Source organism: Sulfuricurvum sp. (genome assembly GCF_028710345.1).
Classification (GTDB): Bacteria; Campylobacterota; Campylobacteria; order Campylobacterales; family Sulfurimonadaceae; genus Sulfuricurvum.
Window position 1 is genome coordinate 57672 of record NZ_JAQTUH010000008.1, and the last position, 57671, is coordinate 115342.

At 38.4% G+C, this 57671-nt stretch carries 61 protein-coding genes and 1 tRNA gene (2 of these 62 cut by a window edge); 25 read left to right on the forward strand and 37 right to left on the reverse strand.

Features of this window, described 5'->3' with window-relative positions:
• From PHC76_RS11065 to PHC76_RS11090, 6 genes are all read right to left on the reverse strand, one after another.
• Positions 1-337: the 5' end (the start) of an AAA family ATPase gene (locus PHC76_RS11065; protein WP_299973108.1), read on the reverse strand. The gene continues 626 nt to the left of window position 1, outside the view; the window shows 337 of its 963 coding nt (coding positions 1-337); its start codon is at positions 335-337; the stop codon falls past the left edge of the window.
• A 54-nt stretch (positions 338-391) separates the two neighbouring features.
• Positions 392-2224 carry an ABC-F family ATP-binding cassette domain-containing protein gene (locus PHC76_RS11070; protein ID WP_299973111.1) on the reverse strand — a complete coding sequence of 611 codons (1833 nt, stop codon included), beginning with the start codon at positions 2222-2224 and terminating at the stop codon, positions 392-394.
• An 8-nt stretch (positions 2225-2232) separates the two neighbouring features.
• Positions 2233-3309 (reverse strand): phosphoesterase, encoded by a 1077-nt coding sequence (locus PHC76_RS11075; protein WP_300210067.1) that lies wholly within the window; start codon positions 3307-3309, stop codon positions 2233-2235.
• A gap of 8 nt (positions 3310-3317) precedes the next feature.
• Entirely contained in the window at positions 3318-5450 is a 2133-nt protein-coding gene (gene flhA / locus PHC76_RS11080) for a flagellar biosynthesis protein FlhA (RefSeq protein WP_299975171.1), read from the reverse strand.
• 45 nt (positions 5451-5495) lie between these two features.
• Positions 5496-5900, reverse strand: coding sequence for an Rrf2 family transcriptional regulator (locus PHC76_RS11085; RefSeq protein ID WP_299975165.1), 405 nt, complete (start codon positions 5898-5900; stop codon positions 5496-5498).
• Positions 5901-6036: 136 nt separating this feature from the next.
• Complete coding sequence (locus tag PHC76_RS11090; RefSeq protein WP_299975163.1) at positions 6037-7047, reverse strand: HD domain-containing phosphohydrolase; 1011 nt, start codon at positions 7045-7047, stop codon at positions 6037-6039.
• 155 nt (positions 7048-7202) lie between these two features.
• Between PHC76_RS11090 and rpsO the strand changes: the two genes are divergently transcribed.
• Both rpsO and PHC76_RS11100 read left to right on the forward strand, forming a co-directional pair.
• Positions 7203-7478, forward strand: coding sequence for a 30S ribosomal protein S15 (gene rpsO, locus PHC76_RS11095; RefSeq protein ID WP_299975168.1), 276 nt, complete (start codon positions 7203-7205; stop codon positions 7476-7478).
• Positions 7479-7585: 107 nt separating this feature from the next.
• Positions 7586-7981: a hypothetical protein gene (locus PHC76_RS11100; RefSeq protein WP_299975160.1), complete on the forward strand. Its 396-nt coding sequence runs from the start codon at positions 7586-7588 to the stop codon at positions 7979-7981.
• A 15-nt stretch (positions 7982-7996) separates the two neighbouring features.
• Here PHC76_RS11100 and PHC76_RS11105 read toward each other — a convergent pair whose 3' ends face one another.
• Positions 7997-8338 (reverse strand): hypothetical protein, encoded by a 342-nt coding sequence (locus tag PHC76_RS11105; protein ID WP_299975157.1) that lies wholly within the window; start codon positions 8336-8338, stop codon positions 7997-7999.
• Between the two features lie 75 nt (positions 8339-8413).
• Positions 8414-9133, reverse strand: coding sequence for a 3-deoxy-manno-octulosonate cytidylyltransferase (gene kdsB / locus PHC76_RS11110; protein ID WP_299975154.1), 720 nt, complete (start codon positions 9131-9133; stop codon positions 8414-8416).
• A 188-nt stretch (positions 9134-9321) separates the two neighbouring features.
• Here kdsB and PHC76_RS11115 point away from each other — a divergent pair, with 188 nt between their 5' ends.
• The 11 genes from PHC76_RS11115 (at position 9322) to PHC76_RS11165 (ending at position 21520) form a co-directional block, all read left to right on the forward strand.
• Complete coding sequence (locus PHC76_RS11115) at positions 9322-11103, forward strand: ATP-binding protein (RefSeq protein WP_299975152.1); 1782 nt, start codon at positions 9322-9324, stop codon at positions 11101-11103.
• Position 11104: 1 nt separating this feature from the next.
• Complete coding sequence (locus PHC76_RS11120; protein WP_300210069.1) at positions 11105-12157, forward strand: Fic family protein; 1053 nt, start codon at positions 11105-11107, stop codon at positions 12155-12157.
• Positions 12158-12266: 109 nt separating this feature from the next.
• Positions 12267-12965, forward strand: coding sequence for a methyltransferase (locus PHC76_RS11125; protein ID WP_299972010.1), 699 nt, complete (start codon positions 12267-12269; stop codon positions 12963-12965).
• Entirely contained in the window at positions 12950-13327 is a 378-nt protein-coding gene (locus PHC76_RS11130; protein ID WP_299972012.1) for a YkgJ family cysteine cluster protein, read from the forward strand. Before PHC76_RS11125 ends, PHC76_RS11130 begins: the two co-directional genes overlap by 16 nt.
• Positions 13324-14598, forward strand: a complete 1275-nt coding sequence (locus PHC76_RS11135) for a hypothetical protein (protein ID WP_299972014.1) — start codon at positions 13324-13326, stop codon at positions 14596-14598. The genes PHC76_RS11130 and PHC76_RS11135 overlap by 4 nt, the downstream gene beginning before the upstream one ends.
• Before the next feature lie 2 nt (positions 14599-14600).
• Positions 14601-15386, forward strand: coding sequence for an indole-3-glycerol phosphate synthase TrpC (gene trpC / locus PHC76_RS11140; RefSeq protein WP_299972016.1), 786 nt, complete (start codon positions 14601-14603; stop codon positions 15384-15386).
• 87 nt (positions 15387-15473) lie between these two features.
• Entirely contained in the window at positions 15474-16838 is a 1365-nt protein-coding gene (locus PHC76_RS11145; protein WP_299972018.1) for a circularly permuted type 2 ATP-grasp protein, read from the forward strand.
• Between the two features lie 11 nt (positions 16839-16849).
• A complete protein-coding gene (locus PHC76_RS11150; protein ID WP_299972019.1) occupies positions 16850-17527 on the forward strand; it encodes an alpha-E domain-containing protein in 678 nt (225 codons plus the stop codon).
• Positions 17528-17529: 2 nt separating this feature from the next.
• Positions 17530-18468 carry a M14 family metallopeptidase gene (locus PHC76_RS11155; RefSeq protein WP_299972020.1) on the forward strand — a complete coding sequence of 313 codons (939 nt, stop codon included), beginning with the start codon at positions 17530-17532 and terminating at the stop codon, positions 18466-18468.
• Positions 18465-19418, forward strand: a complete 954-nt coding sequence (locus tag PHC76_RS11160) for a M14 family metallopeptidase (protein WP_299972021.1) — start codon at positions 18465-18467, stop codon at positions 19416-19418. Before PHC76_RS11155 ends, PHC76_RS11160 begins: the two co-directional genes overlap by 4 nt.
• 83 nt (positions 19419-19501) lie before the next feature.
• Positions 19502-21520 (forward strand): diguanylate cyclase, encoded by a 2019-nt coding sequence (locus tag PHC76_RS11165; RefSeq protein ID WP_300210072.1) that lies wholly within the window; start codon positions 19502-19504, stop codon positions 21518-21520.
• 2 nt (positions 21521-21522) lie between these two features.
• Here PHC76_RS11165 and PHC76_RS11170 read toward each other — a convergent pair whose 3' ends face one another.
• Both PHC76_RS11170 and PHC76_RS11175 read right to left on the reverse strand, forming a co-directional pair.
• Positions 21523-22812 carry a sensor domain-containing diguanylate cyclase gene (locus tag PHC76_RS11170; RefSeq protein WP_299972023.1) on the reverse strand — a complete coding sequence of 430 codons (1290 nt, stop codon included), beginning with the start codon at positions 22810-22812 and terminating at the stop codon, positions 21523-21525.
• Between the two features lie 4 nt (positions 22813-22816).
• On the reverse strand, positions 22817-23260 hold the full coding sequence (locus PHC76_RS11175) for a GatB/YqeY domain-containing protein (RefSeq protein ID WP_299972024.1): 444 nt from the start codon (positions 23258-23260) through the stop codon (positions 22817-22819).
• Positions 23261-23317: 57 nt separating this feature from the next.
• On the opposite strand from PHC76_RS11175, the gene flgH reads away from it, so the two are divergent.
• The gene (flgH, locus tag PHC76_RS11180) at positions 23318-24037 is read left to right on the forward strand and encodes a flagellar basal body L-ring protein FlgH (RefSeq protein ID WP_299972025.1); all 720 of its coding nucleotides are present in this window, start codon (positions 23318-23320) and stop codon (positions 24035-24037) included.
• Between the two features lie 57 nt (positions 24038-24094).
• Here the strand turns inward: flgH and PHC76_RS11185 are convergent, their stop codons facing one another.
• From PHC76_RS11185 to PHC76_RS11210, 6 genes are read right to left on the reverse strand one after another with little or no spacing between them, the layout of a single operon-like run.
• A complete protein-coding gene (locus PHC76_RS11185; RefSeq protein ID WP_299972026.1) occupies positions 24095-25306 on the reverse strand; it encodes a peptidoglycan DD-metalloendopeptidase family protein in 1212 nt (403 codons plus the stop codon).
• Positions 25307-26119 (reverse strand): cell division protein FtsX, encoded by an 813-nt coding sequence (locus PHC76_RS11190; protein ID WP_299972027.1) that lies wholly within the window; start codon positions 26117-26119, stop codon positions 25307-25309.
• The gene (locus tag PHC76_RS11195) at positions 26106-26777 is read right to left on the reverse strand and encodes an ATP-binding cassette domain-containing protein (RefSeq protein ID WP_299972028.1); all 672 of its coding nucleotides are present in this window, start codon (positions 26775-26777) and stop codon (positions 26106-26108) included. Before PHC76_RS11195 ends, PHC76_RS11190 begins: the two co-directional genes overlap by 14 nt.
• A complete protein-coding gene (trmB, locus tag PHC76_RS11200; protein WP_300210074.1) occupies positions 26770-27945 on the reverse strand; it encodes a tRNA (guanosine(46)-N7)-methyltransferase TrmB in 1176 nt (391 codons plus the stop codon). Before trmB ends, PHC76_RS11195 begins: the two co-directional genes overlap by 8 nt.
• A gap of 3 nt (positions 27946-27948) precedes the next feature.
• A complete protein-coding gene (locus tag PHC76_RS11205; protein ID WP_299972030.1) occupies positions 27949-29208 on the reverse strand; it encodes a fibronectin type III domain-containing protein in 1260 nt (419 codons plus the stop codon).
• Positions 29162-30130: an RluA family pseudouridine synthase gene (locus tag PHC76_RS11210; RefSeq protein ID WP_299972031.1), complete on the reverse strand. Its 969-nt coding sequence runs from the start codon at positions 30128-30130 to the stop codon at positions 29162-29164. The genes PHC76_RS11205 and PHC76_RS11210 overlap by 47 nt, the downstream gene beginning before the upstream one ends.
• Positions 30131-30205: 75 nt before the next feature.
• Here PHC76_RS11210 and PHC76_RS11215 point away from each other — a divergent pair, with 75 nt between their 5' ends.
• Positions 30206-31315, forward strand: coding sequence for an FtsW/RodA/SpoVE family cell cycle protein (locus PHC76_RS11215; RefSeq protein WP_299972087.1), 1110 nt, complete (start codon positions 30206-30208; stop codon positions 31313-31315).
• Between the two features lie 36 nt (positions 31316-31351).
• Positions 31352-31427: transfer RNA gene (locus tag PHC76_RS11220), tRNA-Ile, on the forward strand.
• A gap of 293 nt (positions 31428-31720) precedes the next feature.
• Here the strand turns inward: PHC76_RS11220 and PHC76_RS11225 are convergent.
• The 4 genes from PHC76_RS11225 to PHC76_RS11240 all read right to left on the reverse strand — a co-directional run bounded on the left by PHC76_RS11225 (position 31721) and on the right by PHC76_RS11240 (position 36402).
• Positions 31721-33025, reverse strand: coding sequence for a hypothetical protein (locus tag PHC76_RS11225; RefSeq protein WP_299972032.1), 1305 nt, complete (start codon positions 33023-33025; stop codon positions 31721-31723).
• A 183-nt stretch (positions 33026-33208) separates the two neighbouring features.
• On the reverse strand, positions 33209-33466 hold the full coding sequence (locus PHC76_RS11230) for a hypothetical protein (protein ID WP_299972033.1): 258 nt from the start codon (positions 33464-33466) through the stop codon (positions 33209-33211).
• Positions 33467-33600: 134 nt separating this feature from the next.
• Complete coding sequence (locus PHC76_RS11235; protein WP_299972034.1) at positions 33601-34614, reverse strand: hypothetical protein; 1014 nt, start codon at positions 34612-34614, stop codon at positions 33601-33603.
• A 54-nt stretch (positions 34615-34668) separates the two neighbouring features.
• The gene (locus tag PHC76_RS11240; RefSeq protein WP_299972035.1) at positions 34669-36402 is read right to left on the reverse strand and encodes a hypothetical protein; all 1734 of its coding nucleotides are present in this window, start codon (positions 36400-36402) and stop codon (positions 34669-34671) included.
• Positions 36403-36526: 124 nt separating this feature from the next.
• On the opposite strand from PHC76_RS11240, the gene PHC76_RS11245 reads away from it, so the two are divergent.
• Positions 36527-37123: a hypothetical protein gene (locus PHC76_RS11245; protein WP_299972036.1), complete on the forward strand. Its 597-nt coding sequence runs from the start codon at positions 36527-36529 to the stop codon at positions 37121-37123.
• On the forward strand, positions 37104-37436 hold the full coding sequence (locus PHC76_RS11250) for a hypothetical protein (RefSeq protein WP_299972037.1): 333 nt from the start codon (positions 37104-37106) through the stop codon (positions 37434-37436). Before PHC76_RS11245 ends, PHC76_RS11250 begins: the two co-directional genes overlap by 20 nt.
• A gap of 275 nt (positions 37437-37711) precedes the next feature.
• Here PHC76_RS11250 and PHC76_RS11255 read toward each other — a convergent pair whose 3' ends face one another.
• The 3 genes from PHC76_RS11255 to msrA form a co-directional block, all read right to left on the reverse strand.
• Entirely contained in the window at positions 37712-38800 is a 1089-nt protein-coding gene (locus PHC76_RS11255) for a tyrosine-type recombinase/integrase (RefSeq protein ID WP_299972038.1), read from the reverse strand.
• Between the two features lie 353 nt (positions 38801-39153).
• Positions 39154-39429, reverse strand: a complete 276-nt coding sequence (locus tag PHC76_RS11260) for a GIY-YIG nuclease family protein (protein WP_299972039.1) — start codon at positions 39427-39429, stop codon at positions 39154-39156.
• 6 nt (positions 39430-39435) lie between these two features.
• Complete coding sequence (gene msrA, locus PHC76_RS11265; RefSeq protein ID WP_299972040.1) at positions 39436-39975, reverse strand: peptide-methionine (S)-S-oxide reductase MsrA; 540 nt, start codon at positions 39973-39975, stop codon at positions 39436-39438.
• Between the two features lie 100 nt (positions 39976-40075).
• Here msrA and PHC76_RS11270 point away from each other — a divergent pair, with 100 nt between their 5' ends.
• From PHC76_RS11270 to PHC76_RS11280, 3 genes are all read left to right on the forward strand, one after another.
• Positions 40076-40600 carry a 3'-5' exonuclease gene (locus tag PHC76_RS11270; RefSeq protein ID WP_299972041.1) on the forward strand — a complete coding sequence of 175 codons (525 nt, stop codon included), beginning with the start codon at positions 40076-40078 and terminating at the stop codon, positions 40598-40600.
• Between the two features lie 170 nt (positions 40601-40770).
• Positions 40771-41079 (forward strand): hypothetical protein, encoded by a 309-nt coding sequence (locus PHC76_RS11275; protein WP_299972042.1) that lies wholly within the window; start codon positions 40771-40773, stop codon positions 41077-41079.
• Entirely contained in the window at positions 41079-41453 is a 375-nt protein-coding gene (locus tag PHC76_RS11280) for a rhodanese-like domain-containing protein (protein WP_299972043.1), read from the forward strand. Before PHC76_RS11275 ends, PHC76_RS11280 begins: the two co-directional genes overlap by 1 nt.
• 54 nt (positions 41454-41507) lie before the next feature.
• Here the strand turns inward: PHC76_RS11280 and PHC76_RS11285 are convergent, their stop codons facing one another.
• The 4 genes from PHC76_RS11285 to PHC76_RS11300 all read right to left on the reverse strand — a co-directional run bounded on the left by PHC76_RS11285 (position 41508) and on the right by PHC76_RS11300 (position 45386).
• Entirely contained in the window at positions 41508-41789 is a 282-nt protein-coding gene (locus PHC76_RS11285; RefSeq protein ID WP_299972044.1) for a DUF1294 domain-containing protein, read from the reverse strand.
• Positions 41790-41801: 12 nt separating this feature from the next.
• Positions 41802-43034 (reverse strand): GGDEF domain-containing protein, encoded by a 1233-nt coding sequence (locus PHC76_RS11290; RefSeq protein WP_299972045.1) that lies wholly within the window; start codon positions 43032-43034, stop codon positions 41802-41804.
• A 104-nt stretch (positions 43035-43138) separates the two neighbouring features.
• On the reverse strand, positions 43139-43504 hold the full coding sequence (locus tag PHC76_RS11295; protein ID WP_299972046.1) for a hypothetical protein: 366 nt from the start codon (positions 43502-43504) through the stop codon (positions 43139-43141).
• A 40-nt stretch (positions 43505-43544) separates the two neighbouring features.
• Entirely contained in the window at positions 43545-45386 is a 1842-nt protein-coding gene (locus PHC76_RS11300; RefSeq protein ID WP_299972047.1) for a diguanylate cyclase, read from the reverse strand.
• 207 nt (positions 45387-45593) lie between these two features.
• Between PHC76_RS11300 and PHC76_RS11305 the strand changes: the two genes are divergently transcribed.
• Complete coding sequence (locus PHC76_RS11305; RefSeq protein WP_299972048.1) at positions 45594-46034, forward strand: hemerythrin family protein; 441 nt, start codon at positions 45594-45596, stop codon at positions 46032-46034.
• Here the strand turns inward: PHC76_RS11305 and PHC76_RS11310 are convergent.
• Positions 46031-46606 (reverse strand): NUDIX hydrolase, encoded by a 576-nt coding sequence (locus tag PHC76_RS11310; RefSeq protein ID WP_299972049.1) that lies wholly within the window; start codon positions 46604-46606, stop codon positions 46031-46033. The genes PHC76_RS11305 and PHC76_RS11310 overlap by 4 nt on opposite strands.
• Before the next feature lie 186 nt (positions 46607-46792).
• Between PHC76_RS11310 and PHC76_RS11315 the strand changes: the two genes are divergently transcribed.
• Entirely contained in the window at positions 46793-48802 is a 2010-nt protein-coding gene (locus tag PHC76_RS11315) for an EAL domain-containing protein (protein WP_299972051.1), read from the forward strand.
• On the opposite strand, the gene PHC76_RS11320 is transcribed toward PHC76_RS11315, so the two are convergent.
• The 4 genes from PHC76_RS11320 to PHC76_RS11335 form a co-directional block, all read right to left on the reverse strand.
• Complete coding sequence (locus PHC76_RS11320; RefSeq protein WP_299972053.1) at positions 48795-50462, reverse strand: SulP family inorganic anion transporter; 1668 nt, start codon at positions 50460-50462, stop codon at positions 48795-48797. The two genes, PHC76_RS11315 and PHC76_RS11320, sit on opposite strands and share 8 nt — an antisense overlap.
• A gap of 75 nt (positions 50463-50537) precedes the next feature.
• Positions 50538-50711, reverse strand: coding sequence for a hypothetical protein (locus tag PHC76_RS11325; RefSeq protein WP_299972055.1), 174 nt, complete (start codon positions 50709-50711; stop codon positions 50538-50540).
• A gap of 61 nt (positions 50712-50772) precedes the next feature.
• Entirely contained in the window at positions 50773-52401 is a 1629-nt protein-coding gene (locus tag PHC76_RS11330; protein WP_299972056.1) for a methyl-accepting chemotaxis protein, read from the reverse strand.
• Positions 52402-52520: 119 nt separating this feature from the next.
• Positions 52521-53468 carry a DUF523 and DUF1722 domain-containing protein gene (locus tag PHC76_RS11335; protein ID WP_299972058.1) on the reverse strand — a complete coding sequence of 316 codons (948 nt, stop codon included), beginning with the start codon at positions 53466-53468 and terminating at the stop codon, positions 52521-52523.
• A 225-nt stretch (positions 53469-53693) separates the two neighbouring features.
• On the opposite strand from PHC76_RS11335, the gene PHC76_RS11340 reads away from it, so the two are divergent.
• Positions 53694-53990, forward strand: a complete 297-nt coding sequence (locus tag PHC76_RS11340; protein ID WP_300210077.1) for a DUF2018 family protein — start codon at positions 53694-53696, stop codon at positions 53988-53990.
• 135 nt (positions 53991-54125) lie between these two features.
• Positions 54126-54899, forward strand: a complete 774-nt coding sequence (locus tag PHC76_RS11345) for a GGDEF domain-containing protein (protein WP_299972061.1) — start codon at positions 54126-54128, stop codon at positions 54897-54899.
• On the opposite strand, the gene PHC76_RS11350 is transcribed toward PHC76_RS11345, so the two are convergent.
• The 5 genes in view from PHC76_RS11350 to PHC76_RS11370 are tightly spaced (at most 60 nt apart) and all read right to left on the reverse strand, a layout consistent with a single transcriptional unit that may run on beyond the window.
• The gene (locus PHC76_RS11350) at positions 54896-55267 is read right to left on the reverse strand and encodes a response regulator (RefSeq protein ID WP_299972062.1); all 372 of its coding nucleotides are present in this window, start codon (positions 55265-55267) and stop codon (positions 54896-54898) included. The two genes, PHC76_RS11345 and PHC76_RS11350, sit on opposite strands and share 4 nt — an antisense overlap.
• Positions 55268-55327: 60 nt before the next feature.
• Positions 55328-55765, reverse strand: coding sequence for a YcgN family cysteine cluster protein (locus PHC76_RS11355; protein WP_299972063.1), 438 nt, complete (start codon positions 55763-55765; stop codon positions 55328-55330).
• Between the two features lie 19 nt (positions 55766-55784).
• A complete protein-coding gene (locus PHC76_RS11360) occupies positions 55785-57062 on the reverse strand; it encodes a trypsin-like peptidase domain-containing protein (protein ID WP_299972065.1) in 1278 nt (425 codons plus the stop codon).
• A gap of 8 nt (positions 57063-57070) precedes the next feature.
• Positions 57071-57331 carry an EscU/YscU/HrcU family type III secretion system export apparatus switch protein gene (locus PHC76_RS11365; RefSeq protein WP_299972067.1) on the reverse strand — a complete coding sequence of 87 codons (261 nt, stop codon included), beginning with the start codon at positions 57329-57331 and terminating at the stop codon, positions 57071-57073.
• Positions 57328-57671, reverse strand: the end of a protein-coding gene (locus PHC76_RS11370) for a flagellar hook-length control protein FliK (RefSeq protein ID WP_299972068.1). The gene runs 610 nt beyond the window's last position; 344 of the gene's 954 nt are visible here — the last part of the coding sequence; its start codon lies off the right edge, out of view; its stop codon occupies positions 57328-57330. The genes PHC76_RS11365 and PHC76_RS11370 overlap by 4 nt, the downstream gene beginning before the upstream one ends.

The window sequence follows — 57671 nt, forward strand, 5'->3', positions numbered from 1 at the left end:
TAATTCCTTCGTTTTCATCGATATTAAAATGAGCGTTATTGATATTGGAGGAGACTGAGATATTATTGGTTTGTTCTACAAATTTTTTAGTATCATCTATAAGTCTATTTTCTAAAATATTAAGATTTTCTCGCATATATTTAATACTTTGTAGAGAACCAACAAAGCTTTTAATATTCATAGCCATTATATTGATATAACATGCTTCCATAAAAGAAGTTTTACCTACATTATTTTTTCCACCAATGAGATTAACTCTACCTAACCCTTCGGCTTTAAAATTGTGAAAACATTTAAAATTATTAATTTCTATAGTGTTTATAAAATGATTGTTCATGTTTTCCTCCAAAAGTATTAGTGTATCATACGTTATCGAACAAACTCGTAAAAACTAGAGCTCTTCAATCTTCGCCTCGTATTCGCTCTCGATACGTGCTATCTCATCGCTCGCGATTTCGAGTCGTTCGAACAGCTCTTCGATCATCTTCTCATCATCTCCGACGCTTTTGGAGAGTTCGAGGAGTTTGGATGTCTCCCCTTGGTTTGAATAGGTCGTTAGGAGTTCATGAGAAGTCTTTAGTTTCTCTTCGAGCTTCATGATGGTATTTTCGCAGGTGTCCACCTCTTTTTTGAGGGGGCTGAGGAGTTTTGAACGCTCTTGGATGAGGGCGGCACGAAGCTGTTTATTCTCTTTTTTGTTGACGTTTTGGGTCACTTTGGGAGGTTTTGGAGCATCACTGATCTCTTCATCCCATCCGATTTTCTCTAAAAAGTCATCATAGGTGCCATCGAAAAACTCAGCGTTCCCCTCACGGAAGATGATGAGCTGATCGGCTAACTCGCGCAATAGCATCTCGGAGTGGGTGACGATGACCACAGAACCCTCGAACCGCTTTAATGCGTCGCAGAGCGAATCGATCGATTGCATATCGAGGTGGTTGGTCGGCTCATCGAGGAAGAGGAGGTTGGCAGGGGTGGCGATGATTTTGCCCAGCATAACGCGGCTTCGCTCCCCCCCAGAGAGGATAGAGATTTTTTTATCGGCATCGTCACCGCTGAACATCATCGTCCCGCAGATTCCACGGATACGGACATTTTGCAACGTATTGTCGGCACTTTGTATCTCTTCGGTGATGGTGCGGTTTTTGTCGAGGCGGTCGATGTTGGTTTGACCGAAGTGGGCGATGGCAGTGGAGGGGTGAGATATGATCTCACCGTTGGGTGTTAAAACCCCTGCAAGGGTGTTTAGGAGGGTTGATTTTCCCTTACCGTTTTTCCCGATAATGGCGAGACATTTTTTTGCCTCTAGTGCAAAGGAAATATTGCGAAAGAGGAGTTCATCGGCACTGTAGCCGAACGAGAGCTCTTTAACCTGCATAATCACTTTGGCGGGAGTAGGTTTATACGAGAATGAAAAAGAGAGGTCTTTCTCTCCCTCAAGTGATTCCATAACACCCATTTTATCCAACTCTTTTTGCTTGGATTGTGCCATTACTGCTGAAGAAGCACGGGCTTTGTTGCGGGCGACGAAATCCTCTAATTCGGCACGCTTCTTGTCGTGGTTGATTTTGGTCTTCTCATACAGCTCGTCTTCGCTTGCCATCATCTCATAATATTTGTGGCTGTTTCCTTTGATGATACTGACACAGCGGCGGCGCAATCCCATCGTATGGGTCGTGACTGAGTCCATAAAATCACGGTCATGGGTGATGAGGATCACTTCCCCCTCGAAAGAACGGATAAACGAGGCGAGCCAGCGGAGTGAGACAATGTCGAGGTAGTTGGTCGGCTCATCGAGGAGTAGCAGATTCGGTTCGGTGACGAGGAGTTTCACGAGGTTGAGTCGGATTTGATACCCACCTGAAAAACTGAGGGGATCTTTTTCCAAATCGTCCTGCGTAAACCCTAGACCGAAGAGAATTTTTTCGACGCGATAGACCTCATGCTCCATATCACCTGTGAGAACCGAGGCACACTCTTCACGGACGGTTTTATGGGTGAAATGGAGGTGCTGACGTAGCGTTCCGATGCGGTAGTTTCTAGGGATAATGACCTCACCCGAATCATAAGGCTCTTCATCCAAAATGATTTTAAAGAGGGTCGATTTACCCGTCCCGTTACGTCCGACAAATCCGACTTTGTTTCCGGCGTTCAGTTTGAGAGATAGGTTCTCAAAGAGAACCCGAGTGCCGAAGCTTTTGGTAAGGTTGTTGATCTGAATCATAGAGTGAGTTACTCTTCTATTTTATGGGGTAATTTACCGGGCATTGCCTCTTTGTTGGCGAGCATATCTTCCATCTGACGTTTCACTTTATCGTAGCGGAATTGCTCTTTAAACCCTTGGATACGTCCCCCTGCCGCGTTAGGATGTCCTCCACCGCCGACCCATTCGCCTGCCATTTGAGCGACATCGACTTTGTCATGTCCGCGAAGACTCATCGTTCCGCGTGTACCGACATCGACGATGAAATCAAAATCGGGATATTCGGTTAAAAAGCCGTTTCCGATGATCGAGGTGTTTCCTAAACCGTAGCTCAAAAATCCACGCCACCCTTTATAATAGATGGTCATCGTAGAACGCTTGGTTCCAAGCAGTGCGACAATGTGTTTGGTGGAGAGATTATCGAGGGTATTATCGATATCTTCTTTGAAAAAATCTTTTTTCATTTTATGAAGTGTCTCATCCAAAACGATATTGGCATTAGGGAGATTTCGCATGTGTGCTGCTTGCTCTAGCATAGCGAGTTTGTAGGCACGATCTTCATCACCAAACATAACACGACTCAGCTCTTTGGCATCCGAGATGAGACGCATACACACTTTGCCGTATTCGAAATCGTCCTCTTCATCTTGGTGCCATAAATCGACGGCATTGACGACGTGAACAAATGCTTCGAGCCATCCAGCTCCGTTTAAACCATAATGTTCGCACGCATAGTCATAGACGATTTTTGTAGCACAACGCTCGGTATCGAGATAATACCACGGATATTGTGCCGCTGTATCTTTTCCGCTACCGTGATGATCGAGGAGGGTGATGGTAAGCTTCCAGCCGCTATCATTGAGACGGTTCACTTCAGTATTAAGCCATTTCGCCTCTTCGGGATAGAGGTTAAGATCGCTGATAAGGATGGTTGCTTCTTGCTTATTTTTTTTGATAGTTTCAATAATCTCTTCGAGACGATCCATTACCTCAGCGCCATAGTTTGCATTATAACTGTACATAAGGTGTGCGGTTTGTGCCATAACCAATTGACAGCTGTACCCGTCGAGATCGATGTGAGAGAGATGATAAAACGTTTTTTGCATATATTTCCTTATTTGTCTAGAGTGATAGAGCCGAGTACTTCAAATTTAGCACCGGAATCGATTTCAGCGTGAGAGAGAACGACTATATCGAGGTTAAATCGCTCATATATCTCTGCCAATGGACGGCGAAGTTTTGGATCAACGATGATTATAATAGGGGATATCCCCTTTTGAAGTAGTTCACTCGCTTTCGTACTGGTTGCTTGGATGAGTTCATTGATCTCACCGACATTGAGGAGGAGCTGTCGAATCCCATCACGCTCTTGCGATTTCTCTAAAAGACGTTGTTCACTCATCGTTTCAAAGGTGAGGAGTTTGATAACTCCATCAGCACCGCTATAAGCCTGTGTAATGATACGGGAGAGTTTTGCACGGACATGCTCGGTAATGATATCGACGCTTTTGGTATATTCGCTCACATCGGCTATGGTTTCTAAAATCGTAATCATATCTTTGAGCGGGATACGTTCATGGAGTAACGCTCTAAAGACACGTTGAATTAGTCCAATATTAGAAACTTTGAGAACATCATCGACGAGAACCGGATAATCGTTTTTGATTTTATCGATGAGCGATTGGGTCTCTTGGCGAGTGAGGAGCTCTTCGGCGTATTTTTTTACCAGTTCAGACATATGAGTAGAGATAACGGTAGAGGGGTCTACGACCGTATATCCGTTGATAATTGCATCCTCTTTGAGTTCAGGGGCAATCCAAAAGGCATCGAGTCCGAATGCCGGCTCTTTGGTGGGTTCCCCCTCAATCTCACCGATTGCCATTCCGCTGTCCATTGCTAAATAGCGATCTGGCTGTATCAAACCATCCCCAATCATTACCCCTTTGAGAAGAATAGAGTACTGGGTAGGTTTGAGGTGAAGGTTATCACGTATACGAACTTGAGGCATTAAAAAACCGAAATCAGAAGCAATTTTACGGCGCATTGAACGGATACGTTCCAGTAAATCTCCCCCTTGGTTACTATCGGCGAGACGAATAAGCTGATAGCCGAGGGTGAGTTCTAACATCTCGATTTTGAGGATATCTTCGAGTGCTGCCTCTTCTTCTTTGGCAATCTCTTCGTTGGTTTTTTTGCGAGTCGTTCCTGTAGATGGTGCAGAGGGGTCGGATACGGACGAAGTACTTTTTGAAGCGGAAGCTTTTGGTGTCAAAACAAAATCCCCTTTTTCATATTTGTATAGGGCATACCCTAGCCCTAAGAAAATCAATCCAACAAACCCCATGGAGAGTGTCGGTAATCCCGGGGTGAGGGCAAACATCATCATAATGACACCCACGATAATCATCACTTTGGCATTACCCATAAGCTGTTTGATACTTCCCTCAGCAAAATTGCCCTCATCATTGGATGCACGCGTAATCATAATACCGGTAGCTGTAGAGATAATCAAAGCGGGGATTTGGGAGACGAGACCATCTCCGATAGTTAGAATCGTATAGGTTTGTGCACTGTGGGCAACATCGAGATCAAATTGAAAAATACCGATTAAAAATCCGCCGATGATATTGATAAAGGTGATGATGATTCCGGCAATCGCATCCCCTTTGATAAACTTACCCGATCCGTCCATTGCCCCGTAAAAATTGGCATCTTGCAAGATTTCGGCACGTCGGCGTTTGGCTTCTACTTCATCGATGAGACCGCTGTTGAGATCGGCATCAATCGCCATCTGTTTTCCGGGCATCGCATCGAGGGTGAATCGCGCTGCAACTTCGGCGACGCGGTTAGATCCTTTGGTAATAACCATAAAATTGATGAGGACGATGATACTAAAGACGATTACACCGATGACGTAGTTTCCACCGACAACGAAATTTCCGAAACTGGTGATGATGTCACTCACTGCTTCAGGACCATCATGCCCATGGCTCAAAATCATACGAGTCGTTGCAATATTGAGCGAGAGACGAAAGAGGGTAATAATGAGCAATAGTGTTGGAAAAGTAGTAAGATCGGTTGGTTTAGGGATATAAAGGGAAATCAGTAAAATCAAAACCGATAAGGAGATAACAATAGCGAGAAAAAAATCGAGCATTCCACTTGGGAGTGGGACGATAATAATCGCCAAAATTGCCATAACGAAAACAACAACACTGAGATCGCGTGACGCAAAAATAGCGGACATTACCCCCTGAGCAGTTGGTGTACGGTTTTTTGCTTTTGCCAAATCTTACTCTTCTAAAATAGCTTCGAGGGTGAGAGTTCCTAAAAAGGCATCTACTTTCCCCTGTAAACGATTTAAAAATGGCCAAATACCGCAACTCATCGCTTTATGAGAGGGACAATCTTCGAGCGATGGCGAACAGCTAAAAACAGCTGGACTTTTCCCCTCTGCCGCCTCCATCACTTCGAGCATGGTAATCTCTGAACTGAGCCGTGCAAGTTCAAATCCGCCATTAACCCCTTTGAACGAGTTTAAAATCCCTTTGCGGGCAAGAGCTTGAAGAATTTTCGCAAGAAAGCTTTTGGAGATATCGAGTTCACGGGAGAGAGTGTCAACGTCAAGAGGTTTATCTGCTTTGGCAAGAATGATAAGTGATAATATGGCGTATTCACTGGCACGGGTCATTAACATCCATAATCCTTCTATCTATTATTTGAACGCCAAAGGAATAAAATCCCTTTAGCTACGCTAGCCGCTGAGTCACTAAAGCTTGCCTCATCCGAGGCAGAAAATAATTAAATTAGGAAATTATTATAGCTAAAACTGCTTAATCGTCATTGGTGTATTTCTCTTTGATGTCTAAAAAGAGAGAGAAATTATCGAAAAAAAGATCAACTATTTTAGGATCAAAATGTTTACCATATTCGGATTTTACAAATGAAAAAATCTCATCGAGCTTCCACCCCTTTTTATAGGTACGTGTACTGCTAATCGCATCGAGTACATCGGCGAAAGCAACAATACGACCGAAGATATGTATTTCATGCCCTTTGAGCCCTCTTGGGTAGCCGCTGCCATCAAATTTTTCATGATGCTCATGAGCAATAATTGCGGCAACTTGAAAGAGCGGTAATGAAGAATAACTTAATGCCTCATATCCCGCTTTGGCGTGTTGCTTCATGATGATAAACTCTTCGTGAGTCAATTTTTCCGGTTTATAAAGAACTGCATCCGGTGTGGTCACTTTACCGATATCATGAAGCATCGAAGCAGATTGGATAATTTGAGCTTGTTCATCCCCAAATCCCAGTAATTTAGCGATTAAATTGGCATATTCTCCTACACGTTTAACGTGACTCGCCGTATCTTGGTGATGACTCTCTGCGAGTGAACCCATCATTGATATGAGTTCATACTGAGTTTTTTCGATCTCTTGATCTTGGTAAAATTTGAGTTTTAAGTGAGTTTGTATCCGTACTAATAGCTCTTTAGTTCGAAACGGTTTAATGAGATAATCGACACCGCCCACTTCAAACGATTTTGTCAGTGCTTCTATATCGTTATAGGCGGTGAGAAAAATTACCGGAATTTTTGAAAGAAGAGGAGAAAATTTAAGATTTTGACAAACGGTATAGCCATCCATATCGGGCATCATGATATCGAGTAAAATGAGATCAATGGTAGCAGAGTGATTAGCAGCGTAATTAAGAGCCTCTTGACCATCTAACAAACAGGTGACTCTATAACCGTGTTTGGAGAGAACTGAGTGGAGCAACTGAAGATTGGTTTGAGAATCATCAACGCATAAAATATGAAATGTTTTGTTAATATTGGTCATTTTCTCTCAGTAGGCATCAAAATTTAGTACATAATTGTTTCAAGATTTATTTTGACATTATACAGCTCTTTTAATAATATTTTGCTATAATGCCGACCCTGCTTGAAGAGTTTCGTCTCTATCCAAGTAAAATTACTACCCATCAGGAGGCTATTATGGCTTTAGATACGGCTAAAAAAACTGAAATTATTAAAGAATTTCAACGCGCAGAAGGTGATACAGGTTCAAGTGAAGTGCAAATCGCTTTGCTTTCAAAACGTATTAGTGATCTTACAGAACACTTGAAAACTTTCAAAAAAGATCACTCATCACGTCTTGGTCTTTTGAAACTTGTTGGTCAACGTCGTCGTTTGATGCGTTATTTGAAACGTACAAACCGTGTAAGTTACAACAAATTGATCGCTGATCTTGGTATCCGCGACAATATCTAACACCTTTTTCCCCGATTTCGGGGAACTTTCTCTCCCTCTCTTTTAAATCCCAATTTTCTTTAAAGTGTAATAAGGCATAATAATCACAAACATTTGGAGATATTATTATGAAAATTGCTGTACCGGTGGTAGATGACACCTTAAAAATGGTTGGAAATGCGGGGCATACCCCATATTTTGCAGTCTATAATCTAAAAGGTGGAATGTTCCGAAGTTTTGAGTTAGAGGGATTGCGTGCCAATCCAAAAATGGCGGGTGAAGAGGATCACCACGATCATGATGACCACCATACATGTGACCATGACGAAAATGATATGGAACATATCAAAGCGCACGACACGATGGCGGATGCTATCTCAGATTGTGATTATCTCGTTGTTAAAATGGCGTGTAAAAATACCGCGAAGAGTATGAATAACATGGGTATCAAACTGACGAAGTATAATGGAAACGAAGCTCAGGCGGGGAAAATCTTGATGGAACTCGCAACGCAATTTGCGTAATGGTAGATTTTATCATCACACATCGTGATGATAATGCTCTAACATCCGTCTGTACTCTTGACAAATTTGTTTAGGGGTATGGGAATCTTGATACATTTTTAAAACTTGTCGGATAAAATCGAGTGGATATTCGACAGTAAGCCCTGCATTTTGTGCGTAAATTCTCGCTAATGTCTCGTACATACCCTCATAAACTTCAGGATTCTCATTTTTTAAACGTTGTAGATTCTCTTCTGCTTGGATTAGTTTTTCGTCGTTAAACTCACCTCGCTCGTTGATGGTTTTGCGAACTTCAACATACTCTTTGAGGCTTTTGCGGTTTAGGACATAGTCTGTAAACGTTTCGATGAGTGACATAATAACTCCTTATTTAACAAATCGGTGTGATTATTGTACGCCTCATCCATAGCATGAATATAGCAACCAAAAAGTTTAAAGTCCGAAAATCTTTTTCGCCCGTTCCAAATCCTCTACGGTATCAATCCCAAACCCACTACTCGCCACTTTGACCATCGAGATTTTTTTGCCGTGATAGAGGGCACGGAGCTGTTCGAGTTTTTCGATGTCTTCGAGAGGTGCTTCGCCGAGGGCGCAGAAATCGTGGAGCGATTTTTTGGTAAATCCGTAGATTCCGATATGTCCGAAATACGACGCTTCCCCGCTACGGTCAAACGGGATCGGAGAACGGGAGAAATAGATCGCGTTATGATCGATATCGGTGATTACTTTGACGAGATTAGGGTCTTGTGCCGATTCGGTATTGATCGCATTGTAGCAACTTCCCATGATGAATGGAGCGTTTTGCGCTTTGAGGGTATTGAGACGTTCGATTAGAAGTTCAAGCACTTCCGTTTCGATAAACGGCTCATCGGCTTGGACGTTGATGATGAGTTCATCATCAGGTACATCGATGATCTGTGCGCACTCGTTGATACGGTCGGTTCCGCTTTTATGCGTTGTGGAGGTGAGACGTGCTTCGACACCGTGAGCGGCACAGATGTCGAGGATTTTCTCATCGTCACACGCGACCACGACACGGTCGATGGACGCGACCCGTTTGGCGGTGCGGATCACCATCGGTAGACCGCCGATATCGGCTAAAACTTTTTCGGGAAAGCGGGTTGAGGCGAGACGGGCAGGGATGATAATCATAGTTAAACCTGATATGAAGTGATATAATTGTTGAATTATATCCCAAAGGGTGAGAGATTGGGTGGTTAAGGGATTTTTTTCAATTCGCTACACATTGTGTGGCGAATTGAGTTGTAGTCATTACCAACTTATCATGAGAATAGATAATCTACTAAATCAAACTAGAGCGTAAATTTGGAGGTAATATAATGAGTGGAGTAGTATCAGCCAGTATTGAAACAATTGTAAATGACTTGCAAGATGTAACATGGGAACAAGTGATTTTTGAAGCTGTTACAAATTCTTTACAAGCAAATGCTACTGAGATAAATATAAAACTAAATCAATTTGCCTTAGAAATAAGTGATAAAAGATATATAGACCAACTTGTTATTGAAGACAATGGAGATGGTTTTATCAAAAAAAATATAGAGTCTTTTCAAAATTATCGTTCACAGCTCAAAAAAGATTTGGGATGTAAGGGAATTGGAAGATTTTTATATCTCAAAATTTTTGAAAAAGTGTGTATCGAAAGCTTAGATAAACAGATTGATTTTGTTATAGACAAAGACATCAAAGTAGAAGAAATAGAATCAAAAAGTCAATTAACAAGAGTCTTTTTCGATAAACCTAAAAAGCAATTTACTGTTGATTATGATAGGCTAGAACAAGATCTAAAAGATCATTTTTTAGCTTATTTTAGGCTTATTGATGGGGAAAAAGAAATCAAGATAAATATTTTTGAAAATGAAAACTCTAAAAAAATAATTGAAAGTTCTCAGATACCAAAATTTGAAACCTTACCATTTAAAATACATACTCATGAATTTACCTTAGATTATATTTTCGAGGATGAAAGTATTAAAAATTATGATGGATTTTATTGTGCTGGTGGCAGAGTTGTTATACGAAATTCACACTTAGAATCAAAAAAGAAATTTCATTTTTTCAAAAATATAAATATTTTATTTCTATTATCATCAAAGTATTTTGATAATAACGTCAATGAAACGAGAGATGATTTTTCAATTATGCCCATTCGAACAAATGCAGGGTTGTTTCATGACCTGTCTTGGAAAGATATACATGAAGAGTTGGTTAAAAAGATAAAAGAGATAGCTAAAAAACATGATATAGATATAGATGAAGAAGCTAAAAAAAGTTTAGCAATTGCTCGCGAAGAAGCTCCATATTTAGCATATTATTTAACAAATAATGAGAATGGTTTAGATACGGTTGATTTACTTCATAAAGCGAAAAAACAATTTGAAGAAGACAAAGAAGCTTTACGAAATAATGATAAAAAAGCTGTCGAAGATTTTGATAAAATCCTTGGAGTTGTAACGCAAGCAGAATTAGCAGAGTATATTTTTGATAGACAAAAGAAAATTGATCGACTAAAAAAATTAACGGATGAAAAAGTAATAGAACAAGAGATACATAATCTTTTTATGCAACAGCATACAGAAGATGATAAAGAAGATTATAGAAAAAACAATTTATGGCTTTTTGATGATAGATTTATGACTTATGATAAAGTATTTAGTGAAGCACAATTAAATAAAATTTTTCCTCAATTACCTACAATTGCAAAACGACCAGACATTTTAAGCATTGTTTCCAACACTTATCAGGAAGATGAAATTACAGATATTGTAATTATTGAGCTTAAGAGACCTGATGAGAATATAACACCTGCTGGAGCAGAAGAGCAACTTTTAACATATGCCCGATATATTAATGACTCTAGGGAAAATAATAAAATTAGAATTTGGACTTATGCATTTTTAAATTTTACCCCACAAACGGAATTTAATTTAGATAATAAATCATACAATAAAATCCCTACACAAGGTGGATTTCCAATATATTATAAATATCATGAAAAGCCAAATACAATTATAAATTTTATTGACTATAAATCTTTGGCATTTGATGCAGATACAAGAAATAAAACTTTCATGAAAATTTTGAATGGTGAAACAATTTAAAATGAATAGCCTACCCCTTAAAAAAGAGATAGAAACCACCAAAATCCTTAAAAAATCGATCAGTGCGAACCGTGCTTTGGCACGTCTGAACGGTGTGGCGAAGATTATCCCAAACAGTGCGATCCTCATCAACTCTTTGGTGCTCCAAGAGGCAAAAGACAGCTCTGAGATCGAAAATATCATTACAACGCATGACGAACTCTATCGTGCAGGTTTAGATATTTCCAGTGTCACTAATGAAGCAAAAGAGGTACAAAACTATCGAGAAGCACTGCTAAGAGGTTTTTCTCTCGTACAAGATAATCGTTTGTTACTCAAAAAGTACATCATAGAGATTCAGCAGGTATTAGAACAGAACAATGCAGGTGTGCGCCGTCAAAGCGGTACGATTTTGAAAAATATACAAACGGGAGAGGTCGTTTTTACGCCACCGCAAGAGTATGAGGTTATACAGGCACTTTTAGATAATCTCGAAACGTATATCAATGAACCAAACGAGATAGACGATCTCATCAATATGGCGATTATCCATTATCAGTTTGAGTCTATCCATCCGTTTTATGATGGGAACGGGCGAACGGGGCGGATTATCAACATCTTGTATCTGATTTTAAAAGATTTACTCGATATTCCTATCCTCTATCTGAGCCGCTATATTATCACTCATAAGGCGGATTATTATAGACTTCTCCAAGAGGTTAGAACCAAAGATAATTGGGAAGAGTGGATTTTGTATATGCTCGATGGTGTGGAGCAAACGTCGCTCGAAACGGTTGACCTTATAAATGGCATCAATGATTTGATGATTGCTACCCAAGAGAAAATATCTGTGCAACTGCCGAAGATTTACAGCAAAGATTTGGTTGAGGTACTATTTATGCATCCGTATACGAAGATTGAGTTTTTAGTGGATAGATTAGGTATTACAAGACAAACCGCATCTAAATATCTTAATGAACTCGAAACTATGGGAATTTTAAAAAATATTCAAATCAAGAACAGTAAGTTTTTTATTAATATTGAGTTATTTGATATGTTAAGAAAAGGCATTTAATTTGACATATTCAAAGAGCTATGTTAAAAAAACACAAAAAAGTTAACATAGCTTTAGACCTATGTTAAAAAAACAGCAAAATCTTTACATAACTAAAAAAGGTATCTAAATGCTCCTTTATCAACCTGACGGAGGCTATTGTTACAACAGCGATTCGATATTGCTGTACGGATTCATCTCCCGTTTTGCCCCGAAGGGAAAAATACTCGATGTCGGTGCGGGGAGCGGAATCGTGGGGCTTTTGATCGGGCGGGATTTTCCCTCCGTGAGCCTCGAAGCCATCGAAAAACAGCCTCTGTATGTCGAATTTGCCCGTCGAAATGCGGCGATTAACGGTATCGACTACACTCTTCACGAAGGGGACTTTTTAGAGTTGGGAAATCATGGTAGTTATGACTGGATCGTATCGAATCCGCCGTTTTACCATGAGAACGTGTCACGCTCGGAGAATCCGATTCTCCATCAGGCACGTTATAACGTTCATTTGCCGATTGAGCCGTTTATGAACAAAATATCAAAGCTTTTAAAATCCAATGGTGAAGCGGCGATTTGTTATGATGCGCGTCAATTTGTGCAACTTTGTAGTGCGTGTGAACGTACAGGATTAAGAGTCGTTGAGGTACAATTCGTCCATTCAAAAGAGGATCGTCCCAGTACACTGGTGATGCTCCATCTAAAAAAGAATTCCAAAGCGGCTCTCACCGTTTTGCCTCCGATGATTACGGAAGCAAACGGTGTTTATACCCCTGCGGTGCAAGCGATCTACGATAAAGCAAAGGTGCACAGTATCAAATGTCCGAATACATGACACAAGAAGGTTTCTCTTACGCATTCGACCCCTCTGCTTGCGCAAAATGCGGAGGGAACTGCTGTACGGGTGAGAGCGGTAGTATTTTTGTCTCTGTTACTGAAATAACCGCAATCGCCAAGCTCCTAGAGATGGATGAGGGGGAATTTCGTCGGACGTATTTGCGCAAAGAGGGATTTCGATTTTCTCTCAAAGAGCGGCTTGTAAACGGTTCATACGACTGTGCGTTTTTTAATCGTTCACTAAATGGGTGTAGTATTTACGCCGCGCGTCCGTTGCAGTGTCGAACGTTTCCTTTTTGGGACTATTTTCGTCACCGTATCGATGAACTGAAACTTGAATGTCCGGGGATAATTGGATGATAAAAATAATCATTGCCTCAATGTTGATTGTTTTAGGTGTAGAGGGTGCTACGAAAAAAGTTTCTCCTCCCACACCTAAAATACAACCTATCGAACTTGATGAAAATGGGTATATACTCGCGGCACTCGATGCTCAATCACGTCATAAAAATGAGTTGGCATCCCTTTACTACGAAAAACTCTATACGCAAACCGGACAAAAAGAGTATTTATACAACTCCCTACGGATGATAGAACCGATAGATGAAGCAAAATTTACGACGCTAACCAATAGTGCATTAAGTAAAAATCCTGACGATAGTACCCTTAAACGTTTTTCGATTATTTCGTTATTAAAAAGTGGTAAGTTTTCTCAAGCAGTTCAAGAGGCGACACAATTAAGCGATAAAACCAAAGCACCATCGGATTACGCATTACTCGCAGACGGGTATCTAAAAATGGCGAATTACCAAGGGGGATTTGGTGCTCTTCAAAAAGGGTATAACATAAATTTCGATAACGAGATGGCTGAGCGGATGGCACTTATCCAATACGTTCATTTAGGAGAGAAAAAAGAGGCAATTGCCTTTTTAAAACAGCATATCGGTGTACATGGTAATAGCAAAGTAATCGGAAACCGTTTAGGAAGTTTTTATGCCGATAGCGGTGCATTGGATGATGCAGCGCAAATATACGAAGAGACCTATGATTTATCCCATGACCCTCTCATCGCGGGTGAGGCGATTAAAATATATGTGTATCAGCAAAATACCCTAAAACTCAATGCTCTTTTAGAGAAATCTGGAGTTAATGATCCTTTTTTACTGGAACTGTATGTACGTGATAAACAATTTGATAAAGCATCTGAATTGGCAAAAAAACTCTATAAGCAAGATCCCAATCCTCTCTATCTCGCACAAAGTTCAGTTTTTAGTTACGAAGCCGCTAAAAATAAAAACGATCCTAAGCTTTTAGATGAGGTTGTGGGTGGTTTGAAGCAGGTAAGTATAGAGATGGAAAGTCCCCTTTATCTCAATTATCTAGGATATTTGTTAATCGATCATGATATGAATATTACTGAGGGGATGGGATACGTTAAACGGGCACTTTTGCAACAACCCGAGTCACCGTTTTATCTCGATTCATTGGCATGGGGACACTATAAACTTAATGAATGTAGTGAAGCACTCCGTTTGATAAAGCAGGTTGAATCGTTAATCGGTACGGAAGAAGATGAGGTGAGAGAACACCTTAAAGCGATTGAGAAGTGTACAATAAAGGAGAAAAATTAATTATGATATTAGATGACATCATCAAAAAAACCAAAGAAGATTTAATAGAGCGCGAAGCTAAATTTAGTATGGAGTGGCTTGGGCGTTCATTGGCATTTAATGCTCGTGCTCCACGCGATGTGAGACCATATCTCACCTCTACCCCTAATGAACCGTACCGCATTATCAGTGAAGTAAAAAAAGCATCTCCTTCCAAAGGGGTGATTCGTGAAGATTTCGATCCTATAGCGATAGCTCAGGCGTATGAACGCGGTGGTGCGAATGCTATTTCTATCCTCACTGAACCCCATTTTTTTCAAGGAAATCTTGATTATCTCGCGGAAATTCGACGTTATGTCGGTATTCCTTTGTTACGTAAAGATTTTATCGTCTCCAAATATCAGCTTCTCGAAGCATTGGTATACGGCGCTGATTTTGTTCTTCTAATCGCGGCGGCACTTTCCACGAGTGAGCTTAAAGAGCTGTTGAACTATACTCGCCATTTAGGGATGGAAGCGTTGGTCGAGATTCACGACAAATCAGAACTTACCAAAGCGATTAGCGCTGGTGCGGATATTATCGGGATCAATCACCGAAATCTCCAAACATTCGATATGAATATGAACCTCAGTTATGATCTTATTCCTTTGATTCCAAATGGTAAAATTATTGTTGCCGAGAGCGGTATCTACGAACATGGTCAATTAGAAGATTTAAATAAAGCAGGTGTTGATGCATTTTTGGTCGGCGAATCGTTAATGCGTCAAGATGATGTCGAAACTGCACTAAAAACTCTCAAAAACGGATAACATAGATTATTTGCTTCTTTTTTAAGCAACCCTTGATATTACTTTAGGATATGATTAAGTAAGTCTTATTTTTCACAAGGGGTGCAAATGATCGAACCGGTAAGTCCAGAATTACAAAAGTTTTATAATATTTTTGAAAGTGTTGATAAAAATAAAATCCCTGAGTTTAAAGACTTTTTGGAAGCCAATGCGGTTAATTTTAACCTTTTTAAAGAGGGAAATTTTATAGAACGCTCTTTTCCTTTTGATATGATTCCCCGCATTATTCCAAAAAAAGAGTTTGATGAGTTGGAAGCTGGGATTATTCAACGTGTAAAAGCATTGAATGCATTTTTAAATGATATTTACAACGAACAAAAAATTGTCCAAGACGGTGTCGTTCCGCGTGAATATGTTGATTCGGCAAAAGCTTTTTTACCTGAGTATATGGGTGTAAATCCCCCTAAAGGGATTCGTACCCATATAAGCGGGATTGATTTGGTCAAAGATGCGGTAAGCGGTGATTGGGTTATCCTAGAAGATAACCTACGAGTTCCAAGCGGTGTGAGTTATCCGTTAACGATTCGTCGTGCATTTCGACACACCTATCCTGAATTTTTTGAGCAGATGAATATATCTAAAATCAAACAATACGGTGAACAGCTGAAAGCGGCTATGAATTATGTTAATACCGGTGGACTTAATGTTGTTCTCACTCCCGGACGGTATAACTCTGCCTATTACGAGCACAGTTACTTAGCCAAAATTACCGATGCAACATTGGCAAACGGTGAAGATTTGGTTGTTGAAAATGACGAAGTATTTTTGTGTACTTATAATGATGAACGTCTTCGTGTAGGGGCGATTTATCGTCGGCTTGATGATGATTTTCTTGATCCTGAAGAGTTTGATGAAGAGAGTCTTATCGGTGTACGCGGTTTGGCCCGTGCATATCGTGCGGGAAATGTTGCACTCATGAATAGTATCGGTAATGGAGTTGCTGATGACAAAGGTATTTATTACTTTGTCCCTCAAATGGTCAAATATTATTTAAATGAAGAGCCTATTTTGCGTAATGCACCTACTTATTTGCCCTATTATGAAAAAGATCGTCAATACGTTCTCGATAATATCGATAAACTGGTTATCAAAGATGTTGCCGAAGCAGGGGGATATGGGGTTTTATTCGGTAACCGTTTGAGTTCAGAAAAACGTGCAGAAATTATTGAGATGATTTTAGCTGAACCACGTCGATGGATTGCCCAAGAAGTAATCGAATTTTACGATCTTCCCTGTATGATGGAAGAGGGAGTCGTCCCTCGTAAGGCAGATTTACGTGCTTATGTCATTTACGGCGAAGAGGTGAGTGTGAGTATGGGGGGACTTACCCGTTATGCGATGGAAGAGGGAAATTACCTCGTTAACTCCTCACAGGGAGGTGGATTCAAAGATACATGGGTGGTGGAATTATGATAATCAATAGTATGGCAATCTCGGTTAATACAGCGCAACGACTCTATTGGTTCGGTCGTTATGTACAACGTGCTGAAACGATGCTCAAAGAGTTAGTCAACAGTTATGATTATGTAATAGATCGTGATTTTGAGGATGGGCGAAAACTCTATGCTAAACTGGGAGTAGAAATTGAGTATAACAATGCACTTGATTTTCTCAAACAAGGGGTATATGGAACGTATGGCGGGAGTGTAGAAGATATTATTAACTGGGCGCGTGAAAATGCTATAGAGTCGCGTCATTTACTCGATGAGAGAGGTTTCTCAACCCTCAATAAAATTCATAATCAACTTGTTGCCGGACGTGATAAGGCGGTTAGCCCTAGCAACCTTGAAGAGATTATTGATAACTGTAGCCTTATACTTGGAATATTTTCAACAGAGCTTGATCGAACCCGAGCGTATCAGTTGATACGATTCGGACAGCAAATAGAGCGTTTTGATTTGATATTACGTTTGTATGGTGAAATCGAGATGGTGGCAGCTGATATTGATGTGATTAATACTATCGCCAGACAGTTGAATCGCAATTATCGTCCAATCAATATAACGACTTCGGATATTTCAAAATTTTTGCTATTTCTTAACAGTGTTGTTGATCGTGTTATTGTCAAAGAGAGCTCTCAAACACAATCACAGGGAGAATAAGGATGGGTCTTATCGAAGAAGTTTTTACCATCGAACTTCCCGTAGGGGAGAATTTTAGAATTCAGCGATGTCGGTATACTTCTCCTAATACAGAAGCAAAAAAAAGAATTTCCATCGTCAGCGGTATTCACGGAGATGAATTAGAGGGGCAATACGTCTGTTTTTTATTGGGCGAATGGTTGAGAAATAACCCTGATAAAATCAAAGGGACGATAGATATCTATCCCGCTATTAACTCATTGGGGATTGATAGTATTACCCGTTCCATCCCATTTTACGATGTTGATCTTAATCGCACTTTTCCGGGGAGTAAGAACGATTTTCTCCCTGCTCAGATAGCTGATGGTGTGGTGGATGTGATGCGTGGAAGCGATTTTGCTATCGATATTCACTCCAGTAATGTATTTTTACGGGAGATTCCTCAGGTTCGTATCGCAAAGGCTCAAGAAGCTTCGTTAGTCCCTTTGGCAAATTTGCTGAATATCGATTTTGTGTGGGTGCACGATGCGGTAACCGTTTTGGAATCGACCTTTGCCCATGCTATGAATACAATCGGTACGAAAACGCTGGTCGTGGAGATGGGTGTGGGGATGCGTTTGGGGCATGCGTACGGTCATCAGTTACTCAAAGGGATTTTAAATCTGATGGCACATGAGGGGATTATCGAGAGTAAACCTCTCGATGTCAGGTTTCCGATTCAGTCCCATGTCGGTGAAGTGGCGTATCTCAATGCATCCTGTCCCGGATTATTTGTCCCAGCGATAGAGCATTGTCAAATGATAACAAAAGGCTCTGTTGTGGGGCATATCGTGAACGCACTCAGCGGTGAGGTGATGGATGAAGTGATTGCCCCTATCGGTGGGATACTATTTACCCTCAGAGCCTACCCTATCGTCTATGAAGGATCATTATTGGGGCGTATTTTTGGAGAGAGCGAATGAGACGATTTGATATAGTGACATTGGAATCTCCTAATCGTGCCCCTTTACGTATTGAGGGGTTTATATTTGGTGAAGAGAATACAAAAGCTCCTTCGGTTGCGATAGTGGGTGCGATGAGCGGTGATCATATCAACCAGCTTTATGTTGCATCGGGATTGGTGGAGTATCTTCGTATTAAAGAAGAAGAGGGGAAAATTGTCGGCAAAATTTTAGTCATTCCTGCGGTTAATGCGTATGCTCTGAATATGGGAGAAAAAAATTGGCCGTTGGATAAAACCGATATTAACACCATGTTTCCCGGATACGATCAAGGGGAGACAACCCAGCGCATTGCAGGAAGACTCTTCGAAACCCTCAAAGGGTATGACTATGGGATTATATTGGAGGGGCGCCGCGATCAGGGGATGTGTATTCCATATGTAAAACTGATTCAAAGCGGTTATGAAGATATTGAGAGTGTTAAAGATCTCGGTATCGGATTCGTCCATTATCGAGCGCATGAACCGGTAGAGACTGTAATGTTGCAATACAACTGGCAGTTGTGGGAGACCAAAGCATTTTCCATCGTATTTGGTAAAAACGGATCTATAGATCAAGGTGCAAGTGATGAAGTCCATATGGCACTGGTTCGCTTTTTGTCGAAACGGGGGATGCTTGACTTTTCAGTATTTGAAGGGCGTATGAGCAATATAATCGATCCTAACCGTATTACAATCTTAAAAGCATCACGTGCCGGTATTTTTATCTCCAATGTACGGTGTGGAGCACATGTACAAAAAGGGGAAGTAATCGGTAAAATTATCGATGCCTTGAGTGGTGAAAGACGGGAAAAACTCCTTTCACCATGTGAAGGGATTGTCACGTGTCAATATTCGCATCCGTTGATTTTTCAAAACTCTATTGCATTTCGTATTGCATCGGTAGAATTGAATTATGTGAGCAAAGATTAAAGTAAAAATACATTTTAGTCTTTATTTGAAATTTTTAATGATATAATTATTTTATATAATGAAGATGAAATGGATATTTTTTAATGAAATCGCATACCACCTATAAAAAGCTTATTGCTAAAACCGTTATTCTCTCTTTATTAGCGAGTTTGGCGGTTGCTTTTATATACGGTGTTTTCATTAAAAAACGGGCAATTGATGATCTTGCTCGTGTTGACGCACGTAAAACTAGCCGTTTAGCATTTGAAGCACTCTATTCCGCTATGGAAAAAGGGTGGAGTAAAGAAGAACTTGATGCCATTATTGTCCGCTTGAATAAAGTAGAACCCAATATGCGGATTAATGCCTATCGCAGTCCGATAGTCGCAGCACTGTTTGGAGATAGAGAAGCCGATAAAAATATTCGTGAACATGACAGTATGGTTATGAGTGCCATGAAAGGTGAAGAGATTCTCACAGGAGATGATGAGATACGCTATCTCTATCCCATTGTCGTTAATCAAGAGTGTATCACCTGTCACACCAATGCCCATGTTGGAGATATTAACGGCGTTATCGATGTCCGTTTTCCGGTAGCAAACCTCAAAATATCTTTGACGACAATGATTAACTCGTTTATCATCTTTTTTGTCACCTTTACGATCATGATTTTTGCTATTTTATATTTTAGACTTAATGCGTTGTTAGTACAGCCTATTAATCAGTTTATTGGGATGATTCAAGAGATTATCAGTAAAAATGATATGGCAAAACGGGTCAGTCTTAAAACAAAAATTTTGGAAGTTAAAAATATTGAGAGCCATTTTAATAAGATGCTTGATTCGATTCAAGACTATTATGAAAAACTTCAAGAGCTTTCCGATCGTGATTATCTCACAGGATTATATAACCGTCGAAAATTTGAAGAATTTTTGACCTATGAGATTAAGCGCTCTTTGCGTCATCATCATCAGTTTACTGTTTTAATGATTGATTTGGATAATTTTAAATATATTAATGATACTTACGGGCATGCGTCTGGTGATTTAGTACTCAAAGAAGTTACGAGTATTTTTGCTTCAAATCTTCGAAATGCTGATGTATTAGCCCGTTTAGGGGGGGATGAATTTGCAGTTCTTCTCCCAGAAACTCCGTATGAAAATGGGTACGCAGTAGTAGAAAAGCTTCGATCACGCCTCGAATCAACCCCTATCTCCTTGATGTTTGATCAAATAACGCTCACTGCTAGTTTTGGTATTGCTGAATACCCTGAACAGGGTGAAAATATTGAATCACTCCTCACAGGATCGGATTTGGCGATGTATAAGGCTAAGCGTGCCGGCAAAAATACAATAGCAAGAGCCGATCAAAGCGATCAAGAGATGGCAGCGGAGATTCAGAAAAAAGGGGAATTTCTCCGACGTGCTATTGATGATGATTGTGTTGAACCGTTCGCTCAACCCATCTATAATATTCAAACAGGAGAGTTATTTGGATATGAAGTGTTGGCACGTATTCGAGACGGTAAACGATATATGGCAGCAGGACAGTTTATCGAAGTGGCGGAGAGCCTCGGATTTGCCCCTAAAATTGATCAGATAATTCTAACAAAAGGGTTAAATGCACGAGGTCATAAAGGGCTATGGGATAAACGCTTTTTCTTTAATCTCTCGACAAAGAGTCTTTTTGACGGTGCTTATGTTAATGTGATTCAAGCACATTATGGAAAAGACCCGAAACAGTCCAATTCCGGTGTATCGATAGAAATTTTAGAGAGGGAAGCGATTCATAATGTAAACGGATTAATGGATATTATTGAAGAGATGAAAAAAATTGGAATTTCCTTTGCATTAGATGATTTTGGATCAGGGTTTTCATCATTCGTTTATCTCAAATATTTTGATACCGATTTTGTAAAAATCGATGGGGAATTTGTAAAAAATATTGCGGTAAATGAGAAAGATCGTATTTTTGTAAAACATATTCATCAGATTGCTAAAGAGTTCGGAAAGCTCACGATAGCAGAATATGTAGAAGATGAAGAGACGTTAGAAGTCCTTAAAGAGATTGGTGTCGATTATGCACAGGGCTTTTATTATGGACGCCCTGAGCCATTGATATAATTTTATTCTACTCGATTTCGTCCATTTTCTTTGGCGAGATAGAGTTTTGTATCGACAGCTTGGATGTAATGCTGAATGATATTTTTTGTGACAAAAGTTAAATCACGAGTATCAATTTCGTATACGCCGATGCTCACAGTATAATTGATACTATTATTTTCATAATGAACTTTTTGTGTAGCTGTTGTAAGACAGAGTTTTTCTGCGAGTTGCCGAGCTTCAGAATAGTTTGTTGATGGGAGGAGAACCAAAAACTCTTCACCGCCAAATCGGAAAATAAAGTCTGATTTTCGAAGAGTTTTTTGTAAATTATGCGCAAAATTTTTGATTACTTCATCTCCTGAAAGATGTCCATATTGATCATTTATTTCTTTGAAATAATCCAAATCACACATAATCATTGAACAATCACTTTCTGTTGCTTTGGCTATTTCAACTTGTCCCATAACAATTTTTTCAAATAGTCGTCGACCTAGTAATCCTGTTAGAGGATCTTTGGTATATTCGCCGATAATCAACATATCATTAATGATAGCAATTTCATTTCCGATTTCCAATGAGGTATAGTCGAGATTTTGTAAGAGCTGAATGATATTTTTATAATCTATCTGTTCGGATGCACGTTGTGAAAAAATATTTGATGCTAATTCGTGTAAATTAATATGAAGTCGCTGTATGTCAGAAAAATGGCTTGTATTTGATAGGTATGGAATGGATGGATTATGCAACCATTGACCAAAAGAACACCGTGTATGGTCAAGTTCGCAACTGCTCCCTTCTCTTTGAGTTCCTTGTAGCTCAGAAATAAGTACTAACATCCATTCTAAATGGTGTTGATAGTGAATCATCAAATGTTTTTCAATGAGATGAGAAAGGTGAGAGAGTCGAATATGATGTTTGGTCGCTAATTTGCGTAAAAAATGGTGGTAGTATTCTTTTGCAATGCGTGTTTCTAAGTTAGTAAAATGGATGTTTGCATAATTTATAGAAGAACATTTTCCCTCAGATGCTAAAAGTCCTAATATTTCTCTAGCAATATTAGAGAGCTCACTGTGAACAAAAAGATAAGGAAGATCATTGTAAATACAAAATTCAAGATAATCTTCAATAGCTTCGTTTTCTTCGTTGGTATCGAATTGGTTAAATACGTTGAGAAGTTTCTCTTTTTGTTCATTAATGATTTTTGTGTAAGAAGAGTCATATCTTGCAAAACAATCACTGTTTTGTGCCTCTTGGGCAAAGCGTTCAACTGTTGAGCGAATGAGTGGTAAATAAATTTTCCATTGAAGCATGTTATTAGCTTAAAATCTTTTTAGCACACTCGTTGATTCGTTTTCCGTCGGCTTGTGCTCCCAGTGATTTGGAAGCAGCACCCATAACTTTACCAATCTCTTTCATAGAAGTTGCCCCTATTTCAGCGATTATAGTACGCAGGGCAGATTCGAGTTCGTCATCACTCAATTGTTGCGGTAAATACGCTTCAAAAATAGCCGCTTCAGAGGCTTCTTGTTCATACAAATCTTCCCGTCCTGCATCACGGTACTGAGACATCGCATCGTTACGTTGTTTCACCTGTTTTTGGATGATTTTGATAACATCATCATCACTAAGCTCTTTACGCTCATCTACTTCGATTTGCTTCATCGCACTACTAAGTAGTCGCAATGCATCTCGAACTGCATTATTTTTCTCTTTCATTGCTGTTTTGATATCGTTATTAATTTGCTCACGTAATGTCATTTAAATCCTTTGGAACTCTTTTTGCTTATTATAGCAAAATTACCGATCGGATGTGCTATGCGCTTAAGTCTTTATCTTTCTGTTTTATCAGCTTCATTATTGCTTAGTGGGTGTACAGCAAGATTAACTGAGCCTGATATCTCTTTTACGCCACCAAAATATGTTGAAGAGATGCCATCACGCGAAGAAGAGAACAGTTTTGTCGCACGCGGAAGCTTATTTGGTCAGGGTGATAGTCCACTTTTTTCCGATCACAAAGCAATGCATGTTAATGATATCGTCACGGTAGTGATTTCTGAAACGGCAACCAGTTCCAATAAAGCAAGTAAGGCACTAAGTGAAGCAGATGCTCTTGGTCTCAATGGCGGTGTCTTCGCCGGAACATCTGCGACGAACTCCACTGTAGGGAATGCTCTTAGTAAGCTTAACGGTGGCGCAAATATTGGATTTACCGGTGGGTCAACTTCAAGTTACTCTGGATCCGGTGCTGCTACGAAAAATGCTTCATTTACAACAACGATATCTTCCCGTATTGTGAAAGTGATGTCCAATGGAAACTATTTTATTATTGGACGGCGTGAGATCATGGTTGATGATCAAAAGCAGATTATGCAACTAAGCGGTGTTATCCGTCCGTATGATATTGATCAAAACAATCAAATAAATTCTGCAAAAATCTCTGATGCAAAAATTCTTTATGCCAATGAAGGGGATGTGGATCGTTCGGTTAATCGAGGCTGGGGAAGTAAGCTCGTTGAAGCTGTTTGGCCATTTTGATTGTATCATTCACCCTATAGGGTGTAAATGTGCGCTCAGAGTAAATAGAAGTGATTTTTATCTAATTACCTGTAATGGGTCAATGTGGGCATTGCGTTGGGTGACTTGGAACATCAATTCACGCTCAACTCGACCGATAACGGAACCTTGCTTAAGCCTTTGACCGACAGATACCGTAGGGGCAATTTTATCGAGATGGGCATAGATGGTATGAAGTCCATTGTCGTGTTCAATAATCACAACATTATCAAGCATTGCGGTGGGTTTTGCAAAAATAACTTTGCCGTTTAAGACTGCTTTGACTTTTGCATCCGGATCGGTAGGGCGGAGTGAAACTGATTCATTGTAAATTTTAATCCCATATACCGGATCAGTGTAGGGACCGAAACGTTTGGTTACGACATAGCCATCCAGTGGCGCGATAGTACGATCTCCACTGTATGCTGCTGTTTTAGAAGGTTGGTACTCAGAAATGGCTTTCTGTGCACCTTCAGGAAGAGGTTTTGATCCTGCTTTTGGGGCAACAAGTGGTGGTGGAGCTTTTTTAGGCTTCATCTCTTCAAGTTTAATAATATTGAGACTTGCAAGGGTGTTCTGAAGCGATTTTTGTTGGCTGAGTATTTTTCCAAGAGAGCGTTTATACTCATTTTTCTCTTTTTCTAGCAAAGCAATTGCTTTTTCATTCTCTTGTTTAGTAGCAAGAACATTTTGTTTTTGTTTATCGATTACGGCGATAGATTGTTTGAGAACGGTAGTTTGGTTCGTAAGAGCAGCGATACGATTAGCATTTTCACCAAAAATAAAGTTAAGCTCTTTAATCTCTTCATTGATTTGTTTAAGATGAATTTTAAGAGCTTCTTCGGTGATAATGGCATCAGCATTTTTTGCTCGATCATCTTTTATAAGCAAAGATATGGAGGTATTTCGTGCAATTGCAAAGACAAGACGTTGTTCGATATCATTTTGTGTTTTGGTAAGCTGAGTTTGTTGTGTTAGTAGTCCATTGAGACTAAGTTTATTGGATTGATAGACACTCTCTTTGGATTGAAGTTCGCTGACCAAAGTATTTAAATGTTGTTGTTGAACCCCAACAACCTCTTTTTGCTGCATAATTTTGGTAGCAGTCTCTTCTAGTTTTGCATTGAGTGATGAGTAGGTTTGTTTTGTTTCATTGAGCTGCTTAGATGTATTTTGGATACGTTCATCTATTTTTGCACTGAATCCATTTATGCTTAAGAGTGATAGCAGAAGAAGGGAATATGGGAACATCTATTCCTCTTCGCGTTGAAACAGTACGATGGTAAAAGTAAGAATAATGGAAATTCCTAAAGCAATAGCGAGAGATCTTAGTGCATCATTGACAAAGTTAAAGAGTTGGACGGTAATTCCGATTGTTTTGAGTTGTGACGTTAAAAAGCCGTTATAATCAATAAGAAAAAAAGCGAGACACAAAATAAGGGTCGCAATAATGGCATCCACAATAGCAAGGCGAAATAAAACCGCTGAACGAAGCCAAACCGGTGCACCGAATAGCGCCATAATACTCATCCGTTCTGCGTGTTGAAATTGCCATAAACGCATCTCTTTTAAAATTAGCAGCGAGGTGACAGCAGCAATAGCAATAGAAAAAATCTGAACAACGTCTTTAAATAACAACATCAATTTATAAACGGTGTCATGAGTTTGGGTAAACCCCTCTACACGCTCAATTGCAGGATGCTGTTCAAGTTTTTTTTGAAGTTGATTAATCTCTTTTGGGGTAGGGAAACGGTTAAGATAGAGGCGATAGAATTTTGGAAGAGTAATTTTTAATAGATCGATATTTTTTTGAGACATCTCCCCTTTAAGACGCTCTAAAACTGATTCGGTACTGACCGGTTCACCCCGATCAATCATCGAATTGAGTGCTTTTAGTTCAGCAGGATTGAATGTTTTGTTGGAAACGACAATAACAGAATAGTCATCTTTAAGATGCGTTTCATAGGCGGCTATTGTTCGATCAACCGCAAAATAAATTTGAACGGATGCTAGAACGGTAAAGAGGGCGATAATAAGTGAGATATGATTTTTAAGCGATTTCATGGATATTTCCAAACTCGATATGGTAATGTTTATAAGGTACTTTTAACTCATCTGGAATATGATGGGTCACTACAACAATAGTCGTTTTCAATTGGGTGTTTGCCCCTTCTAAAAGTCCCCAAATAACGGATGAAGAGTAATCATCAAGGTTTCCAGTAGGCTCATCAGCGAGGATTAAAATAGGGTTGTGTGCAAGTGCGCGTGCCATAGCAACACGTTGTTGTTCTCCTCCGCTGAGTTCAGGAGGGTATTTTCCTGATTGATGAGAGAGTTTGACATGGGAGAGGAGTTTTTGCACTTGTGCCCCCCCTACATCGCCGGTGTAGCCGGAAATAATTAACGGAAGCATCACATTTTTTTCAATGGTCCACTCATTGATAAGTTTGTAATCTTGAAAAACAATACCGATATTACGACGAAGAAAATTGAGTTTAGAGGTGCTGATTTTATTCATTTTGACACTGCCGACACTCAGCTGTCCAGTTCTCGGTTCGATAGCACCGTAAAACGATTTTAACAAGGTTGATTTGCCGCTTCCACTTGCACCGGTGATAAAGACAAAACTCCCTGCCTCAATACTAAATGTTGCTTTGGAGATAATTGTTTCATAATCTTTGTAAGAGAGAGAAAGGTTCTCTGCAATAATAACATTATCCATTGAGTAACTCGTTTAATAAAATATGGGCAGAAAGGTTAGCACTGGATCGGACGGGTTGTGTAGGAAAATAGCGAGCCTTTCCATTTTGGACAATGAGATAGAGATGTTCCGGACGATCGAAACTCCCCATTGCCAATCTCAACATCCATCCACCCTCACCAATCATAAAACTTGCTTCTGCGTTTAAAAATCCCCAATCACGGCGGAATGTTTGACGCTCTAGTGTTGGAAGTATACCATCATTGATAGATGATTGGGTGAAACTAAAATCCCCTTCCAATTTTTTTTCAGGACTTATTAAATCGTTGATTAGAGTAACATCATAGATATTTTTTTCCATCTTTTTCCAACGATCTTCATACTTGCTGGTTACTGCAATCTCTTGATTCTTGCGTACCTCAAAACTAACGTGAGGAGGGTGAGAATAGGTTTCCAGAGCAAAACGGTAGTAGTTTTCACTGTCAGTACGTAATTCTAATCTACCTTGCGGTGCTAACGTTCGAATTGCTTCAGTGACGAAAGTATCACCGATAACACGACGATGGGGCTTTTTATCCCAAGGTACAGGAAAATGGACATAGATACGGCTGAGGGTATTGGAAGGGACAAACTCTAAAAATAATCGTGCATCATAATCTAAAATCATAATGTTATTAAGATTTTGGATGGTGATTTGTTTAAGAGCCTGCTCAATCGAGGGTTTGTGAATCTCTAAAGCGATAAACAAGACATCCGGATTGGTTGATGCTTGATGGAGTAAATGGCGTGCGGAGCCAAATCCTACTTCGAGACGTATTTCACGACCCGTTGGAAAATCTGAAGCAAAATAATCAACTGATTTGAGGGCATCATGAGTTTTAAGATGGACATTTTCACTCGCGTTATCGACATTGGAATCGATGATGGTTGCATGGGAGTGTTTTGCATAGGCTAAAAGGGCATGTTTGACCAAAAAATTGGGGCTAGGGCGGGTAATCTTATCACTTTTGAGAAGGTGCTTTTCACCACTTTTTTTATGGAGGATAAAAAATTCTCGACCTTTGTATCGAGTAGAAATCAGGGACTCTCCCCCCTCACCGCGAGAAGTAGCTATAAAGCCAAATTCTACTTCCCCCTCACGGGCTGGAAGCTGAAGAGGTTGAAATACATCAATATGTAAATGAGGCATACGTTATTTTTTCTCATACATAAGTTCAATACCCTCAGTCGGGAGAGAACGGATACCATCTTTATCGACACCCATTACTTGATAGATATAACCGACGTTTGGAGTGGTATTTGGGTCTTGGAACTTAGTCTCTTTGATATTATTGATCTCGATAGACTCACGACCTATCCAACTCGTTTTAGTGGTTTTAATAACGGTATAGCTAATGATACGAGGATCGCTGGATGTCCACTGTAAATCAACACCGCTCGCTCCGATACGTCCATCATAGGCGATAGGGGTATGCGGTTTTGGCAAGCTAACACCTTGGGTGATGATTGAGCCCATTGGACTTTCTAACCCATCTTTATCTACGGCGGTGACTTTGTAGTAGAATGGCTCACCATCTCCTTTGGTAGTATCGGTAAATGTAGTTTCCGTTAATTTAACACGGTATTCATAAATACCGTTTGAACTGGTGGAACGATAAATATTGTAGTGGCTTAAATCACTCCCCAGTGAACTTGGTTCCCATTTGAGCGAAATTGCTTTTGGGAGATTCGTTGTTGCACTCACCCCTTTGATTTCAGGAGGGAGAGGTTTGGTTACTACTTTTGCTGTTTCACTTGGCTCGGTTTTTAATTTATCAAAGGTAACGGCACGGACACGATAATAATAAACTTGTCCATCTTTGAGTTTAGTATCAATGTATTCAGCATTTAAGCGACCTTCAATAGTTTTAATACTGCTCCACTCTTGATCGTTAACATCGAGCCGCTCGATTACATAGCTGTTAATACGGGTATTTGGGTGCGGACGCCAAAGTAATTTGGCACTGCGAGGCATATTTCCAACCGATTGAAAAAAACTGACAGGGGCAATCATCGGAAAAGTGCTCGCTTCGATTGTTTCGCTTCCGTTAGACTCTAGCAACTCTTTTGCTGTTGTTGTAAAGCGGTAGTGGTAAAGGGTGTTCGGTGTGAGTCCTTCATCGACATAGTGGGTTGCGAATCGTCCATCGATAGTTCCGACACGAGTAAGTGTTTGGTTGCTTTCATTAGCAGCTGCGCGGTAGATATTGTATCCGCTGACGCGTGGGTCACTGATCGCTTTCCATTCAAACGCAATGGTTTGAATATCTGATATGGATCCGTTAAGAGAAGGGATCGGTAAAGTTGGATCGATCGTTACTTTTTTTTCCGGTGTTGGTTGAATAGGGGTACATCCGGTAAAAAGACTAAGCGCTAAAGAGATGCTCAAAGCGTAGGTTAGAGAGCGTTGCATGCAGTTCCTTTGATTCAAAATGTTTTTCTAAATATTCGTTCATAACGCCATCCATCGGAGCATTAAAAGAGAGTGGCTCACCACTGGTTGGATGGGTTAAATAGAGCATATAGGCATGGAGCAAAATATGTTCCACCTTAGCATCTTTTTGGTGGCTTCCATAGAGGTGATCTCCTAGGATATGACGGCTGATAGATTCGAGGTGGACGCGAATCTGATGGGTTCTTCCGGTAAAGAGTTTACAGACAATCAGCTCACTTGTTTCATCGAGAGAGGAGGCAAGTTTTCGAAACATTGTCTTGGCATTTTTACCTGTTTCTACGACCGCCATTTTGAGACGGTTTTGGGCACTTCGTCCGATTGGTTTATCGATCAGCGTCTCTTCCTCTTTGAGTGGCGGGGTGATGACTGCAAGATAGTAACGCCCCATACTTTTATCTTGTAACTGCAACGAAAGTGCTTCGTGAGCTATGTTGTTTTTAGCGACAACCATCACACCGCTGGTTCCTCGGTCGAGCCGATGGACGATACCATGTCGCTCTTCACCACTGAGTGTTGAGAGGGTGATTCCGCGTGTTTTGAGCCAATCGACGAGAGTGGGCTCTTTGACGCTGGGTGCTGGGTGGACGGTGAGGGAACTGGGTTTGTTGATTACCATGATATCATCGTCTTCGAACAGCACTTCAACATCAAAATCGATCACATGTGCAGGGGTTGATTTGGCTTCGGGGAAGATGATCGTCACACTCTGATTGGGCTTGAGCTTTAATCCTGCTTTGGCAGTGGGCTTTCCATCAACGTTTATCGCATGTTGTTCAATCAATTGGGCAATCTGGTTGCGGGTTTGAGTGAGCATCTGAGTTAAAAAAAGATCCAATCGGATTGCTTCTTCAACAAGAAAGGTTACATTTTCGCGTTGCATCAATCTCCTTGGTGGAATGGTGGGGTTATGCTACAATTTCATATTAAAAATAAAATTTATACCGAATGGATTAATTTGCTTAATATTGATCGGCGAATTCTAGCACATTTTGACTATGTAACCCTTATGCTGATTATCCCAATCGTTTTTTTATCGGGTTGGTTGATTTATGAGATTCATCCTGTGCTTGGGCAAAAACATTTGACCTATGTGAGTGTTGGTTTCGGCGTTTTTGTTACCCTTTTTCTTTTGCCGATACGACGAATGTTTTGGATGATTCCGATATTTTATTGGGGAAGTATAATCCTTTTGGTCGCAGTTGAATTTATCGGTCATTCCCGTTTAGGAGCAAAACGGTGGATTGAAATACCGTTTATCCATTTTACTCTCCAACCCTCCGAGCTACTAAAACCTGCATTTGTATTGATGTTAGCGTATCTCATCCATCGAAACCCCCCACCACATGATGGCTACAGAATAAAAGATTTTATGAAACTCTCTTTTTTTATTGTTTTGCCGTTTTTATTGATTGCTAAAGAACCCGATTTGGGTACAGCTACCGTTTTGGTATTGCTTGGATTTGGTATCTTATTTATCGTTGGGGTGCATTGGAAAGTTTGGGTAGGCTTAAGCGTTGCATTTGTCATCTCTCTCCCACTGATTTACTCTAATCTTCATGACTACCAAAAACAACGTTTGACCGATTTTGTCGGTGAAAAATCGAGTTACCACGTAGAACAGTCGATTATCGCGATTGGCTCAGGAGGTTTCTTTGGTAAAGCAAAAGAGGATGCGACTCAAACGCAAATGAAGTTTCTCCCTATCGCCTCAAGTGACTTTATCTTTGCCTATGTGGTGGAGCGTTTCGGATTTTTTGGAGCATTTGTTTTAATTTCTCTATATGCAGCTTTAATTGTCCATTTGCTATTTCTCTCGACATGGACAACCGATTATTACACCAAGGTGGTCTCAGGTGGTCTCTCACTGCTCGTTTTTATCTATATGAGTGTCAATATCGCCATGACAATGGGACTCGCCCCCGTCGTCGGTGTCCCTTTGCCTATGTTTAGCTATGGGGGGAGCAGTTTTGTCAACTTTATGGTTCTTTTTGCCGTAATGGAAAACTTAATTGCCTACCGTTTCCGTTATCTTTATGATAATGTTGGTAAAAAAAGCTTCGTCTAATCTAAGAGCGTTTATAATTGCGCTCCACTTCGTAACGGGTCAATAGTTCAGTGGTTAGAGCCCTCCGCTCATAACGGAGTTGTCCCAGGTTCAAGTCCTGGTTGACCCACCACCTTCAAAACTCACAATCACCGCACTTTCAAGAGATTTAAAAGCATAAACTTTACATTGATATTTTCATGGGGTAACCGCAAGGGTAACCTTTGATTAGCCATTTTTTATCTTATAACGGCATGATTTTCTAATAGAGCATATATTTTTTCTAGGTCATAATATACGAAGCCACCCAGTTTAGAATAGGGTAACTCACCTCTTATTCGCTTTTTTGCTTGCGTTTTTTGTTTAATCGCGAACATTTCCTCAAGTTGTTTCGGGGTAACCCATCTATTATTCATGGGGTTACCCTTAAAACACATCTGGAATCAGTTTCCGCCGTTCCAACTCTTTAGTAAGCAATGCATGACGATGATCCAGTTCATCATACAAGGGTGTACCCATAGGTGTATCACTTATCTCTTTTGACAACTTTTCATCCAGATTCCATAATCCTTCGTCACTGTACAATTTGAGATCATCATCAAATGTCGGTTGCACCGTATGCTCCTCATGTATATTTTTAATGTTCTGTCTAAGATCAAATTCCGTTTTTGCTTTTTGAAGCACATCAAGGAAGAAAAGCAAGGTAGGGTCATTCTTATGAACCAGTAGCCGTGTAATGACTTTTTTAATCGATTTCTCTGCATCTTGAAGTGAGTATCGGAAGCTGATACGCTCAATCTTTTCTAACGGAGTATCTACTTGCATAAATTCAAGTATTGAGTAGTTCTCTTTGATATATTCCCAAATAGGCAATATGTCAGCACGTTTTCGATTAGGAGAGTTCAATTGCTTCTCACTGATACTTTCGGTGTCGATAAGCTTGATAAGGTCACACGAGCTTTTAAATAGACTCTCAGCACGTATAAGAGCATCATCGATAGTATCAATTCCGAATGTCTTTAAATATTCACGATGTAATTCAAACTCGACATTGAATATCGGTTCCTGTAAATCCATCCCGTTTACTCCGAAATGGTTGTGCATGATCTCCCGTTTGATCTGTGACGCGGTTGTCAGCTCTTTATGCTTGTTGTAGATACGAAGCAAAAACGGTTTTTTACCGACATAGTACGTCTCTAACTCATACCCGCTTGATCGTTCTCCGATGTTGGCAGAGTGGCTTTGCTTCTTAGAGAGGATCATCTCTTTACGTAGATAGCTGAAATCGTGTTGGATGAACATATTAAGATCGATCCGTGTCACGGGGAACACTCTCATAGTGAACTCACCCAAGAATTTCCTATTAACGTACTCTATAAGCGATTTTAAGCCCAAAGTATAGATTCCAACAGCATTGAGCTGTATTCGTATGTTGTGAATGTTCATAGCCTTCTCAGGGTCTTTAAAACCTGATCGAAAGAAGTCATGATTGAACCAATGAAATCCGTCTCTTCCCATTCCGCTGTAAACCACATCGATCCCGTTTATATTTACGATGATGTCATTATCAGCGTACTGATAGTTAAGAGATTTAAAATAGGCTTTCTTATCTTCGATCTGATTAATGATGTCCTCATATAACCGATTATAGAAAGCACCGCTTTGTGCAAAGTAATATAGTGCATCAATACCGCTTGCAAAGGGTATATTTTTGACATGACTATCTTGCATAGGTTTTTCCTTTCGACGATAAACGTCACTTTTTATTTATGAAATCAAGAGAGGGAGAAATGTTTTATGACTTATGTCAGGGGGTGTTACTAGAACCCCCTGAGTTAATGCGCACAGCTAACGGCATCGAGCCATACGGGGGCATAGCCCCAAGATTGGCTCAAAGCCTACGTATGCGCAGAATTAGATACCGTAAAAGATGGCTTTGCCTACGGTGGCAACGTCTACTTCAACGATTTCGTTTTCTTTGCCTTTGTAGAGGGCTACTTTGGAAGAGGGGATAGAGAGATCAATCAGCTCTTTACGTGAGTCACCGTTTTTAAGAGGTATCTCTAAGAGCAACTGTATTTTATTTTTACCACGTACAACTTCACCCGTTTCTTTGTTGGTGAAATCATTCGAAGTGTAGACATTAAGAAGGGTTCCAGATAATTTGATCATAGTCAAATCCTTTTATTGATTTTTGGATTTAACAAAAGCGCTTTTGCCGTTGTTGGGTGTCATCCTTGACAACGACATTTTAGAGCTTAAGGAAATTTAAGGCTAGGTTTTTTTTCCCTGAAAATCAGGAAAATTTAGTTGGTGAAGAACATGGAATTGAGAAGGGCACGATTTGAGTTATATTGTTTGTCTCTGTCTTTAATTGAATCATAGTACTTGTCTGGATTGAATAAACCTTGAAATTTGGTTCTTTTATTTTTGCCTTCCAGTGCCAGAATAGGGGAATTATAGTAATACATTTTTACATAGAAGTCTTTTGCTTTCGAAGCATCAAAAGTAAATTTTTCGGTTTTACTGAAAGGGAGTAAAAGTGTCAGGATACTTTTTTTCAATGCTGATTTATTGATTTGTTCAGCTCTAAACCAATAAATCCAGAACGGATAGTTATATAGCTTTATGGCAATAGACTTTAAAATCATTTGAGGTGTTAAACGGTAACCCCAAAAATAATCTGATAGTGAAGCAAGAAAATCAAAGTCTTCGAAGTTTTCAATATAATTAGCGACTTCAGGCGAATGTTTTTTTAAATCATCTCGAAAAGAATAAAATGAGAATTGTTTGTTGCCATCCTCATCTGTAAAAAATTCTTCGTGAGGATCATCTTCTGGTCTTACATCGAATTCTTCAGGTTTACTGTAATCATTCCTATGAAATTGAACGAGCGCTAATTTTTCTATCGTTAGTTCATCATTTTTCAAAAAGGATTGAAATATTGAGAGAGTAATCAATGTACGTTTTACCATTGTTAGATCACGTAATGAGGAATAGACGGTTAGAGAATCTTTCAATGAGTTAATAAGTGGAATGATATTTTTCCGATCTTTTTCTAAACGCCGAATGGTGATCCATCTAGGATCGTCGGAAAGTTCTTTTTCTTTCAAATCAGATATAGCCATTAATCCCATAAACAAAACTCTAAATGATGAGTCAAATAAACTATGATCTTTATATGAGGCTTGAAGAAAAAGTACTATATCTTCGATATTTTCATGTTTATGAAGTATATCGATTGCTTTTTGCTTGTGTTTATCATCTAAGGGGTGACAATTAATATAGGTTATAAGATTAGTAATTAGTTCTTTGTGCATTATTTTACAGAAAAAGTTGAGTATGTGTATTTAACTAATAAAAAATGAAAGATATTAAAATAATTCATCGCTGATATATTGTTCCTGCGCTAAAAAAGCAGTATTTCTTTCATAAATTTCTATTAAAGTATTTAGATGTTTTAAAATTTCCATTTCGATCTGAGGACAGTTCAACTGATTGCCATTTATTACATAATCTTTGTATTCTTTAATATTGATGAAATTAGCTTGAAGTGTTTCCATATACTCAGCTGAACAATCAGCAAATTTTTGATTTATGTACATCGAAATTTGTTCATAGAGTAAATTATTCTGTAAAGCTCTATGTGTCACTTGCATACCTACAAATTTTTGCTCGTGGAATATGACAGTTATTTCTTCTTTATTAAGTATGTCATAAACTGAAACTTTTTTAAAATCATAAATATTATTTACCAAAAATTCTTTAAATATATCCTCCATTTGTGGGTTAAAAATATATCTGATATATCGATTTCTATCGATTTCACTTAAAAAATTAAGTTGCTGTCGCCATGTTTTATGATTTTGAAGTAAAAAAACATAAGCTTTTTTAGCAGTTGTTTCATCTCTATGTTTGATGAAGCTTGAACTATAGTATTCTTGTATACTTTTATGCAAAAACTGAAATACCATTCCATCTTGAATGATTAAATTTGTTATTTTCAAAATATCTTCAACAACATCAGATGTTTCTACATCTAACTTCAAAAGTGATATAGACTTAAAAAAATAGTCATTTAATTCGCGCGAATCAAAGAGTAAAATATCTTCTTTTGCTGTAAAAAAACAAAATGCTTCAAAAATATCTTGGAGTTGAATATCATTTAAATTACTTTTTCTTTCTCTTTTATAACCAGCTTTTGTATTATCATGTCTTGCTAACAAAATTTCAAAAAGCTTTTGATAAAAATCCGAAAATTGGGTTGGAATGACTTGACTTACTCTATAGTTAAAAATTAATAATGTAATTAAAAGAGGTGAATATAGTAACGAAATTATTTCACTACTACTATTTTTTATTTTCTGGATAAGTTCAAATGGCTCATATTCAGCATCAACTATTTTAAGAATAAATCCCTCTAAATCTGTAATTTCTGAAATCTTAAATACATCAAAAGAAGATGATTTTTGAAGTTCTGAATTTGGTCTTGATGTTGCAATAACTCGTGCACTAGAATATTGAAGAGTGAAAAACTCCAATTGATGAATAATATCAGGGACATATTTTGAAGGCAATTCATCAAAACCATCTAAATAAAAAGTGAATTTTCCACTTAATAGTAACTCATTTCTCGTATGTGGTTCATCTGAGAAACCGTATGAATTTAATACTGCATCAATTGAATCTAAGAGTATGCCAGTTTTAATTTTTCGACATTCAATAAAAATTGGTATTTGGTTGTTTACTGTAAATTCTGTTAATGCTAAATACCTTAAAAAAATTGATTTACCCTGCCCAACATTTCCTTCAATGACAATTGGATTATTCGATTTAAAATCACTATAGGTATCGACCGCAAAAGGTGACTTGTTAATTATTATCTGTGCAGGATAGTAAAAATCAAAAAGACTAACCGCTTTGTCATACTGCCATATCGTTTTAACATATTGTATTTTTGAAATTTTATCTACGATATTTTTTTCTACTTCATAACGATTATATTTATCTTTAAGATTTTTTAACAATGGATCTAAAAGCGTAAGCGTTTTTTTAACTCCCTCTGTTATAAGTGCAGATAAGGCGATGCTTGTAACAGTAGGCTCCATTTTCTTCTTCTTTCATTATTTTTATTAGTATCATATCTATAATCAGATACAAATACAAATTAATAGTTTTAATTGCTATAAAATTAGATAATGTTATGTACAAATAAAGAAGGTTCTAAAAAATATGAATGTATATCCAGATCTTGCAAAATATATAATTGCAATTGTGTCCGCATTAATTCTATTATTTCCGTCAATACAGCAGCTTTTAAGTCCACCGATGATTTATGATTGGATGATGTATTGTTATTTTACTCTAGCAATAACCTCACTCCTATTAGCTATTCTAGCATTCTATCTAACTGTAGCTGACCAGAATGCAAAACCTGAGAGATTACTTGGTCTTGCGAATTGGACAGGTATTTTTTCTTTCATATTCCTAATTGCTTACTTTGCAAGCAATTTGTATCAGGATAAAACAAGTAAGCCTACGATTGACTCTTTCACTTTACTTCCGTTAAATCCAAAAATAGGTGAAAAAATTTCTTTGCAAGCAAAGACTACATCAGAGAATAGAGACAATATAGATTTTGAATGGAAATATAATAAGCACGAAGTAGGTAATAAGGAAATCTTGTATTGGAAAATACCATCTAATTATAAAATTTATACTATCAATTTATGTATTAAGGATCAACATCTTAATCAGGTTTGTGACAATTTTAAAATTGATATGAGTAATGAAAATAAAAAGGAGAATAATGAAAGCCACGCCAAATAAACAGAGAAAATATGGATATATTGGAAAAAATAAAAAGGAATTTTTAGAAGAATATAATGTGAGAGTAAAACTTTCAAAAAATATTAGTGTATTGCAAAAAGATAAGAAAATTGATTTCGGTAGTAAAGAAATAAGAGTTGTAACTAGATTGGCAATAAATAATAAAAAATATTTCAAAAGCCTTTCAAACCATCAAATACAGAATGCTCTTCAGGATTTCTCGGCATTTACGATTGAAAGTAAAGCTTCATTTGAACGACCTTGCTGTAGTAAACGTCCCGCTAGTTGGCCGTTGTGCAAAAGAGGTTGTTAGTCTTGAGAAATCTATTGAAATCTAAAAACTTTGTCAATCATATTTGAAGCAATTTTACTTCCTAGAAAATAGTCCATAATCAAATATTTTGTGACAGTATTTGAATAATTATGTTCAATAATATATCACTCATATATAGTATTGATATCGATTTAATGGGAGTATTGCAGATATAATTGTGTCTATGTGCATAGCATTTCTGTCACAATACCCCTTGAAAGCCCGTAAACACTGGCAAAAAAAGCACTCGGCTTACGTTGTGTACTTCTTAATTTTTAGATTGATTCTTCCTGTTCTTTTACTATTATCGAAACATCATCGATCATTTCTGATGCCATACGGCTTCCAAGGGTGTAATTGAGAGAAAGGTATTTAATGATCGTATTTGGATCGTTATGACCCAGTGCGCCTGATAGGTGAATCGAATCAACACCTTTTTCAGCCATTGCAGATACGATGAGGTTTCGGGTGTAGTGCATAGAGAACCAATCGCCTGCTATTGCTCTGATTTTCAGAATTTGTTTATGAACCGTATTGATTTTGCCACCCGTAACTCTCGATTTAAAAAGTATCCCATTTTCAGGCATAAATTCTATAAGAGCCTCTTTCACTTTTGGAGGTAAAAAAATCTTTTGATCCTCACCGTTTTTCGTATCACGTATGATGTAATAGTCTTGATCCAAAATAACATCTTCGGCTAGGAGATTGATAATTTCACCTCTACGTCTGCCTTGTAATGCGAGGAGGAAAAAGGCTCGATAGAATGGATCATGAGCATAGAGTGACATAATAGCATCGTGAACGATTTTAAGGCGTTCTGTTGCATTGGATACGATTTTTTTGGTCTTCGGTAGTTTGATTTTTACATCTTCGCATGGGTTATGAAACATGATCTGATTGGCTCTAGCGATACGAAGGGCAGGGGATAAGATTTCGATAGCTTGTTTAGCGGTGCGTGGACTGTCACCATTTTTAATCTGTTGATCAACGATAGATTGAATATGATGAGGCATAACAGTCGAAATCTTTTTACTACCAAGGATAGGTTTTACGTTACGCTCATAATATGACATTCTATTTTTTTTATAATTGCCCTCGGGGAGAGTATCGATATATCGTTGCACCATTGCGTTAACGGTTGCATCCGAATTGATATTATTTTCAACTTTATCTTTAGCTTCTAAAAATTGAATTTCTGCATATTTGATTTTATCACGTTTTCCCCATTGCTTATCGGATAAATCGATAATCCCTTTATGCTGTTTTCCATTGACTTTGAAGAGGTAAAAAAATTTCGTGTAATCTGCATTAGCTTTTAAATTAGCTCGAACTACATTGGGATAATCGTTGGGATTAATAGCCATTTTATTACCTCTTTTTTGTATGGGGTAACCTTTGGGGTAACCCTTATTAGGAAATTATAGCATTATTATAGCAAAAGATAGCAAGTTGTTTGTCTTTAAAAGTCCACAATATAGGGATTTTGCAATTAATAGCGAATAGGGTAATAACGCCTCATAACGGAGTTGTCCCAGGTTCAAGTCCTGGTTGACCCACCATCAAAACCTCCTAAAATACGTACTTTCAAGAGATAATTTCAATACAAATTTAAATAATATTTTAACTAGGTATACCATTAGGTATGTCAAGGATCAACTTACTAAGCGCTATTCACTACAGTAATAAAGCTTTTTTCACTGTGAGCGAGTAGAGTTTTTTAGAGGTTATAAGGAGTAGTAGAGGCAATCAAATCTATCTTTTGAGCTCGGGTAAGCCGTTTGATTTGCACCTCCCGTTTAAGGGCACTCGATTTATCTGGATATGTTTCATGATAGACTAAAACTACCGGTCGGCGGTTACGAGTATATTTAGCACCCTTAGTGGAAGTGTTGTGTTCATTGATTCTCCGTACCAACTCCGAGGTGATTCCGGTGTAATAGGTACCATCATTGCATTGGAGGATATACAGAGAGTAGGGTAGTAAACTATTCATTTTATTTTATCGAAACCGTTTTACATACGAGTGACAATAAGGGAGTTTTCCATGTTGGACGTAGTAATCTTGATGGTAGGTTTCAGCAGGGTAAAAAGTGCTAAGGGGGAGAACTTTGGTTACAACATCAAACCCATTGGAACGAAGTTGTTGAATTAAAGAAAGGGCAGTACGTCGTTCTTGATAGGTATTGACAAATATAGCCGATTGATACTGCTCCCCAATATCGGGTCCTTGTCCATTTTTTTGTGTAGGGTCATGAATCTCAAAAAACATTTTAGTGAGATTTTCATACGATATGATAGTAGGGTCGTATAAAACTTCAACGCTCTCTAAATGACCTGTAGAGTGGTTGCTTACTTGCTCGTAAGTAGGATTTTTAACAGATCCACCCATATACCCAGAGTGCACCTCTTTGACCCCTTTAAGCTTTTCAAGATGATATTCAACACCCCAAAAACACCCTCCGGCATAATAGGCTTTTGATAAAGTCGAAGCATGTACCATCACAGAAGTAAAGATGAGAAGAACCCATAATAATTTCATTGTATGACTCCCAAAAAAAGATATCCATATTATGCACTCATGATACTAGCATCTCGGTAAAATGTCGAATAAAATTTATAGACACACTGATGGAGAACATTTGATCATTCTGGACTTTGAAACCAACTCTGCTGCTATCCATGACGTGATCGAAGTCGCGGCATTTCGGATCAAAAGAGAAGAGGGCGTTTATGTCATCGCTGATACCTTTCATCGCTACTACTTCTCTGAATATGAGGTTAACCCTTACGCCCTTGCCGTCCATAAGCTCTCACCGCAGCGAATCGAGAGACTTCGGGCAAATGTTGATTATGCAGAGTATTTCGTAGAAGATCAGGAGTTTATAGAGTTCTGTCAGGGAGCTAAAACTCTTATCGCACACAACATAACGTTTGAACTGCGTCATCTCGGTGAACTTGTCAGATTTGATAAACACTTTTGTACGATGAAATCGAATAAAAAGATTGTTGGAGCGCTCAATATCCGAGGGAGTCTCAAGAACCCGAAACTGCTGGAAACCTGCCGATATTACCGAATCGATTTTGATGAAGAGCAGTACCACAGTGCGATGTATGATGTTACCAAAACGCTCGAAGTTTTAAATCGTATGAGTATAGAGATTTAAAATAACGGAGTGTGTACGGACAAAATCGATTATCTGGTTTAGTTTGCAGACCATAGTATTCTCCTAATGAATGATATTTCTGAAAATACATAAATCGTGCAAAAATGGGCTATTTCTATGAGAATGTTTTATGTATATCGTATCCAATAACCGCATTTAGGGAGAGTTTTGTGAATCCGTGTTTGGTAGATATATGTGAGAGATTTGAAACAATCAGCGATTTTCTTGAACACAAGTCGCAAGAACAAGAGGTGATAGTGATAGAGCTCTTTTCTGATTTCGTGGAGTGTTTCTCATCAGTGGGTGCAGAAAAACTCGACTATCCGAAAGAATTTCAAAAAGATGTGAAATACTATCTCCAAAAAGAACCTGTCATGATGGAACAATTCGAAGATATCGAATTTCGCTATTTGATGTTGAGTGATTTTTATGATTTTTGTAAGTTGACAAAAAGGTATACCAATAAAAAGGGGTGTTAATGCTAAATTTCGGGCCGTTTAAATCGCTTTCAACCAAAGAGTTTCAACACAAAAAAGAAGAAGGCTATGCCGTTATCGATATACGAAGAGCCGACGAGTGGGAAACCTATGGTGTCATCGAGGGTAGCCATAAAATCACCTTTTTCGATGAGGTTGGAGAGGTCGATTTAGATAGGTTTATGGATGCATTTACCCAAGTGGTAAGGGATAAAGAACAACCGTTCATCCTCGTATGTGCTCATGCAAGCAGAACCAAAACAGTTGGTGAGATGATGGGGTTACAGTTCGGATATAAAAACGTCTATGAGTTAGATGGGGGGATTAATTGGGGTTGGATCGATCAAGGATTAAAAACTGCTCAATATTCACCATAACCACAACTATAAAACCCATTATTGTTGTTAATGATTGTTTCGCAGAGGTAAATACTAAAATGTCATGTACGATGTTTGAGAATAGAGCCATAATCCCTCAAACAGAATAAACTGCACCGTAAGTATAATCCAAAAAAGGTTACGGTACTTTTGACTTTTGTGACGAAATATTTTTTGGGCAAATACCGCACCTACACTACCTCCAATAAGAGCTAAGTATATAAGTGTTTTTTCGCTGATTCGTCGTCGATTAGTACGGGCGAGGTATTTATCGTAGCCAAAGACAAAAAAGGTGATCAGATTAAAAAGAAAAAATAAGATTAGGAGTGCTTTCATAATCTAACACCTTTAAAACATTCGCCCTCTGAATCGGACTTTGTTTCTTCCGTCTTGTTTCGCTTCGTAGAGCATTTGATCTGCTTTGTCCAAACTGGTATCAATTGAGTCATTCCCCTCTTTTTTAGTTATCCCGATACTAACGGTGAAGTGTATCGATTGATCGGCTACTGGAATCGATATATTTTGAGTATCTTCTCTAATCGATTCGACGATACGATATACATCTTCAGATGATTTATTGAACAATATCAATGCAAACTCTTCACCACCGATTCGCCCGAAGATCGATTTGTCATCGAGATGTTGAGTTAATATTTTTGAAAACTCTATCAATGCAATGTCACCTATTTTATGACCAAAAGTATCGTTGATTGATTTAAACATATCCAGATCAAGCATTACACAATAGATATCTTCATAGGTGTTGTATATCTCTTCTGAAAGTCGAAAAAACTCTCTGCGATTATTAATACCGGTGAGGGAGTCTTTTTTGGCTAAATATTCAAATTTTTCGTTGGTGTCTTTTAGATTTTTTGTTTGTATTTCGAGTTTAGTATTTTTCTCATCTAACTGTCTCATGATTGGTTTAATGGCGAAAAATGCAAATACAAACCCGATTAATGATACCAAAGAGCCGAAAAATAGCCAATGCCAAAAGATTTTAAGTGCATCTTCTTTGATATTATGAACCGATAAATCAATACCTAAAACATACTTGACCCCTTTTGGAGATTCGAAGGGAGCGAGGTAGGAGAAATGGGTTCCCCATTGATCTTGTGCTTCACCAAATTGGGGAATACCGCTTTCGACCGTTTTTTTCAAATAATGACTGACATCTAAATACTCTTGCCCTAGTTTCGTATGTAACAGGGGATCATGTATATCTTTCTCACTGGCACTATCGGAAGAGAAATAAAATTTTGGGGGTAATGTGTAGGTAAAGGTGTAGATATATTCGACACCGATTTTTTGTGCAAGATGGGATTGTTTATGTAAGAGTTCTTGATATTCTGCTTCTGTAGGTTTGTTTTCATAGGTAAACCTGTCGTGCCACTCGTCATGATAGGGTTTTAATAACGTAGTGGCTAACTGTAATCTCTCTTTTGCTTGGTTAGTGTAGGTTGCAAGGGCATTTTGATATGATTTGTAGGCAAAAAAGGAGACTAAACCGATCGTTAAACTGAGGAGGATAAGTGCTAATTTAGTGGTAGATGATACTTTTGCTTTTGTAAAATCAATCAAAAAAACCTCTTTGTGTCAAGCTCAAATAATAGTAGACCTATCCGTTACTCCCGTGTAAGTAAAACGAGTTTAACGCATAGATTATTTTAGTATCATTAAATAGTTTATAAAGTGATCCCTAACCCTTTTAAAAGGATATTTTTCTCTTTTTCAGTACTTGAAAAGAGGCGGTTATGGAGATCATCATCTAAAATAGCGAGATCATCAAATAGCTCTTCATCATCTTTGTCAGGAAAATGTTTAGTCACTTCATTCCCCAATGCTTCAAGAAATTCATCGGTATTATTCTCATCAAACAATCCTACCCGTTTACCATGTTCGATAGTAGCGATTGTGCGAAGCAGATAAAGTTTATCGAGACGATCTTCGCTTTGTTGGGTGTTGATTAAATCGTTAATACGGTTTACTTCACTACGATACATTTCGGTGGATGCTTTAATGTTTTGGAGTTGTTCAGAGGTGAATATCATGATGTTTCCTTGTAGTATTATGTATGTGATTGTATAACTTTTAGCCTACTATTACTTTGTTTCGCCCATTCTCTTTTGCATTATAAAGTAAAACATCAACACGACGTAATAAATCATCTTCGCTTTCGCCTTCATGTAAATCACTGACTCCGAATGAACATGTCAGATGACCAACAACCTCAAAGGGTGTAGATTGAATTATTACACGTAAAGTTTCAGCTACCTGAATTGCATACGATAGTGGTGTATTGGGAAGAAGAATGATAAACTCTTCTCCTCCCCAACGTGCTATAACATCACTTTTGCGGAGTGAATTTTTAGTAATTTGAGCTATGTCTCGTAGCACATTATCCCCGATTAAATGACCGAAAGTGTCGTTTACCTGCTTAAAATGGTCAATATCAAAGAATATAATACATAATGGGGAGTTATCCCGTTGTGTACTATGTAAAACATGTTCAAATATGAGATCAAAATGGAGTCGATTAGCAACGTTGGTAAGAGTGTCGGTTGTCGATTGGTTAATCATTAAAGTGATGTCGGTAAAAATGACAATAGTCTCTAAGTCGTTTTTATTACCTACAATAGAAGCTTTTATGGTGTAGATGGTTGTTTTACCATCAATTGTTATTTTAACTTTATGTTCACGTGTAGGGTGATCAATGACATATTGAATCCATAGTTGATCTTTCATCATACTTTGGAGGTACTCATCGGTATCTCCCTCTTCAAAAAAATCACATACGCAGTTATGTTGTTGTTTGAATTGTTCCAGTGTTTGATAGCCTAAAAACTCAAGCATAGATTTATTAGCACTAATAATAACTTCTCCATTGGTTACAACAGTCGGATTCGGTGAGGCATCTAAAATCGATTTAACATACGTTTTTTCATATGAATTTTTTCGATACATCCACGCAATAATCGCTAAAAATATAAAGCTTACAGATGAAAGAGAAAAAATAGTAATTTTATATTTATTCCAAATATCAACCATAGTAAAAATTTCCGCTTGTTCGTATGGAGGAATACGGAGAGATTGAAACATTTCATGAACTTGGCTGTACTCAAGAGGTGATGACCATCCGATATCACCATCATTAGGTTTACTTTCAAGATGTTGCTGAAGTAAAGCTATGACTACTTTATTGGAGAGATCATTAGGTGTTTGCGGCATTCGTGCGATTGGCCACTCAGGATAGAGTAAGGTAGAGAGTTGATAAGGGAAATTTTTAAATTTACGTTGATTGATAATTTTCAGTTGATTGAGGTGGATGGTTCCTTCTTTTTCCATACTTTCCAATAAATCGGTGCGGACAAATCCTACATCTGCATTACCTTTTAAAACCTCTTCAACTACTTGCTTGTGGGGCATCCCTGTAAAATAGATATCCAGTGTTTCAAGCGCTATATCGTGATTAAAAAACTCAAATATTTGTGCAGAATAGCCGCCAAGTGACTCTGCATCTACCGCTGCAATTTTTTTCCCTTTTGTATCGTCGAGAGTGGTGATATCGGAGCGTTCTGCACGGGTGAAAATAACTCCGCCAAAGCGGTCAACCCATTGGTTGTTTTTATAATGCATCATGGTCGCGATACGGGATATATGGTATTTTTTTTCGAGATAAATGTAATGACCTGAATTGGTAATAACAAAATCAAGTTTATTGTTTTTGACCGCTTCATTGATTTCGGGATAGTTAAGTGGGAGAATAGTGAAGGTAAAATTAGGCTCTTTTTGATGGAGGTATCGTGCTGTAGGTTCCCACTCTTTGAGCGATTCTGATTTTGAATGAAAAGACAATACCCCGATAGTAATATTTTCTATGGAATATAATGAAGGGACTATTATAAATAATGCTAGCAGTAGTTTAATAAGCATAGCAACTACTCCTAATAATTTTTTATTATAGTACTAGAATTAGCTTTAAACTCTTTTGATGCTATACAATAATATTAAGTAAAATGTTGCAGGTGTATAGATAAGAAGCATTGGGTAACAATAGGTGATTGAACGTAATAAAATTGAATGTTTTTTGAGAGTGCTAGGTTATAATCGTTGATAAGTTCATTTAAAAGTGAGAATGGAATGTCAACAGGATTAGAATGGGATGAACATTATCGTTTAGGGATCACCTCTATCGACGATCAGCATAAACATCTTTTTGATATAGTGGCTCATATAGCAGCACTTGATGCAGCGACATCGACGAAAGAGGATTTACGACAAATATTAGGTGAATTGAGTACCTATATGAGTGAACATTTCAAAGATGAAGAGAAATATATGGAGCAAATTCGTTTTCCTTCGTATGAATATCATATGAGACTGCATCACGATATTATCGAGTTTGTCAACAGCTCGGTTTCACAAGCACCGACTTTGGCGATGATACAGACAAAACTCAAGTTTATTATTAAAAAAGCGCTGATTGATCATATTTTGGTAGAAGATATGAAAATTAAGCTCTTTATGATGCAAAAAAAAGAGATTATGGAGGAGGGGATTATTGATCTAGAGAGTGTTTAGGCGAGGGGGATGTGAAGTACTTCGCTCAATAATACTACAATATCCTCTTTTGTCGCTCCTGCAAAAGCGTTTTCCATAAATCGATTGATCCCTTTGTTTTGATGGTGGAGGAGGGGGACAATTTTTATCCCTGTAATTTCAGACATAAAATGGGATTGGTCACCCTCTTCGTATGCGTGAAGAAGGATAGAACGTGAGAAATTGTTGAGTATATGATAGTAGATATGTAAAAACTCCGCTTCCAAAACTTTGAGCCCATAAAAGTGCGTAACGATGCGGTTCTCATGGGTCACTATCGGATGAACTTTATCGGGTTTGATGGTGATTCCTATCTCCTCTTTGATTTCACGAACCAGTGCTTCGAGTAGTGTCTCACCCTCATCAACAGTTCCTCCTGGAAAGCCCATTCGTCCATCCCATCGATCAATCATAATGAGCGCAGGACATTTGAGGTGCTGCATATCATCTTTAAAATATTTCCATGGAGAGATAGATTCGACATAAATGGCTAAAAAAACAGCGTTTTTTTTCGAATGTTCTATTGAGCCAAAGGGTATTCTCTGGGTTTTCATAATTGCTCACAATATCACAAGATTTAAATCTTAAAAAGTGAATTATAACATTTTGATCTTCTTTATTGATTCGATATGCTACAAAGAGAAAAATAGAGAGAAAATTGAGACATTTCTGTTGTATATTTAAAAGAAATAGGTTATTATCTTTGATAAAGTAAACTAATATACACGGGTTCAACACAAATGCCATTTTCCTCTTATCCACATAATTTTTTACAATTAATATCAGATCATCTTCCCGATATGCTATGGGTAAAAGATATCAAAGGGCATTACCTTTTTGCTAATCAGTCGATTTGTAAAAATCTTTTGATGGCGAACAATACGGATGAACCACTGGGGAAAACAGATGTTTATTTTGCATTGCGTGAGAGGGAAAAACATCCTGAAAATCCCCAGTGGCATACTTTCGGTGAGCTTTGTTTTAATTCGGATGAAATAGTCCTTACTAATATGAGATCGATGCGCTTTGAAGAGTATGGGAACATTCGGGGGGAATTGGTCTATTTGGATGTTCATAAAGCTCCTTTATTTGGTGCGGATGGAACATTGATAGGGGTTATCGGAAGCGGTCGGGATATCACTGTACAAAAACGCTTAGAGCTCGAAAAGGAGATGACGCAACGTCTTATTGAGAGTGGGCCGGTTGTGGTATTTGAATGGAGTGCCGATGAGGGATGGCCAATACGGTATGTTTCCTCCAACGTTGAGATGATTTTAGGTATTAGTCATGAACAATTAATGAGTGGCTCAACGAGTTTTTCTAATTTCATTCATCCTGATGATATAGTGAGAATCGTAACCGAAGTTAATGAATTTTTTTCCGATAAAACCTCTATGTTTATTCAAGAGTATCGGATTATTAGAGAAGATGGAACTTTTCTTTGGATTAAAGATTTTACAGTGGTTGAGTATCATAAGGAGTCTAATGTCCCGATGAGTATCAAAGGGTACATTATCGATAATACGGTAGAGAAAATTGCGAATGAAAGAGCAAGCTATTTTACCCATTTCGATCACCTCACCGGATTGCCGAATCGTCAAAAGATGCTTGAAGATATGGAAGAAACCCCCCCAGTCGGATGTGCAATTTTTAATATTGACAGTTTTCGGGAGATTAACGATTTTTTTGGTATTGTGAATGCCGATAAGCTCTTAATACAACTTGCCAACGAATCTAAAAAAATGTGGACACCGACGTATCGAATCGGAGGGGATGAATTTGCTATTTTATTTTATAAAACAATTTCGGCATCTGCTCTTAAAGAGGTAATCGATAATATTTTGAATGATATGGATCGATTGGTATTTACTGTCGGCGGGGAAAAAATTAAGGTCCATTTCCGTGTTGGAATCGCCTTTGGTGTTGAAAAGCTTTTAACCCGTGCTGATATCGCACTCCATATTGCGAAAGAGAAAAAATTACCGTATGCATTGTATGAAGTAGCCGATAATATCGAAGATAAATACCAAAAAAATATTCAAATGGCATCTGCAGTGCATAAAGCGTTGAGTGATGGGCGAATTATCTGCTATTACCAGCCTATCGTACATATTGAAGATAATAAAGTCTATAAATATGAGACATTGGTGCGAATGGTCGATGAAGAGGGAAATATCGTTCCTCCGATGGAGTTTTTACCGATTGCGAAAAAGATGCAGTTGTATCCACAAATCACTCAAACTGTTGTCCATCAAGCGTGCAACATTTTTGCCAAGCGTACGGAAGAATTTTCGGTTAATCTCTCAATCGATGATATTGACAACCCTTATACGGTTCAAAATATTGTTAATACAATTATTAATACTGAAACAGCTAACCGTATTGTTTTTGAAATTCTTGAATCCGATGGGATCGAAAATTATGAATCAGTGATCCGTTTTGCCACGCAAGTAAGAGCATTGGGAGCTAAGATCGCTATTGATGATTTCGGGACGGGATATTCCAATTTTGAACATATCTTACGGCTCAATGTTGATTATATTAAAATCGACGGTTCGCTGATCCGAGGGATTGTGAATAATAAGCGTCATAGGATTATCGTGGAAACGATTGTCCAATTTGCAGAAAAAATGGGAGCGAGTACAATAGCAGAATTTGTCTGTGATGAAGAAATCTTTGATACTATCAAACACATGGGGATAGAGTTTTCCCAGGGATATTACACGGGGAAACCTTTGCCGCTTACTTAATGTTTTCTAAAATTTCTCGCGTTACAATAAGTGCTTTGTCAATATGATCGACAATTTTTTCTTCACCGATTATGGTTATGAGATTGGCTTTCTGCAATAGCTGACGGACATGAGGATTGACTCCTGAGAGGATCAATACAGTATCTTTATGACTTAATCGTTCATGGAGAACTTCAAGAGCATGAAGCCCTGCCGCATCGATAAGTGGGACATAACGCATCCGTAAAATGAAAATTTTTGATGGTTTTTCAAAGAGTAGTAGAGTATCAAGCAGTTTTTCAGCGACTCCGAAAAAGAGAGGACCTTGAATTTCGTAGACTTCAACCCCTTTTGGAATCGATTTGTTTTGAATAGAGTCTGGATCATCTTCTTCGGTATCGACTGAACGTATTTGGGTTTGTTTCATCATTTGATCAATAAAAAGGATCGAAGCGAGTGCAATTCCCGCTTGGATAGCGAAATTTAGATCAACTAATACGGTCAGTAAAAAGGTAAGGATGAGGACAACACGGTCACTTCTTGGGGCATACATGATTTCACGGACATGTTTTATCTCCGACATATTCCATGCGACAATCATCAATATCGCGGCTAATGCGGCTAACGGTATTTTAATAATAAGCGGTGCTAAAAAAAACATAAACACAAAGAGCCAAAGGGCATGCATCATTCCTGCAAGGGGTGAGCGTGCTCCGGCTTTGATATTGGTTGCGGTTCGCGCAATTGCACCGGTTGCAGGAAGGCCTCCAAATATTCCTGAGGCGATATTGGCAATTCCTTGACCCAATAGTTCAGCATTTGATTTATGTTTGGTTCCGGTCATTCCATCGGCAACGACGGCAGAGAGGAGTGATTCGATGGCGGCGAGGGTAGCGATGGTAATAGCATCGGGCAAAAGTAATCGTAACTTTTCAAACGTTATTTCAGGCCACGTAGGGGTAGGGAGCATCGAGGGGATAGCTCCAAAACGGGTTTCGATAGTTTCAACCGGAATATTAAATGCCCAAACCGCAAATCCTGATAAAACGACGACGATGATGGGACCGGGGATTTTAGGGATAAAACGTTTTGCTAAGAGGATGATAGCGACCGAGGCAAGCGCTACAAGAATAGCAAAAGGGTTAGTTGTTTGCAGATGCTCTATATATACGGTGAGTTTATGGATAAAATCGGGTGGAATAGTGGTAATGGTAAGACCGAAAAAATCACGAATCTGTGAAAATGCAATTAAAAGAGCAATCCCTGAAGTAAACCCGACGATGACGGGGTAAGGGATAAATTTAATCATCTCTCCGGCACGAAAAAATGCCATCAACATTAAAATTCCCCCTGCCATAATGGTGGCAAGAACAAGCCCGTCATAACCGTGTTTCATGGCAACCATCGCTACGGTGACGATAAACGCGGCGGTTGGCCCTCCGATTTGGTAACGGCTACCACCGTGTGCCGAGATTAAAAATCCTGCAACAATAGCGGTAAATAAACCACGCTCAGGAGGGAGATTAGAGGCGATGGCGATAGCCATAGCCAAAGGAAGTGCGACAATCGCGACGGCAAGACCTGCGATAGTATCAGCAAAAAAATCTTCTTTATTAAAGCCGTGTTTTTTATAATAAGAGATAATTCTAGGTTGGAGCGAAGTATGAAGGGAGCGTAACACAAAAATATCCTCAAAAATAAGTGTAAAAAGTATAGGATGAAAAGTTTAGGGTAAAAACTCAAGCCAAAATGTGGCTTAAGCTCTGATATCGAGTGTTTGTCCTAGTCCGGTGACACTAGAGCCTGTTGAGGTATTAGAGGGCGCTGCGCTTTCTAAAACTTTCATGACTCCCTGACCTTGGACATCTATCGCTTTTTTCATCGCGTAGATTTGAGCATCTAAGCTCGGAGCACTGTTAATCGGATCCATTTTATACCTCCTTTGACGGGGTTAACTCTATATCGGCAAAAATGAGTTTTTTTAAAGATGATTACGTTTTAAATACAGAAATCTGATTGGTAAGTTGCTCCGTCATTTGATGGAGGTGTTCTGCCGCCGCAGCAATCTCTTCAACACTACGGGCATTAGAGGTTGTAAGCTCATTAATGTCGCTAATTTTGTTAATAATCGATTCGGTAGTTGCGGCATTGGTTTGGGCATCGTTAGAGAGTTTTTCGATGGCTTGAACCGTATCGGCGAGAGCACTAACCGCGGTTTTTGTATGATCGTTGACCTCTTCGGATGCATTAACCAAACTCTCTATCCGTTTGGTATTGTTGTTCATCTGATCGGTGATGTCATTGATCGATTGGACGATGACATTAACCGTAGCATTGGTCTCTACGAGACTTTTTTGGGTACGTTCAGCGAGTTTACGCACTTCATCGGCAACCACGGCAAAACCGCGACCGTGTTCACCTGCGCGTGCCGCTTCGATAGCGGCATTAAGAGCAAGGAGATTAGTTTGATCGGCGATATCGGCGATAACGGTGAGGACTTGTTTCACTTGAGATGCTTCTTGGGAGAGGGAGTTGAGACGTTGATTGATCTCCCCTTCAATCTGAACAGTAACACTAAGTTGGTCTATGGTATTGTAGAGAGCTGATTGTGCATTTTGGAGATTTTCACGCGTATGTAATGCTTTGGTTCGGACACTTTGAGCTTCTAGCGCAGATGCTTTCATTGCCTCTTTCATACGATCCGATTCGGTGGTTGTTTGATTGACAATTTTTGATTCTTCTTCCATGGCTTTGCCGATAGAGAGAGTTGTTGAGGAGAGTTCAGCAGCAATAGAGCCGCTTTCATGGGAAGAGACTCTTACCTTTTGCATAATCTTTTGTGTAGTATCGATAAAACTGTTAATAGAAGAAGCTGTTTGAGCTGCTTCGTCATTTCCCGTTATTTGGAGTCGTTTAGTTAAATCTCCCTCACCACTTGCGAGTTCTTTAGCCATTGCTTGCATATCAGCTAGTTTTATTACGATTGAGCGGCGAATCGCTATCGTCAATACAATGATAATACTTAGTAATATTCCTATCCACATAAATGTTTTAATAGCAACAATTCGAAATTCATTATCAACATCGTCAATATAAACACCCGAACCGATAATCCATCCCCAAGGTTTGTATAATCGAACAAACGAAAGTTTTGGATATGGTTTCTCAGAACCAGGTTTATTCCACATATATTCTACGAAACCTTCCCCTTTTTCTTCGGTAACTTTACCGAATTCGGCAAAAAGTTTTACACCATTAGGATCTTTAATTTGTGAAAGATCAGTTCCGTCGAGCTTTGGTTTGATTGGATGCATGATACCGCGAATATGTGTATCGAGGATAAAAAAGTATTCTTCACCGTTATAACGTAAATGTTTTATAGACTCTTTTGCCGTATTTTGTGCAACTTCTTGAGTCATTCTTCCCTCATCAGCTTCTTTTGCATAATGTGCTATCAGTGATTCAACATTGTCAATTTGAGTTTTAAGCATCGTCTCTTTTGAATTCATTAACTCAGTTTTCAGCTCACTTAACACAATAATACTCAATAATCCGAGCATACCTACTACAAGAAAGATTAAACCTGTTAAACGTGTTTTGATACTATAGTGTTCTAACATTGTTCTTTCTCACTTATGATTGAATTATTATGAATGATTATCCATTCACTAAAAGCGTATCTAAAAAAACTTAAACATAATTAAATGCTATTTTAAAATATTATTTATTCTTGTAATGACTACTTTCCACTGCTTATGTGGGAACGTAGAGCAAAGGTTTTTGGATAGGGATTTAAAAATGTTTGATCGAGAAGATAGGTAATGTCGTATTTATGTGCATAGAGAAGAATGGTTGAGACAGGGACAATCAGGGGGAGAATTTTAGCTGAATAATCATTGATTTGCGTATGGAGTATCTCTTTCTCATTTTTATCGAGTACTTTTTTGAAAAAACCTGCAAGGTGCTCGAGTACATTACGGGTACGTTTTATGGAACTTTTGGTAGAGATAGCCATTTTAAAGCCAATTTCATACGTCTCCAACATTTTTTCAAAGGGATAATTGTTATTATTCCCTACGAGGTTACCAAGATAACGGTAAAGCTTTTCATTTTTGGCTTGGAGCATGAACTTATTGATCGTATGAAACTTAACTAAATCGTTGAGAGATGGATTGCTCTCTTTTAGCTTTTCGATTGCATTATAGGCAAAAATTTCCATTATGAAATTTTCTCTTAACCACATATCTTCTAATCGTCCCTCTTCTTCCATTGGCAAAAGGGGATAATTATTACGGCACATATGTGCAAAAATACCAGCTACTTTCCCCTTGAGCATACCGTTATCGAGATACAGTTTGCTACTTTTTAATCCACAACTCGGTGATTTTGATTTAAAAATAATACCGCATAGTTTTTCTGATTGGAGTTTTTTCATCTCCTCTTGACTTCTTTTTTCGAGTTGTACAGTGAGATCATCACCATTTTTATTGGAGTATATTTTGATTTCTGAGTTGATGTCGATGAGACGGATTGAGGGACGTGGAGTGCCAAAGGCTAAGTGTTCCGGACAAAAGGGGATGAACTCAGCAAATTGACCCAGCTCATCAGTAATAAAACGGTTATGTTTATCCCCTCCGTCATAACGGATTTTTTCTCCTAGTAAACATGCGGATACAGCGATTTTCATAAATTCTCTTTTATAGGGTGTTTAATAGAAGATTATTACATGTATTTAGATTTTTTGGTAGGTTGAAAATGTTCTTTTGTTTGCAGTAATGTATATTTGAGTGAAATTATTGGAAGAGTGGCGATAAATGTTATTATCCTTAGAAATATCCAATAAACATAAAAAAGATACTAACGTTACAAAAAAATCGATTACAATTGCTTCATTAAAACTAGGAGAGAAATGATGGCATCATACGAAGCACTTTTTGAAGATGAAGATGATATTTTCGGAGGGACACCCGAATCGAAGTATTGGGATATCCACAAACAGTTGAGTGCTGATTTGGTACGATTTGAGTTTGATGAGATTATTGCTAAAATGGCGGCAATGGAGCAGATGTTGATGGAACATTATAATGAAGATGATTTGGATAAATTGGTGGATCGATATATTGCATCTAATCCACAAATCATAGACAACCGTAAAAAAAGTCTCTATATGGAATATGCAGGACGTTTAATCTACAAACTTGCCGATTGAACCGAAATCATTGTTCTGAACTAAAATGGGATACTCTATTGCTGAAAAATAGACAAATATCATCTCTATTTATGCGAAAAAAAAGTTATAATGCAACTAATATAGTTAAGTTCATAAAAAATTGAGTTCATAAATATGAAAAATTTATACGATAAGCATATCCAAGTTACCGAAGAGATAAAAAAGAGAATCGGTACTATGAAGGTTGTATTACCGGCAAGTTATGGGAAGCTGTATAGCCATATCGCCCAACATTATGCCCTTGAACTTCATCCTGAGGAGTTATTGACTTCAGAGATGTTGGATGAAAAAATGGTGCACCATATTGTCACTTTAAGCAATTGTGCAGATAATGCTTTAGAAGCGATGGAAACCCAAGACATTGCTAAACTTCAAGAGGTAATCAAAGAGACCCAAAAACTCAAAATTGATATGGCAGAACTTACTAAAATTATTTATGAAGACTCTCTGACGAAAAGTTATAATCGCAAATGGCTTGAAGATACATTTCTAAATAACGATAAGCTTTTAATGCGTCAACGTGGTGTGATTGCAATTATTGATCTCAACAAATTCAAAATTATAAATGATAATTATGGACATATTGTTGGAGACAAAGTGTTAATGCATGTCGCTAAAAGGCTCCAAGAAACAGGAGGTAAAGTAGTTCGTTATGGTGGCGATGAATTTATCGTTGTCTTTGATACCGATGAAAATATTGTTGATGTTAATACGACTATTGAATTAATTATTGATGATTGCGAGAATAAATCATTTATGGTTGAAGGGGAAAGTTTTAAAATTAGCTTTTCGTATGGTATTGCAGAATTTGAAGTAGGTTCAGAATTTCATCTTGTCCTTAATGCCGCCGACAAGGCGATGTATCGGTATAAAAATATTAAAGGTTAACGTATCCGTAACGCTTCCACTGCTTTAATGATATTGGGCTCTTTAAAAGGCTTTACGAGATAACCGTTCACCCCTTTTTTAATCATTCTCAGGACATCTTCTCTTCCACCTTCTGTTGTAGCCATAATAATACGGGTATTTTTATACTTAGGATTGGAACGAACTGCATCGACTACGGCCTCGCCACTCATAACGGGCATATTCCAATCGAGCATCATTAAATCAACTTTATGATTTTCCATATATTGCATAGCAACGGCGCCGTTTTCCGCTTCCAAAAAAATATTGTGTCCACCTAAAAAATTTGTTAAAACATTGGTTAAGAGCATACGGATGATTTTACTATCATCTACGATTAATACAGTCATATAAGTAATCCTTTTATATACTAGTACACTATTATGCTTCTAAAAGATTAAAATTCTCCTTTAGGATATTAAAAAATCTTCTAAATCAATATTTTCTGTTTCAAGAACTGGCGATAATGAAAATACACTATACGGTTTTACACTGCTTTGTATTCCACTGTTAAGAGGATGCCATGAGGGGAGTGGTTGGTTGTGATAGCGTAAACGATAGGCGCAGGTGGGTGGGAGCCAATCAAATTCAGCCGCACGATCAATAGTGAGTTGCGTACACTCTTCGACGAGTTTGAACCGTTCTGGATAGTTACTGCATCCACCGTTTTGTAAATCATAGCATCGGCATACAACTCTGGTGGTGAGGATAGGAGCATCCTCTTCTTCACCTTGTAAACGGTGCAGACAGCATAATCCGCACCCATCACACAGCATCTCCCACTCTTCTTTGCTCAGTTCTTTGAGAGATTTTGTCTCCCAAAAGCGATTATTTGTTGTGTTCAACATGATTCATTATCCTAGTGTGTTAATTGTTTGTAGCATACGCTTGCAGTGCTGTTTTAGAACCAATGGGCAAGAGTGCAGACTCTTTGTTGCGGCGAATGGTGATAAATCCAAGATCGTTTTCTCCCAGTTTTGAGAGCTGAGTATTGAACTCTTTGATAGTTTTAATAGGGAATGTATTGAGAGAGACAATAGTGTCTCCGCTTATAAAACCTGCTGTTTTGGCATTTCCATAACTATAACTGATAATAAGCCCCTCAGAATTTTCATTAACAATAAAACCTAGTTTTTCAGCTTTGTCACCCCTTCCGATGTTGTTCTCTTTTTCTTGAGATGGGGTTGCTGATCCTAGAGTAAGCGTTGTCGATAATATTTTTTTATTCCGTATATAGTTAAGGGTGAGTAAATCATTGGGATGAGAACGATAGAGGAATCGATGAAGCATTTCATGATCGGTGAATTTTTCGTTGTTGACCCCTAGAATGCTATCTCCTACACGAAGTCCTGCCACCTCTGCCGGGCTATTTTTCTCTACGGAGGTAATAAGACATGAATATGGATGTCCTATACGGCGTGAAACCTTGTCAGAAATAAGAAGTGTTGCACCCATATAGCCTCGTAGTATATTCTTTTCTTTAAGGAGTGTTTGTGTGATGGAGAGAGCATCCTCTATAGGAATAGCAAAACCGATATTAGTATAATTTCCGGATCGGGAAAATGTCATAGCAGCGATCCCGATAACTTCTCCTTGTGTATTGAATAATGGTCCCCCTGAATTTCCGGGATTGATTGCCGCATCGGTTTGAATAAAATAGTGATAGGGATAGTTGTGCAGTGAGCGTTTAAGTGCACTGATTATCCCGACAGTGACACTGGAAGTGAGTGAATAAGGTGCTCCGATAACAAAAACATCATCCCCTATCGAGAGGTTTGACTCTGCAGAAATAGGAAGTTTTGGTGCATGAAAGCTAGGGACACTTAAAATAGCTATATCGGATTTTTCATCTTTAGCGACGAGTGTTGCGATGTGCTCAGTATTATTATGATCAATGATAAATATTTTTTTCCCATCTTTAATGACATGTTCATTGGTAAGAATATGGTGATCCTCATCAATCACAAATCCTGATCCCCCTGAGTCACTTTGGATGAGTTCAGTTTCTTCATAAATTGTATCGTTACGTTGTATTTTTACTTTGACTACAGAGGGGATAAGCTGTTCTGCTTTTTGTGCAATAGGATGTTCTGAGGCATAGATAAACGTAAAAATGAAAGAGAGTATAAAAGTGAGTCGTGACATAGATTATCCTAGTTTTTTGGCGATGTGCGGGTAACATTATAGAGAAACTTAAAAACTTCCGCTACTGCAACGTAAAGTTTTTCAGGGATTTCATGGTCGATTTCAACTTTACTGAGTAATTCGACGAGATCTTCATTTTTTTGAATGGGGAGATTATGAAGCTCAGCTATCTTGATGATACTTTCTGCACTCTCACCTTTCCCTTTTGCAACTACTTTTGGTGCGTTTTCTTTGGTCGTATCGTATCGAAGCGCAACTGCTTTTTTCATACCGTAACCTCAAATCCGGTGTAGTTATCTCCATCATTTTGATTATAGGCATTTGATACAGGGGTAAGTATCTCTTTGTTCTCAACAATTCGAATATTACGTAAAACCAATTCTGCTTCTTGAAGGAGAGATTTGAGGGAAGAAAGGTTCTCTTTTAAAACTTTTTTAAGTTCAGGTTTCTCGGTATGAATCTGAATATCGAGATTATTTTGCTCATACAGCGCCATCATAAGATCAATATCTCCATACTCTTTGAGGGTAAGATTTATTTCACAATAAAACTTTCCACTTTTCCCTTTTTTAGAAGAGAGAGAACCTTTTTCAAGCCCATCCCATGCAA

Coding starts and splice junctions, on each gene's coding strand:
- msrA (WP_299972040.1), bottom strand. CDS start 39,975: ATGAAATTATTATGGGTTCTTCTCATCTTTACTTCTGTGATGGTACAT.
- PHC76_RS11125 (WP_299972010.1), top strand. CDS start 12,267: ATGCTCCTTTATCAACCTGACGGAGGCTATTGTTACAACAGCGATTCG.
- PHC76_RS11075 (WP_300210067.1), bottom strand. CDS start 3,309: ATGCAAAAAACGTTTTATCATCTCTCTCACATCGATCTCGACGGGTAC.
- PHC76_RS11340 (WP_300210077.1), top strand. CDS start 53,694: ATGGCATCATACGAAGCACTTTTTGAAGATGAAGATGATATTTTCGGA.
- PHC76_RS11285 (WP_299972044.1), bottom strand. CDS start 41,789: ATGAAAGCACTCCTAATCTTATTTTTTCTTTTTAATCTGATCACCTTT.
- PHC76_RS11230 (WP_299972033.1), bottom strand. CDS start 33,466: ATGATCAAATTATCTGGAACCCTTCTTAATGTCTACACTTCGAATGAT.
- PHC76_RS11160 (WP_299972021.1), top strand. CDS start 18,465: ATGAGACGATTTGATATAGTGACATTGGAATCTCCTAATCGTGCCCCT.
- PHC76_RS11360 (WP_299972065.1), bottom strand. CDS start 57,062: ATGTCACGACTCACTTTTATACTCTCTTTCATTTTTACGTTTATCTAT.
- trmB (WP_300210074.1), bottom strand. CDS start 27,945: ATGCCTCATTTACATATTGATGTATTTCAACCTCTTCAGCTTCCAGCC.
- PHC76_RS11330 (WP_299972056.1), bottom strand. CDS start 52,401: ATGTTAGAACACTATAGTATCAAAACACGTTTAACAGGTTTAATCTTT.
- PHC76_RS11255 (WP_299972038.1), bottom strand. CDS start 38,800: ATGGCTATTAATCCCAACGATTATCCCAATGTAGTTCGAGCTAATTTA.
- PHC76_RS11105 (WP_299975157.1), bottom strand. CDS start 8,338: ATGTCACTCATCGAAACGTTTACAGACTATGTCCTAAACCGCAAAAGC.
- PHC76_RS11315 (WP_299972051.1), top strand. CDS start 46,793: ATGCCATTTTCCTCTTATCCACATAATTTTTTACAATTAATATCAGAT.
- PHC76_RS11345 (WP_299972061.1), top strand. CDS start 54,126: ATGAAAAATTTATACGATAAGCATATCCAAGTTACCGAAGAGATAAAA.
- kdsB (WP_299975154.1), bottom strand. CDS start 9,133: ATGATTATCATCCCTGCCCGTCTCGCCTCAACCCGCTTTCCCGAAAAA.
- PHC76_RS11175 (WP_299972024.1), bottom strand. CDS start 23,260: ATGACATTACGTGAGCAAATTAATAACGATATCAAAACAGCAATGAAA.
- PHC76_RS11115 (WP_299975152.1), top strand. CDS start 9,322: ATGAGTGGAGTAGTATCAGCCAGTATTGAAACAATTGTAAATGACTTG.
- PHC76_RS11365 (WP_299972067.1), bottom strand. CDS start 57,331: ATGAAAAAAGCAGTTGCGCTTCGATACGATACGACCAAAGAAAACGCA.
- PHC76_RS11085 (WP_299975165.1), bottom strand. CDS start 5,900: ATGTTAATGACCCGTGCCAGTGAATACGCCATATTATCACTTATCATT.
- PHC76_RS11210 (WP_299972031.1), bottom strand. CDS start 30,130: ATGCAACGCGAAAATGTAACCTTTCTTGTTGAAGAAGCAATCCGATTG.
- PHC76_RS11350 (WP_299972062.1), bottom strand. CDS start 55,267: ATGACTGTATTAATCGTAGATGATAGTAAAATCATCCGTATGCTCTTA.
- PHC76_RS11135 (WP_299972014.1), top strand. CDS start 13,324: ATGATAAAAATAATCATTGCCTCAATGTTGATTGTTTTAGGTGTAGAG.
- PHC76_RS11250 (WP_299972037.1), top strand. CDS start 37,104: ATGAAAGCCACGCCAAATAAACAGAGAAAATATGGATATATTGGAAAA.
- PHC76_RS11090 (WP_299975163.1), bottom strand. CDS start 7,047: ATGACCAATATTAACAAAACATTTCATATTTTATGCGTTGATGATTCT.
- PHC76_RS11280 (WP_299972043.1), top strand. CDS start 41,079: ATGCTAAATTTCGGGCCGTTTAAATCGCTTTCAACCAAAGAGTTTCAA.
- PHC76_RS11355 (WP_299972063.1), bottom strand. CDS start 55,765: ATGTTGAACACAACAAATAATCGCTTTTGGGAGACAAAATCTCTCAAA.
- PHC76_RS11155 (WP_299972020.1), top strand. CDS start 17,530: ATGGGTCTTATCGAAGAAGTTTTTACCATCGAACTTCCCGTAGGGGAG.
- flgH (WP_299972025.1), top strand. CDS start 23,318: ATGCGCTTAAGTCTTTATCTTTCTGTTTTATCAGCTTCATTATTGCTT.
- PHC76_RS11235 (WP_299972034.1), bottom strand. CDS start 34,614: ATGCACAAAGAACTAATTACTAATCTTATAACCTATATTAATTGTCAC.
- PHC76_RS11295 (WP_299972046.1), bottom strand. CDS start 43,504: ATGATATTCACCTCTGAACAACTCCAAAACATTAAAGCATCCACCGAA.
- PHC76_RS11170 (WP_299972023.1), bottom strand. CDS start 22,812: ATGCTTCAATGGAAAATTTATTTACCACTCATTCGCTCAACAGTTGAA.
- PHC76_RS11225 (WP_299972032.1), bottom strand. CDS start 33,025: ATGCAAGATAGTCATGTCAAAAATATACCCTTTGCAAGCGGTATTGAT.
- PHC76_RS11150 (WP_299972019.1), top strand. CDS start 16,850: ATGGCAATCTCGGTTAATACAGCGCAACGACTCTATTGGTTCGGTCGT.
- PHC76_RS11070 (WP_299973111.1), bottom strand. CDS start 2,224: ATGATTCAGATCAACAACCTTACCAAAAGCTTCGGCACTCGGGTTCTC.
- PHC76_RS11190 (WP_299972027.1), bottom strand. CDS start 26,119: ATGAAATCGCTTAAAAATCATATCTCACTTATTATCGCCCTCTTTACC.
- PHC76_RS11300 (WP_299972047.1), bottom strand. CDS start 45,386: ATGCTTATTAAACTACTGCTAGCATTATTTATAATAGTCCCTTCATTA.
- PHC76_RS11165 (WP_300210072.1), top strand. CDS start 19,502: ATGAAATCGCATACCACCTATAAAAAGCTTATTGCTAAAACCGTTATT.
- PHC76_RS11335 (WP_299972058.1), bottom strand. CDS start 53,468: ATGAAAATCGCTGTATCCGCATGTTTACTAGGAGAAAAAATCCGTTAT.
- PHC76_RS11195 (WP_299972028.1), bottom strand. CDS start 26,777: ATGGATAATGTTATTATTGCAGAGAACCTTTCTCTCTCTTACAAAGAT.
- PHC76_RS11305 (WP_299972048.1), top strand. CDS start 45,594: ATGTCAACAGGATTAGAATGGGATGAACATTATCGTTTAGGGATCACC.
- PHC76_RS11205 (WP_299972030.1), bottom strand. CDS start 29,208: ATGCAACGCTCTCTAACCTACGCTTTGAGCATCTCTTTAGCGCTTAGT.
- PHC76_RS11240 (WP_299972035.1), bottom strand. CDS start 36,402: ATGGAGCCTACTGTTACAAGCATCGCCTTATCTGCACTTATAACAGAG.
- PHC76_RS11325 (WP_299972055.1), bottom strand. CDS start 50,711: ATGGATCCGATTAACAGTGCTCCGAGCTTAGATGCTCAAATCTACGCG.
- rpsO (WP_299975168.1), top strand. CDS start 7,203: ATGGCTTTAGATACGGCTAAAAAAACTGAAATTATTAAAGAATTTCAA.
- PHC76_RS11145 (WP_299972018.1), top strand. CDS start 15,474: ATGATCGAACCGGTAAGTCCAGAATTACAAAAGTTTTATAATATTTTT.
- PHC76_RS11100 (WP_299975160.1), top strand. CDS start 7,586: ATGAAAATTGCTGTACCGGTGGTAGATGACACCTTAAAAATGGTTGGA.
- PHC76_RS11310 (WP_299972049.1), bottom strand. CDS start 46,606: ATGAAAACCCAGAGAATACCCTTTGGCTCAATAGAACATTCGAAAAAA.
- PHC76_RS11245 (WP_299972036.1), top strand. CDS start 36,527: ATGAATGTATATCCAGATCTTGCAAAATATATAATTGCAATTGTGTCC.
- flhA (WP_299975171.1), bottom strand. CDS start 5,450: ATGTCCGCTATTTTTGCGTCACGCGATCTCAGTGTTGTTGTTTTCGTT.
- trpC (WP_299972016.1), top strand. CDS start 14,601: ATGATATTAGATGACATCATCAAAAAAACCAAAGAAGATTTAATAGAG.
- PHC76_RS11130 (WP_299972012.1), top strand. CDS start 12,950: ATGTCCGAATACATGACACAAGAAGGTTTCTCTTACGCATTCGACCCC.
- PHC76_RS11120 (WP_300210069.1), top strand. CDS start 11,105: ATGAATAGCCTACCCCTTAAAAAAGAGATAGAAACCACCAAAATCCTT.
- PHC76_RS11185 (WP_299972026.1), bottom strand. CDS start 25,306: ATGTTCCCATATTCCCTTCTTCTGCTATCACTCTTAAGCATAAATGGA.
- PHC76_RS11260 (WP_299972039.1), bottom strand. CDS start 39,429: ATGAATAGTTTACTACCCTACTCTCTGTATATCCTCCAATGCAATGAT.